The 57,671-nt window shown below is 72.8% G+C and carries 43 protein-coding genes, 2 pseudogenes and 4 CRISPR repeat arrays; of the genes and pseudogenes, 26 read left to right on the top strand and 19 right to left on the bottom strand.

Annotation, left to right across the window (positions count from 1 at the left end):
* Positions 1-54 precede the first annotated feature (54 nt).
* Positions 55-741, top strand: coding sequence for a DUF4232 domain-containing protein (locus tag ACZ6Z8_RS04460; RefSeq protein WP_465606207.1), 687 nt, complete (start codon positions 55-57; stop codon positions 739-741).
* 51 nt (positions 742-792) lie between these two features.
* Here ACZ6Z8_RS04460 and ACZ6Z8_RS04455 read toward each other — a convergent pair whose 3' ends face one another.
* The 3 genes and pseudogenes from ACZ6Z8_RS04455 to ACZ6Z8_RS04445 all read right to left on the bottom strand — a co-directional run.
* On the bottom strand, positions 793-2,958 hold the full coding sequence (locus ACZ6Z8_RS04455) for a restriction endonuclease (protein ID WP_465606205.1): 2,166 nt from the start codon (positions 2,956-2,958) through the stop codon (positions 793-795).
* A gap of 180 nt (positions 2,959-3,138) precedes the next feature.
* Entirely contained in the window at positions 3,139-3,771 is a 633-nt protein-coding gene (locus tag ACZ6Z8_RS04450; protein WP_465606203.1) for a maleylpyruvate isomerase N-terminal domain-containing protein, read from the bottom strand.
* A pseudogene (locus tag ACZ6Z8_RS04445) lies at positions 3,768-3,968 on the bottom strand (hypothetical protein); the annotation flags it as partial. The gene ACZ6Z8_RS04450 and the pseudogene ACZ6Z8_RS04445, both read right to left, overlap by 4 nt.
* A gap of 95 nt (positions 3,969-4,063) precedes the next feature.
* Here ACZ6Z8_RS04445 and ACZ6Z8_RS04440 point away from each other — a divergent pair.
* Positions 4,064-5,002, top strand: a complete 939-nt coding sequence (locus ACZ6Z8_RS04440) for a DUF2797 domain-containing protein (RefSeq protein ID WP_465606201.1) — start codon at positions 4,064-4,066, stop codon at positions 5,000-5,002.
* A gap of 18 nt (positions 5,003-5,020) precedes the next feature.
* Here ACZ6Z8_RS04440 and ACZ6Z8_RS04435 read toward each other — a convergent pair whose 3' ends face one another.
* The 6 genes from ACZ6Z8_RS04435 to ACZ6Z8_RS04410 all read right to left on the bottom strand — a co-directional run bounded on the left by ACZ6Z8_RS04435 (position 5,021) and on the right by ACZ6Z8_RS04410 (position 10,185).
* Entirely contained in the window at positions 5,021-5,386 is a 366-nt protein-coding gene (locus ACZ6Z8_RS04435; protein WP_465606200.1) for a hypothetical protein, read from the bottom strand.
* Positions 5,383-6,036: a DUF6232 family protein gene (locus ACZ6Z8_RS04430; protein ID WP_465606198.1), complete on the bottom strand. Its 654-nt coding sequence runs from the start codon at positions 6,034-6,036 to the stop codon at positions 5,383-5,385. Before ACZ6Z8_RS04430 ends, ACZ6Z8_RS04435 begins: the two co-directional genes overlap by 4 nt.
* A gap of 123 nt (positions 6,037-6,159) precedes the next feature.
* Positions 6,160-6,471 carry a hypothetical protein gene (locus tag ACZ6Z8_RS04425; protein ID WP_402817977.1) on the bottom strand — a complete coding sequence of 104 codons (312 nt, stop codon included), beginning with the start codon at positions 6,469-6,471 and terminating at the stop codon, positions 6,160-6,162.
* 335 nt (positions 6,472-6,806) lie between these two features.
* A complete protein-coding gene (locus ACZ6Z8_RS04420; protein WP_030285070.1) occupies positions 6,807-7,544 on the bottom strand; it encodes a succinate dehydrogenase/fumarate reductase iron-sulfur subunit in 738 nt (245 codons plus the stop codon).
* Positions 7,541-9,484 carry a fumarate reductase/succinate dehydrogenase flavoprotein subunit gene (locus ACZ6Z8_RS04415; RefSeq protein WP_465606196.1) on the bottom strand — a complete coding sequence of 648 codons (1,944 nt, stop codon included), beginning with the start codon at positions 9,482-9,484 and terminating at the stop codon, positions 7,541-7,543. The genes ACZ6Z8_RS04420 and ACZ6Z8_RS04415 overlap by 4 nt, the downstream gene beginning before the upstream one ends.
* The gene (locus tag ACZ6Z8_RS04410; protein ID WP_465606194.1) at positions 9,481-10,185 is read right to left on the bottom strand and encodes a succinate dehydrogenase cytochrome b subunit; all 705 of its coding nucleotides are present in this window, start codon (positions 10,183-10,185) and stop codon (positions 9,481-9,483) included. Before ACZ6Z8_RS04410 ends, ACZ6Z8_RS04415 begins: the two co-directional genes overlap by 4 nt.
* 96 nt (positions 10,186-10,281) lie before the next feature.
* Between ACZ6Z8_RS04410 and ACZ6Z8_RS04405 the strand changes: the two genes are divergently transcribed.
* Positions 10,282-11,202: a LysR family transcriptional regulator gene (locus ACZ6Z8_RS04405; protein WP_465606192.1), complete on the top strand. Its 921-nt coding sequence runs from the start codon at positions 10,282-10,284 to the stop codon at positions 11,200-11,202.
* Between the two features lie 44 nt (positions 11,203-11,246).
* Here ACZ6Z8_RS04405 and ACZ6Z8_RS04400 read toward each other — a convergent pair whose 3' ends face one another.
* Both ACZ6Z8_RS04400 and gcl read right to left on the bottom strand, forming a co-directional pair.
* Positions 11,247-11,735, bottom strand: a complete 489-nt coding sequence (locus tag ACZ6Z8_RS04400) for a glutathione peroxidase (RefSeq protein ID WP_465606191.1) — start codon at positions 11,733-11,735, stop codon at positions 11,247-11,249.
* A 168-nt stretch (positions 11,736-11,903) separates the two neighbouring features.
* Positions 11,904-13,685: a glyoxylate carboligase gene (gcl, locus tag ACZ6Z8_RS04395; RefSeq protein WP_465606189.1), complete on the bottom strand. Its 1,782-nt coding sequence runs from the start codon at positions 13,683-13,685 to the stop codon at positions 11,904-11,906.
* Between the two features lie 636 nt (positions 13,686-14,321).
* On the opposite strand from gcl, the gene ACZ6Z8_RS04390 reads away from it, so the two are divergent.
* Positions 14,322-15,839 carry a SulP family inorganic anion transporter gene (locus ACZ6Z8_RS04390; RefSeq protein WP_465606187.1) on the top strand — a complete coding sequence of 506 codons (1,518 nt, stop codon included), beginning with the start codon at positions 14,322-14,324 and terminating at the stop codon, positions 15,837-15,839.
* A 166-nt stretch (positions 15,840-16,005) separates the two neighbouring features.
* Complete coding sequence (locus ACZ6Z8_RS04385) at positions 16,006-16,302, top strand: MTH1187 family thiamine-binding protein (protein WP_465393876.1); 297 nt, start codon at positions 16,006-16,008, stop codon at positions 16,300-16,302.
* Between the two features lie 5 nt (positions 16,303-16,307).
* On the opposite strand, the gene ACZ6Z8_RS04380 is transcribed toward ACZ6Z8_RS04385, so the two are convergent.
* Positions 16,308-16,790: a DoxX family protein gene (locus ACZ6Z8_RS04380; protein ID WP_465606185.1), complete on the bottom strand. Its 483-nt coding sequence runs from the start codon at positions 16,788-16,790 to the stop codon at positions 16,308-16,310.
* Between the two features lie 148 nt (positions 16,791-16,938).
* Here ACZ6Z8_RS04380 and ACZ6Z8_RS04375 point away from each other — a divergent pair, with 148 nt between their 5' ends.
* Complete coding sequence (locus ACZ6Z8_RS04375) at positions 16,939-17,517, top strand: TetR/AcrR family transcriptional regulator (RefSeq protein WP_465606184.1); 579 nt, start codon at positions 16,939-16,941, stop codon at positions 17,515-17,517.
* A 127-nt stretch (positions 17,518-17,644) separates the two neighbouring features.
* Complete coding sequence (locus tag ACZ6Z8_RS04370; protein ID WP_465606182.1) at positions 17,645-18,406, top strand: SDR family NAD(P)-dependent oxidoreductase; 762 nt, start codon at positions 17,645-17,647, stop codon at positions 18,404-18,406.
* A 10-nt stretch (positions 18,407-18,416) separates the two neighbouring features.
* Here ACZ6Z8_RS04370 and ACZ6Z8_RS04365 read toward each other — a convergent pair whose 3' ends face one another.
* Entirely contained in the window at positions 18,417-19,106 is a 690-nt protein-coding gene (locus ACZ6Z8_RS04365; protein ID WP_465606180.1) for an SMI1/KNR4 family protein, read from the bottom strand.
* 188 nt (positions 19,107-19,294) lie between these two features.
* Between ACZ6Z8_RS04365 and ACZ6Z8_RS04360 the strand changes: the two genes are divergently transcribed.
* The 3 genes from ACZ6Z8_RS04360 (at position 19,295) to ACZ6Z8_RS04350 (ending at position 22,579) form a co-directional block, all read left to right on the top strand.
* Positions 19,295-20,203: a carbohydrate ABC transporter permease gene (locus ACZ6Z8_RS04360; protein WP_465606178.1), complete on the top strand. Its 909-nt coding sequence runs from the start codon at positions 19,295-19,297 to the stop codon at positions 20,201-20,203.
* On the top strand, positions 20,200-21,102 hold the full coding sequence (locus ACZ6Z8_RS04355; protein WP_465606176.1) for a carbohydrate ABC transporter permease: 903 nt from the start codon (positions 20,200-20,202) through the stop codon (positions 21,100-21,102). The genes ACZ6Z8_RS04360 and ACZ6Z8_RS04355 overlap by 4 nt, the downstream gene beginning before the upstream one ends.
* 88 nt (positions 21,103-21,190) lie before the next feature.
* Positions 21,191-22,579 (top strand): ABC transporter substrate-binding protein, encoded by a 1,389-nt coding sequence (locus tag ACZ6Z8_RS04350; RefSeq protein ID WP_465606174.1) that lies wholly within the window; start codon positions 21,191-21,193, stop codon positions 22,577-22,579.
* Positions 22,580-22,747: 168 nt separating this feature from the next.
* On the opposite strand, the gene ACZ6Z8_RS04345 is transcribed toward ACZ6Z8_RS04350, so the two are convergent.
* Positions 22,748-23,017, bottom strand: a complete 270-nt coding sequence (locus tag ACZ6Z8_RS04345) for a helix-turn-helix domain-containing protein (RefSeq protein ID WP_030285102.1) — start codon at positions 23,015-23,017, stop codon at positions 22,748-22,750.
* A 364-nt stretch (positions 23,018-23,381) separates the two neighbouring features.
* Here ACZ6Z8_RS04345 and map point away from each other — a divergent pair, with 364 nt between their 5' ends.
* Positions 23,382-24,149: a type I methionyl aminopeptidase gene (gene map / locus ACZ6Z8_RS04340; protein ID WP_465606172.1), complete on the top strand. Its 768-nt coding sequence runs from the start codon at positions 23,382-23,384 to the stop codon at positions 24,147-24,149.
* A 54-nt stretch (positions 24,150-24,203) separates the two neighbouring features.
* Entirely contained in the window at positions 24,204-24,629 is a 426-nt protein-coding gene (locus ACZ6Z8_RS04335; RefSeq protein WP_402818028.1) for an acyl-CoA thioesterase, read from the top strand.
* 134 nt (positions 24,630-24,763) lie between these two features.
* On the opposite strand, the gene ACZ6Z8_RS04330 is transcribed toward ACZ6Z8_RS04335, so the two are convergent.
* The gene (locus tag ACZ6Z8_RS04330) at positions 24,764-26,239 is read right to left on the bottom strand and encodes a YibE/F family protein (protein WP_465606170.1); all 1,476 of its coding nucleotides are present in this window, start codon (positions 26,237-26,239) and stop codon (positions 24,764-24,766) included.
* A gap of 35 nt (positions 26,240-26,274) precedes the next feature.
* Between ACZ6Z8_RS04330 and ACZ6Z8_RS04325 the strand changes: the two genes are divergently transcribed.
* The 11 genes and pseudogenes from ACZ6Z8_RS04325 to cas2e all read left to right on the top strand — a co-directional run bounded on the left by ACZ6Z8_RS04325 (position 26,275) and on the right by cas2e (position 45,879).
* Positions 26,275-27,780: an alpha/beta hydrolase gene (locus ACZ6Z8_RS04325; RefSeq protein WP_465606168.1), complete on the top strand. Its 1,506-nt coding sequence runs from the start codon at positions 26,275-26,277 to the stop codon at positions 27,778-27,780.
* Between the two features lie 221 nt (positions 27,781-28,001).
* Positions 28,002-30,302, top strand: a complete 2,301-nt coding sequence (locus tag ACZ6Z8_RS04320; RefSeq protein WP_465606166.1) for a transglycosylase domain-containing protein — start codon at positions 28,002-28,004, stop codon at positions 30,300-30,302.
* Between the two features lie 248 nt (positions 30,303-30,550).
* Positions 30,551-31,515, top strand: a pseudogene (locus tag ACZ6Z8_RS04315) (IS110 family RNA-guided transposase); the annotation flags it as partial.
* A gap of 242 nt (positions 31,516-31,757) precedes the next feature.
* A CRISPR array of direct repeats spans positions 31,758-34,338; the repeat unit is 29 nt; unit sequence CGGCTGACCCCCGCGAGTGCGGGGAGGAG.
* Positions 34,339-34,429: 91 nt separating this feature from the next.
* Positions 34,430-35,435: direct repeats of the CRISPR family, unit length 29 nt; unit sequence CGGCTGACCCCCGCGAGTGCGGGGAGGAG.
* Between the two features lie 93 nt (positions 35,436-35,528).
* Positions 35,529-35,802: a CRISPR direct-repeat array (repeat unit 29 nt; unit sequence CGGCTGACCCCCGCGAGTGCGGGGAGGAG).
* A 315-nt stretch (positions 35,803-36,117) separates the two neighbouring features.
* Positions 36,118-39,051, top strand: coding sequence for a CRISPR-associated helicase Cas3' (cas3, locus tag ACZ6Z8_RS04310; protein ID WP_465606165.1), 2,934 nt, complete (start codon positions 36,118-36,120; stop codon positions 39,049-39,051).
* Between the two features lie 213 nt (positions 39,052-39,264).
* On the top strand, positions 39,265-40,875 hold the full coding sequence (casA, locus tag ACZ6Z8_RS04305; RefSeq protein WP_465606163.1) for a type I-E CRISPR-associated protein Cse1/CasA: 1,611 nt from the start codon (positions 39,265-39,267) through the stop codon (positions 40,873-40,875).
* Positions 40,872-41,807, top strand: a complete 936-nt coding sequence (gene casB, locus ACZ6Z8_RS04300) for a type I-E CRISPR-associated protein Cse2/CasB (protein WP_465606161.1) — start codon at positions 40,872-40,874, stop codon at positions 41,805-41,807. Before casA ends, casB begins: the two co-directional genes overlap by 4 nt.
* 60 nt (positions 41,808-41,867) lie before the next feature.
* Positions 41,868-43,049 carry a type I-E CRISPR-associated protein Cas7/Cse4/CasC gene (gene cas7e / locus ACZ6Z8_RS04295; protein ID WP_465606159.1) on the top strand — a complete coding sequence of 394 codons (1,182 nt, stop codon included), beginning with the start codon at positions 41,868-41,870 and terminating at the stop codon, positions 43,047-43,049.
* Positions 43,046-43,876, top strand: a complete 831-nt coding sequence (cas5e, locus tag ACZ6Z8_RS04290; RefSeq protein WP_465606157.1) for a type I-E CRISPR-associated protein Cas5/CasD — start codon at positions 43,046-43,048, stop codon at positions 43,874-43,876. The genes cas7e and cas5e overlap by 4 nt, the downstream gene beginning before the upstream one ends.
* The gene (cas6e, locus tag ACZ6Z8_RS04285; RefSeq protein ID WP_465606155.1) at positions 43,873-44,529 is read left to right on the top strand and encodes a type I-E CRISPR-associated protein Cas6/Cse3/CasE; all 657 of its coding nucleotides are present in this window, start codon (positions 43,873-43,875) and stop codon (positions 44,527-44,529) included. Before cas5e ends, cas6e begins: the two co-directional genes overlap by 4 nt.
* 62 nt (positions 44,530-44,591) lie before the next feature.
* Complete coding sequence (gene cas1e, locus ACZ6Z8_RS04280; protein WP_465606341.1) at positions 44,592-45,515, top strand: type I-E CRISPR-associated endonuclease Cas1e; 924 nt, start codon at positions 44,592-44,594, stop codon at positions 45,513-45,515.
* A gap of 43 nt (positions 45,516-45,558) precedes the next feature.
* Positions 45,559-45,879: a type I-E CRISPR-associated endoribonuclease Cas2e gene (gene cas2e, locus ACZ6Z8_RS04275; protein WP_465606154.1), complete on the top strand. Its 321-nt coding sequence runs from the start codon at positions 45,559-45,561 to the stop codon at positions 45,877-45,879.
* Between the two features lie 21 nt (positions 45,880-45,900).
* A CRISPR array of direct repeats spans positions 45,901-49,639; the repeat unit is 29 nt; unit sequence CTCCTCCCCGCGCCAGCGGGGGTCAGCCG.
* Between the two features lie 1,518 nt (positions 49,640-51,157).
* Here cas2e and ACZ6Z8_RS04270 read toward each other — a convergent pair.
* From ACZ6Z8_RS04270 to ACZ6Z8_RS04260, 3 genes are all read right to left on the bottom strand, one after another.
* Positions 51,158-51,523 (bottom strand): hypothetical protein, encoded by a 366-nt coding sequence (locus tag ACZ6Z8_RS04270; RefSeq protein WP_465606152.1) that lies wholly within the window; start codon positions 51,521-51,523, stop codon positions 51,158-51,160.
* A gap of 219 nt (positions 51,524-51,742) precedes the next feature.
* Complete coding sequence (locus tag ACZ6Z8_RS04265) at positions 51,743-52,351, bottom strand: hypothetical protein (RefSeq protein WP_465606150.1); 609 nt, start codon at positions 52,349-52,351, stop codon at positions 51,743-51,745.
* A 19-nt stretch (positions 52,352-52,370) separates the two neighbouring features.
* On the bottom strand, positions 52,371-52,919 hold the full coding sequence (locus tag ACZ6Z8_RS04260; RefSeq protein ID WP_465606148.1) for an RBBP9/YdeN family alpha/beta hydrolase: 549 nt from the start codon (positions 52,917-52,919) through the stop codon (positions 52,371-52,373).
* A gap of 417 nt (positions 52,920-53,336) precedes the next feature.
* On the opposite strand from ACZ6Z8_RS04260, the gene ACZ6Z8_RS04255 reads away from it, so the two are divergent.
* From ACZ6Z8_RS04255 to ACZ6Z8_RS04245, 3 genes are all read left to right on the top strand, one after another.
* Complete coding sequence (locus ACZ6Z8_RS04255; protein ID WP_465606146.1) at positions 53,337-53,903, top strand: DJ-1/PfpI family protein; 567 nt, start codon at positions 53,337-53,339, stop codon at positions 53,901-53,903.
* Positions 53,904-54,077: 174 nt separating this feature from the next.
* A complete protein-coding gene (locus ACZ6Z8_RS04250) occupies positions 54,078-55,433 on the top strand; it encodes a serine hydrolase domain-containing protein (RefSeq protein WP_465606144.1) in 1,356 nt (451 codons plus the stop codon).
* 58 nt (positions 55,434-55,491) lie between these two features.
* The gene (locus tag ACZ6Z8_RS04245; protein ID WP_465606142.1) at positions 55,492-56,010 is read left to right on the top strand and encodes a gamma carbonic anhydrase family protein; all 519 of its coding nucleotides are present in this window, start codon (positions 55,492-55,494) and stop codon (positions 56,008-56,010) included.
* A gap of 252 nt (positions 56,011-56,262) precedes the next feature.
* Here ACZ6Z8_RS04245 and ACZ6Z8_RS04240 read toward each other — a convergent pair whose 3' ends face one another.
* Positions 56,263-57,483 (bottom strand): MFS transporter, encoded by a 1,221-nt coding sequence (locus ACZ6Z8_RS04240; RefSeq protein WP_465606140.1) that lies wholly within the window; start codon positions 57,481-57,483, stop codon positions 56,263-56,265.
* Between the last annotated feature and the right edge of the window lie 188 nt (positions 57,484-57,671).

The following is a 57,671-nucleotide window of genomic DNA, read 5'->3' as shown; positions in this document are numbered from 1 at the left end:
CCACGTACCTCCCGGTGGAAGTTCCGCACCGATCACTCACCCATGGGGGGGACCATGACCGTCCGCAGGCCAGCCAGGCTCGTCGCCACCGGTGTGACCGCGCTCGCCGCCGCGCTGCTGCTGACCGCGTGCAACGACGACGCCGGGGCCGGGGCCCAGGCGGCACCGACGGTGACCGTCACCGGGGCTGCGCCCGCCCAGTCGGCCGGAGCGGGTACCACGGCCCCGGGCAAGGCGACCGGCAAGGCGGTCGTCCCGGGGACCGCGGCCACCGGTGCCACGGGCACCCCGGCGGCCGACACCCGGTGCAAGGCCGACGAACTCGCCGTCACCGTCCAGCTCCAGGACGTCGGTTCGGCCATGGTGATGATCACCGCGAAGGGCGGCCGCACCTGCACGTTGTTCGGTTACCCGGGGTACGGCGGACTGCGCGCCGACAACGGCGCGGACCCGCTGCCGGTCAAGCGGGCGGCATGGCCCGGCGCACCCACGGCGACCACCCTCAAGCCGCACACCACCGCCTTCGCCGGCCTGCAGTGGAACTCCTGCGACAAGGCCGACGCGAGCTGCCACGTGCTCACCGGTCTGCAGCTCACCCCGCCGGACGACACCAAGCAGGTGACCACCGAGGTGATCGGCCTCGACGGCAAGCCCGTCACCCAACTCCCGGTCTCGGCCCAGGGGTTGACGACCGGCAGCATCCAGCCCTCCAACCAGGGCGTGGTCTTCCCCCGGTCGTGAGGCGCGGAAGCCCCCCGGGGCGGTTCGACCGGAACCGCCCCCCGCCGCCGGTCACTCCACCGCGACGCCGAAGGCCGTCGCCAGCCCGGCCAGACCGTTCGTCACCGCCCGTGCGGAGGGCGCCAACTGCCAGCCGCCGTCCGCCCGCCGGAAGCTCCCGAGCAGCATCGCGGAGTCCGGGATGCCGCCGTTGGCGCCCGGCCACTTGGCCGGCCCGTCCGCGCCAGGACCGAACTCGGCGGCGACGGCCAGCCCGTACACGTGGCCGAGCGGCAGCGCGGGGGGCTCCTCCTCCTCGGTGGAGACCGCGAGCACCACCTCGTCGACCGCGGCCGGCAGCCGGTGCAGGTCCAGGCTCAGCCGGGCCGCCCGGACCGGCTCGCCCGGCACCGAGCGGGTGGGGTGCAGGCGCACGGCGCCGTCCGGGTCCTGCGGGTTGTTGAAGAACACGAAGTGCTCGTCGCTGAGCACCCGGCCGCCGGCGCACAGGAACGCGGTGACGTCCAGCTCCACCGGGTCCCCGCCGGCCGTACGGCTCTGCCAGCTGACCGTGACGCTGCTCTGCGGGGCGGCCGGCTCGGCCTCATCGGGCTTCGGCGCGGGCTCGGCGCCGCCCGGTCCGCCGCCGCCCGGTCCGCCGCCGAGCCGGCCGCGCAGGCCCTGCTCCGCCAGCAGCTCGACCAGCTCCGGCCCGCTCACCAGGGTCAGCGGCTTGCCCTCGATGTAGCTGTACGAGCCGCGGCCGAAGCCCGCCGTGGTGACCAGGATGCCCTTGATCGCGCCGTGGTGGCGGACGGTGGACTCCAGGTCCCGCACGGCCGTCGGCGGCACGGTCTTCTTGTAGCGCTTGGCCTGGATCACGATCTTGCCACCGGTCACCGGGTCCAGGTCCTCGGCCACCACGTCCACCCCGACGTCGCCGCTGCGGGCCGTGGTCATGACGCGGAAACCGCGCAGCCGGAACAACTCGGCGATCAGGTCCTCGAACTCCAGCGGATCCATCTCGAAGAGGTCCGGCTCGTCCTCGCCGAAATGCCCGGCCAGGTTCCCGCCCACCGACTCCGGCAGCCGGTCCGGCTTCACCTCGTCCAGCCGCTCGGGCCGCGCCGACAACCTGCCGCCCAGACCCTGGAAGCACTCCACCGGCGCCACCCGGTCCAGCGCCAGCCCGGAGAACTCGGCCCGGGTCGCGGTCAGCGTGGACAGGAAGCGCTCCGCCTCCCGGCCGGTCGCCGGGTCGATGCCCAGCACGAAGCCGTTCAGCACCACCGAGTCCAGCATCCCGTCCCGGTCCGCCCGGAACAGCTCCGCCGCCACCCGCAGCGCCGACTGGGCCAGCACCTCCCGGTACAGCGCCTTGCGCTCGGTCGCCGGACGGGCCACCTCGGCCTCGCGGTCGTCCGACTTCACGTACCGCACCCGGGTGGCCGCCGGCACCACGTCCGGACCGGGCAGCTCCCAGTTCACCACCAGCTGACGGCTCGACGCCTCCCAGGCCGCCACCAGCCGGTGCGGGAAGCCCTCCGGCCACGCCGCCGAGGCGTACAGACCGGCCGTGAAGTACTCCTGCACCGCCTCCGGGTCACCCGCCCGCAGCCGCCGCAGCAGCTCCTCGGTACCCGCCCCGCGCTGTTCCTCCTGGCGGCGGAAGCCCTCCACCCAGGCCAGGTACTCCTGGTGGTACGCGGCCAACCGGCGCTGCCGGTCCGCCTCCTGCGCCTGCGCGGCGTACCAGTCCTGCTCGAACCGGGCCCGGGCCTGGGCCACGTACTGCTCGTACTGCCGGCGCACCCCGGCGTTGCGGGCCTGCGCGGCGTCCGGCGGCGGCACGTGGTACGCGGCGGAGGTCTGGTCCGGCATCGGCACCGGCACACCCAGCGGCCCCGGATCGAACGGCGGCACCGGACGCGGCGCCAGCAGCGCCTGCGGCCCGAACGCCGGAGCGGCCAGCCCGGCCGCCAGCAGCCCGCGCAACTCCGCGACCCGGGCGTCCAGTTCGGCCGTCCGCCGGGCCGCCTCCGCCTCCCGCGACTGCTGGTACGCGCGCTGCGCCTCCCGCTCGTCGCGGGCGGCCGCCCGCTGCGCCTCGCGCTGTGCGCGCTCGTGCCGGCGCAGCTCCGCCGCCTCGGCACGCCACCGGGCCTCCTCCCGACGCTGCTGCTGCCGCTGCGCCTCCGCCCAGACCGTCAGCACCCCGCTGTTCCGCCGCCCCGCCACCAGCCACCCCTTCGCCCTCGCACCGACCAGGCCGGCCGCCGCCACCTCCCGGCGACAACCGCGCCCGCCACAATAGAACGTGGACGGCCCGCCGGGCCAAGCGCCCGCGACCTGCGGAAGCGGACGGACCCCGGGGCCCCTCCGGCACCTGGCGACCGGTCAGCGGATCACGCGCCGGGCTCAGTCCGGTACTTCGGCGTACCACCGCCAGTCGGTGCGCGCCGGACGGCCTGGGAGGGCGGTGCGACCGGTCGCCCAGAGCAGGGTGGGCCAGGGCGCGGCGTCGAGCGGGACATCGGGGAACAACCGGGCCAGGGTCCGGGCGCAGACCTCGGCGGGCGGCTCCCAGGACAGGCCGAGGCCCTGGGCGACGTCGTGGAGATGGACCAGGGTCTCGACCAGGCTCATGGCCACGAAACCGGTCGCATCGGCCAGACCCCACGGATGGTGGGCACGCACCTCCGGCGGCGACACCCGGGCCACGGCGACCATCAACCCGCCGCTCGCGTCCAGCACTTCGAGCAGCCCCGGCACCCCGCCGGCCGGGTCGGCGCGGACGAAGTTGTTCGGGGCGCCGAGGGAGCGGCGGGTCGCCAGGAAGGGCACGTACCGCTCGCGCGGCGGCCGCGCCGGGCCGAGCTGGGCGGCGTAGGCGAGGAGGTCGTCGGCGAGGTGCTCGACGGTCTCCCAGCAGCTCCAGCCGAGCGTGCCGGCGGGCCGCGACCAGTCCGCGTCCGCCGGAGCGGCGGCCAGGGCGTCGACGGCGAGGCGCAGGGTGCGGGCGAGGTCGTCCGGGGTCGGTGAGTCGATCATGGCCGGACGCTAGCAAGCGCCCGGGGCCGAGGGCCACGGCGCGTGCGGCGCAGGTCGTCGATCCAGGCCCCGGGGTTCTCCCACCGAACGAAGTGCCCGCCCCGCTCGTGGACGGTGACGTCGACGCGGCGGAACCAGGCGCCCTGCGGGCCGGACCTGAACGCCCGGACGCGCTCGTCGGCGGTGCGGACGCCGGGCGCGGTCCCGGGCCCTCGCACCCTCCGGGATGCGGGCGTTGTCGGTGGCAGCGGGTAGCCTCACCAGGGTCGTCGACCCACAGGGAGGGCTGCCCGTGACGATCCCCGCGCCCCAGCACCCGGAACGGCCGGCCGGCTGGATCTCCACCGGCCTGAGCTGGCACGACGGCCGGGCCCTGCTCGGCGCCGTGCGCGGCGACCGGGTGCACGAGCGCGCCGTCGCGCCGGGTACGGAGGTCGGCTGGCTGCTCGGCGGCCCACGCCGCTGCACCGGGGCCTGGCTGGCCGGGGCGACGGAGCGCACGCCCTGCCCGCACCACGCGGAGATCGCCCCGGGCGGCAGCGCCACCCAGTGCCCGGCCTGCCAGAGCGTGGACCGCGGCCTGGCCCTCGCCCGGGACCAGATCCTCGACGACGGGCGCACCTACCTGCTCTACCTCGCCTGGTTCGGCGAGGGCCTGCTGAAGGTCGGCCTGACCGCCGAGCAGCGCGGCGACAGCCGGCTGCTCGAACAGGGCGCACTGGCCTACGCGTTCACCGCGCGCGGCAGCCTGCCCGCGGTGCGCCGCGCCGAACTGACCGTCGCCGCCTCGGGGATGGCCCGCGAGCGCTACAAGTCCCGCCTGAAGACGGACCACTGGTGGTCCCACGGCGACGCCCGCCACCGCCGCACGCTGCTCACCGAGGCCCGCGCCCGGGCGCACCGGCTGCTCGACGGCCACGCCGTGGAACCGCTCGCCGACCGCCCGGTGGTGGACCACGTGGAGCGCTTCGGCCTGGCCCACGGCGCCCCCGAGACCTACCGGGAGATCGCCGGCCTGGCCCCCGGCGCGGTGATCGCCGGCACACTGCGCCCGCCGGTGGGCCGGCACCTCTTCCTCGACCAGCCGGACGGCTCCGGCCCGCTGCTGCTGGACACCCGGCGGCTCACCGGCTGGACGCTCACGCCCGTCACCGGCCGGCCCTCCGAGGGCCTGGTACTGGAGGAACGGGTCCGCCCGCCGGAGCCGGACACCCAGGAGGCGCTGTTCTGAGGCCCGGGCCGGCGCCCGTCAGCCGCTGATCAGGGCGAGCAGCTGGGTCACCAGGCCCAGTACGGGCGCGGCCGCCTCGCCGAGCTCCCGGGTCAGGCCGGCCAGCAGGTGGAGGGTGTTGCGCCGGCTGCGCCGCTCCTGGCCGGCCGGCTCCCGCAGCACCGGGAGGGTCTCCTCCAGGCTCTGCCGGTCCTCCGCGGGCACCCGCGCGTCCCGGGCCAGGTCGGCCACCGCGGCGGCCAGCTGGGCGAACAGCGCGGCGGCCTCGGGCGGCAGCGTCTGGTCGGCGACCGGCCCGTTGTTGTGCTGGACACCGACGTTGTGGTGGCCGCCGTGGATGGTGACGTTGTCGCCGAACTGGAACTGGGCTCCGTTGCCGCTCATTTGATGACTCCCGTGTTGCCCTGGCCGCCGTAGATGTTGACGTTGTCGCCGAACTGGTAGTGCCGCAGGTCCACCAGAACGTTGCTGACGAACTGCTGGAACTCGGTCTGCGGATTCTCGATCGCGTGGGTGATCCTGGCCTGGAGCTCGTACGCGTACTTCGGGTCCTTCCAGGCCAGCAGCGCGGTCGGCGGACCGGCCGTGTCGACGGTCAGCGCGTGCAGCCGGCGCTGGAGCAGCACGGGCAGGGTGGCGACCAGGAAGTAGGACACCACGAGGACGAGGGACACCGCCACGATCCAGCCCGTGCCGGAGCCGCTGCTCTCGCCGCGGCTCCCGAAGGCCGAGTGGGAGGAGTCGGCGAGGGCGGTGATCGCGGCCAGGACGAGCGCGATCCCCAGGACGGCCCCGGCGAACTTCAGGAGCCGTTTGATCGCGCCGAGCACATCCGGCACGATCACCGTGATGCTGACCCGCGCGACGGTCGCCAGCGGGTAGGCCGCCGGCCCGATCCAGAGGATGCGCCTGGTCACGGCCACCCGGGTGGCGGACGGGTCGTACGCGGGTCTCGGCGGCGGGACGGACGGAGCGGAGCCGGTCTGTCCCGCCTCCGGCGGCTCGGCCGGTCCGGCGGGTTCGGTCGGTTGCACGGGCGTTCCCCCAAGGCTGTCGAGCGAGCGACGACAATTAACCAGCACGCCCGTCCATGCGCACAAGCGATTTGTCGAAAGCCGCCTTTGACGGCCCGTCGGGTCGTCGGCCCGCCCCGGGGCTCAGCCCAGCCTGCCGCGCACCCCGCCCGGACCGGAGCGCGCCCGGCGGGACAGCGGGGGCCGGGACGGCCGGACGTCACCGCGCCCGACGGCGGCCGGTTCGGCCGCCTCGGCGGCGCGCCGGGCCAGGGCGGCGCGGGCGGCGGCCAGGGCGAGGCGGGCGAGCAGCGGGTCCTCCCGGAGGCCGGCCGTGCGCTTGGACGTCTGGCAGGGGGAGCACCAGACCGGCGAGGCCGGCCCGTCCGGGTACACCATGCCCTCCGGCGGGAGGTAGTGCCCGCCGCACTCGACGCATTCGAAGACCAGTCTCATCCGACGATCACCGTCCCGGATCCGTGGCACCGACCGCAGGGCGACCAGTAGTCGTGAACCCTGGGCACCATGCTCCCTTCCTCGTCCAGTTCGACCGTTGCCTCGGTCTTCTGGGTCCCCCCGGACCCGCCGCAACCGGAGCAGGACTGAACCTCGGGCATATGCCGTCCTTCCGTAGCGGAGCACCACCGTAGCGCGATTCTCCGTCGGGAAGCACCGCCGACGGCCATCCACCACCCGTTCGGGGCGCGCGAACTGCCTTCGCGCGCCCCGTACATCGGTGTCGGCCCTTCGCCTGAGCACCAGAGCGAGGGGCCGACCGATCAGGGGAAGTCTCAGCCGCGGGCGGCCCGCAGGAACTCCCGGTTCATCGCCGCGATGCTGGGCAGCGGGATGCCCTTGGGGCAGGCGGTGGCGCACTCGCCGGTGTTGGTGCAGCCGCCGAAGCCCTCGGCGTCCATCGCCGAGACCATGTTCCGCACCCGGGCGGCCCGTTCGGGCGCACCCTGGGGCAGCACGTTGAGGTGCACCACCTTGGCGGAGGTGAACAGCATCGCCGAGCCGTTCGGGCAGGCGGCTACGCAGGCGCCGCAGCCGATGCACTCGGCGTGCTCGAAGGCGGTGTCCGCGGCCTCCTTGGGGACGGGCGTGGCGTGCGCCTCGGGGGCGCTGCCGGTGGGTGCGGTGATGTAGCCGCCGGAGCCGATGATCCGGTCGAAGGCCGAGCGGTCCACCACCAGGTCCTTCACCACCGGGAAGGCCGCCGCCCGCCACGGTTCGACGTCGATGGTGTCGCCGTCCCGGAAGTGCCGCATGTGCAGCTGGCAGGTGGTGGTGCGTTCCGGGCCGTGCGCCTGGCCGTTGATGACCATGCCGCAGGCGCCGCAGATGCCCTCGCGGCAGTCGTGGTCGAAGGCGACCGGCTGGTCACCGCGGGTGATCAGCTCCTCGTTGAGGGTGTCCAGCATCTCCAGGAAGGACATGTCCGGACTGATGCCGCTGACCTGGTAGGTGGTCATCGAGCCGGGCGCGTCCGGGCCCGCCTGGCGCCAGATGCGCAGGGTGAGGTTCATGCGTAGCTCCGCTGGGTGGGGTGGACGTGCTCGAAGTCGAGGTGCTCGCGGTGGAGGACGGGGGCCTCGCCGGTGGCGGTGAACTCCCAGGCGGCGGCGTAGCTGAACTCCTCGTCGCGCCGGGCGGCCTCGCCGTCGGGGGTCTGGCTCTCGGTGCGGAAGTGGCCGCCGCAGGACTCGGCGCGGTGCAGCGCGTCCAGGCACATCAGCTCGGCCAGTTCGAAGTAGTCGACCAGCCGGTTGGCCTTCTCCAGCGACTGGTTGAGCTCCTGCCCGGTGCCGGGCACCTTGATCCGGCGCCAGAACTCCTCGCGCAGCTGCGGGATCCGCTCCAGCGCGCGCCTGAGCCCGGCCTCGTCGCGGGCCATCCCGCACTCGTCCCACAGCAGTTCGCCGAGTTCGCGGTGGAAGGAGTCCGGGGTGCGGTCGCCGTCCACGGAGAGGATCAGGTTGAGCCGGTCCTCGACCTCGGCCTCGACCTCGGTGAGCACCGGGTGGTCGGCGGGCACCGCGGCGACCGGGTTGCGGGCCAGGTAGTCGTTGAGGGTGGGCGGCAGCACGAAGTAGCCGTCGGCGAGGCCCTGCATCAGGGCGCTGGCACCGAGCCGGTTGGCGCCGTGGTCGGAGAAGTTGGCCTCGCCGATCGCGAACAGGCCGGGGACGCTGGTCTGCAGGTCGTAGTCGACCCAGAGCCCGCCCATCGTGTAGTGGATCGCCGGGTAGATCCGCATCGGCACCTGGTACGGGTCCTCGGCGGTGATCCGCTCGTACATCTCGAAGAGGTTGCCGTACTTGGCCTCGACGGCGTCCCGGCCCATCCGGCGGATCGCGTCGGCGAAGTCCAGGTACACGCCCTGACCGCCGGGGCCGACGCCGCGGCCCTCGTCGCAGACGTTCTTGGCGGCCCGGGAGGCGATGTCGCGGGGCACCAGGTTGCCGAAGGAGGGGTAGATCCGCTCCAGGTAGTAGTCCCGCTCCTCCTCCGGGATCCGCGCGGGCGGGCGGGTGTCGCCCTGGGCCTTGGGCACCCAGATCCGGCCGTCGTTGCGCAGCGACTCGCTCATCAGGGTGAGCTTGGACTGGTGGTCGCCGGAGCGCGGGATGCAGGTGGGGTGGATCTGGGTGAAGCAGGGGTTGGCGAAGTAGGCGCCGCGCCGGTGGGCCCGCCAGATCGCGGTGGCGTTGGAGTTCTTGGCGTTGGTGGAGAGGTAGAAGACGTTGCCGTAGCCGCCGGTGGCGAGGACGACGGCGTCCGCCGTGTAGCTGGTGATCTTCCCGGTGACCAGGTCGCGGGCGACGATGCCGCGGGCCCGGCCGTCGACCACCAGCAGGTCGAGCATCTCGGTGCGCGGGTGCATCTCCACGTTCCCGGCGGCGATCTGCCGGGAGAGCGCCTGGTAGGCGCCGAGCAGCAGCTGCTGGCCGGTCTGGCCGCGGGCGTAGAAGGTGCGGGAGACCTGGACGCCGCCGAAGGAGCGGGTGTCCAGCAGGCCGCCGTACTCGCGGGCGAAGGGCACGCCCTGGGCCACGCACTGGTCGATGATCTCCACCGAGACCTGGGCGAGCCGGTGCACGTTGGACTCGCGGGCGCGGAAGTCGCCGCCCTTGACGGTGTCGTAGAACAGCCGGCGGATCGAGTCGCCGTCGTTGCGGTAGTTCTTGGCCGCGTTGATGCCGCCCTGGGCCGCGATCGAGTGGGCGCGCCGCGGGGAGTCCTGGAAGCAGAACTGGACGACGTGGTAGCCCTGTTCGGCGAGGGTGGCGCCGGCCGCGCCGCCGGCCAGGCCGGTGCCGACCACGATCACGGTGTGCTTGCGCCGGTTCGCGGGGTTGACCAGCTTGGCGTCGAACCGCCGCTGGTCCCAGCGCTGTTCGATCGGCCCGGCGGGGGCCTTGGTGTCGGCGATCGGCTCGCCGAGGGTGTAGTCCAGGTAGCTCACTTCACGACTCCGGTCATCACGGCGACGGGGACGGACAGGAAGCCGGCTGTCAGCAGCAGCGCCACCCCGTTGGCGGTCAGCTTCAGCGCCCGGTCGCGGCGGGCGTTGTTGGCGCCGAGGGTCTGGGCGGCGCTCCAGAAGCCGTGCCGGATGTGGAGGCCGAGGGCCAGCATCGCGACGATGTAGATCACGTCGCTGTACCAGCGGCCGAAGGTGCCCACGACGTTCTGGTAGACGTGGCCGTGCTCGGCGACCGGGTTCACGGTGAGCGTGGTGAGGTCCAGGATGTGCCACACGACGAACAGGCCCAGGATCACCCCGCCCCAGCGCATGGTCCGGGTGGCGTAGCTGGCGCGGCGGCGCTGGTGCACGTACTTGCTCGGGCGGGCGGCGAGGTCCCGGCGGCTGAGCTGGTACGCGGACACCCCGTGCAGGACGACGGAGGCCAGCAGGACCAGGCGGGCGATCCACAGGAACCACTCGTGGCCCAGGAACGGCTGGCCGATGGTGCGCAGCCAGGCCGCGTAGCCGTTGATGTCGTCGGGGCCGAAGAACACCTTGAGGTTCCCCAGCATGTGCGCGACCAGGTACAGCAGCATGACCAGTCCGGTGACGGCCATGACCGCCTTCTTGCCGACGGTCGACCGCCACAGGGTCGCCAGGGTGGACGGATGCCGGCCCGTCCGAGTCGCGGTTGTCATGGCAGCAACGGTAGGGAAGCCCGCAAGGGTGCGTCCAAGACATGCTGCGGCTGGTGACGATAGGCGGAGCCTATCGAGGCGGCGTAGCCTGGCCGTGTGCAGCTCCAACAACTCCGCTACTTCCTGGCCGTCGCCGAGACCCGGCACTTCACCCGGGCCGCCGAGGCCGAGCACGTCGCCCAGCCCTCGCTCTCCCAGCAGATCCGGGCGCTGGAAAGGGAGTTGGGCGCCGAACTGTTCCACCGCACCCGGGGCAACATCGCCCTCACCGACGCCGGGGACGCCCTGCTGCCGCTGGCCCGGCGCATCCTCGCGGACACCGAGAGCGCCCGGCTGGCCGTCCAGGAGACGGTGCAGCTGCGCCGCGGCCGGGTGCGGCTCGGCGCGCCGCCGAGCCTGTGCACCAGCCTGGTGCCGGACGTGCTGAGGGTGTTCCGGGACCGCTACCCGGGCGTCGCACTGGCGGTGCGCGAGGGCGGCTCGCGGGACCTGGTGCGCTGGCTGGCGGCGGGCGAGCTGGACCTCGCGCTGGTCATCACGCCGCCCAGCGGGGAGGCCGCGCCCGCCCTCGCCGTCACCGAGCTGCTGCACGAGGAGCTGGTGCTGGTCTCGGCCGCCGGGCCCGCCCGGCGCCCGGTGCGGGTGGCGGAGCTGCGGGGGCGGCCGCTGGTGATGTTCCGGGAGGGCTACGACGTGCGCGAGGCCGCGCTGGCGGCCTGCCGGGCGGCCGGGTTCGAGCCGGAGTTCGCCGTCGAGGGCGGGGAGATGGACGCGGTGCTGGGCTTCGTCCGGGCCGGGCTCGGACCGGCGGTGGTGCCCGGCATGGTGGCGGCGCGCTCGGGCCTGTCCGTCACCCCGTTCGCCGGGCCGGGCCTGGGCCGCACCATCGCGGTCGCGCACGGCCACGAGGTGCCGCTCACCCGCGCCGCCGAGGCGCTGCACGACACTCTGCTGGCGCACCTTCGGGACGCCGCCGGGGAGGGCGAACTCCCGCCCGGCACACGGCTGTTGCTGTGAAAGGGCCGCCTCTCGGGGCGGCCCTTCCGGCAGCGGCGCGGGCGTCAGGCCGGCAGTACGGCCTCGATCGCGGCGATCAGCTCCGCCGACTCCGGCTCGACGCGCGGACGCAGGCGCGCGGCGACGGTGCCGTCCGGGGAGACCAGGAACTTCTCGAAGTTCCAGCTGACGTCCCCGGCCTGGCCCTCGGCGTCGGCGACCTCGGTCAGCTGCCGGTACAGCGGGTGCCGGTCGTCACCGTTGACGTCGATCTTCTCGAACAGCGGGAAGGTCACCCCGTAGGTGGTCGAGCAGAAGCTCTGGATCTCCTCGGCGCTGCCCGGCTCCTGCCCGGCGAACTGGTTGCACGGGAAGCCCAGCACGGTGAACCCGCGCCCGGCGTACCGCTTCTGGAGGTTCTCCAGGCCGGTGTACTGGGGGGTCAGGCCGCACTTGGAGGCGACGTTGACGATCAGCAGCGCCTTGCCCTTGTGGTCGGCCAGCGAGGTGGCCTCGCCGTCGAGGGTGCGCAGCGGAATGTCGTACAGGCTCACGGTGGTGGGTCCTTTCGGCAGGTTGGCGGCGGGTCGCGCCCGGGCACACGGTAGCGGCCCCGGACGGGTCAACCGTGCCGGCCCCGCCGGTGTTCCGGCGGGGCCGGCGGTGCCCCGCGGGCGCGGGGGCGTACGGAGCGGCTCGTACGCCCCCACTCCTTCACCGGCTCACAGGGCCAGCGGCTTGATGGCGGTCGGCGCGTGCTCGGGGAGGGTGGCCAGCTCCTCCCACTCGTTGACCTTGTCGATGTCGGCGGCGGCCATCGAGATGTTGGTGACCCGCTCCAGGATCGCCTCGACCACGACCGGGACGCGGAACTCGGCGGCCAGCTTCTTGGCCTCCTCGAAGGCCGGCAGCAGGCCCTCCGGCTCGGTGACCCGGATCGCCTTGCAGCCCAGGCCCTCGGCGACCTTGACGTGGTCCACGCCGTAGACGCCCAGCTCCGGCGCGTTGATGTTCTCGAACTCCAGCTTGACCTGGAAGTCGATGTCGAAGGTGCGCTGCGCCTGGCGGATCAGGCCCAGGTAGGAGTTGTTGACCAGCACGTGGACGTACGGGATCCGGTGCTGGGCGCCGACCGCCAGCTCCTCGATCATGAACTGGAAGTCGTAGTCGCCGGAGAGGGCGACGATCTGGCCCTCCGGGTCGGCGGTGGCGACGCCCAGTGCGGCCGGGATGGTCCAGCCCAGCGGGCCGGCCTGGCCGCAGTTGATCCAGTGCCGCGGCTTGTAGACGTGCAGCATCTGCGCGCCCGCGATCTGGGACAGGCCGATGGTGGTGACGTACCGGGTCTCCGGGCCGAAGGCCTTGTTCATCTCCTCGTACACGCGCTGCGGCTTGAGCGGCACGTTGTCGAAGTGGGTGCGGCGCTGGAGCTGGGCCTTGCGCTCCTGGGTGGAGGCGGCCCACTCGCTGCGGTCCTTGAGGGTGCCGGCGGCCCTGAGCTCCTTGGCGACCTGGACGAACAGCTCCAGGGCGGCCTTGGCGTCGGAGGCGATGCCGAGGTCGGGGGCGAAGATCTTGCCGATCTGGGTGGGCTCGACGTCCACGTGGACGAACTTGCGGCCCGCGGTGTAGACGTCCAGGCCGCCGGTGTGGCGGTTGGCCCAGCGGTTGCCGATGCCGAGGACGAAGTCGGAGGCGAGGAAGTTCTCGTTGCCGTAGCGGTGCGAGGTCTGCAGGCCGACCATGCCGGCGTTCAGCTGGTGGTCGTCCGGGACGATGCCCCAGCCCATCAGGGTCGGGATCACCGGGACGCCGGTCAGCTCGGCGAACTCCAGCAGCAGGTCGGAGGCGTCGGCGTTGATGACGCCGCCGCCGGCCACGATCAGCGGGCGCTCGGACTCCTGGAGCAGCGCGACGGCCTTCTCGATCTGGATCCGGTTGGCGGCCGGCTTGTAGACCGGCAGCGGCTGGTAGGCCTCCGGGTCGAAGTCGATCTCGGTCAGCTGGACGTCGATCGGCAGGTCGATCAGGACCGGGCCGGGGCGGCCGGAGCGCATCAGGTGGAAGGCCTGCTGGAACACGCCGGGGACCTGTGCGGCCTCCAGGACGGTGGTGGCGGCCTTGGTGACCGGCTTGGCGATCGAGGCGATGTCGACGGCCTGGAAGTCCTCCTTGTGGAGGCGGGCGACCGGGGCCTGGCCGGTGATGCACAGGATCGGGATGGAGTCGGCGATCGCCGAGTACAGGCCGGTGATCATGTCGGTGCCGGCCGGTCCCGAGGTGCCGATGCACACGCCGATGTTGCCGGCCTTGGCGCGGGTGTAGCCCTCGGCCATGTGGGAGGCGCCCTCGACGTGCCGGGCCAGGGTGTGCCGGATCCCGCCGGAGGCCTTGAGGGCGGCGTAGAAGGGGTTGATCGCGGCGCCCGGCACACCGAAGGCGACGTCGACGCCTTCCAGCTTGAGGATCTCCACGGCCGCGCGGGCGGCTGTCATACGGGGCATCGGTTCTCTCCTGCGTCGGCCCGCAGTGGGTCGGAGGGCTCATCTCCTGAATTCCACCATACGGAAGAAGGGTTTCTGTATGTGGAAACACGGTAGGGTCGGGTCCGGCGGGGAGTCAAGGGGCACTTCAACAGAATGTGGAAGGCCCGACGATGCGCTGCCGCGTGGCCGGACTCGCACACCAGAACCGCGTTCGCGCTGGTGTGCCAGGGGAAGCGGAGCCTCCGGGCCGGAAAGCGCAGCCACCGTGCAGTGCCCGTGAAGGGACGGTGCCTGAGGTCGGCCCGGCTCGCCGGGCTGGGTACCGTCGGTGCCACGCCGGGCCCATGGCGTCCGACGGGGGCCGCGGCGGGGGACGCGGGAGCGCCGGAACGGGGGACACCGTCGGCGGGCCCGCCCAGGAGAGCCCGACCGCAGCGCACCCGGATCGCACTGCGCACCTGGATCGCGCCGAACCGCACCGCACCGCACCGACCCGACACCCGCCGACCGCCCGGACCCGCGGCCGTACCGCTGTCGCCCGTCCGGCGCCCGCCGCGGTCCTCCCCCTCGGCCCCACCTCCCCCCTCGGCCCCACCTCGTGCCCGTCCCGCAACGGCGCGCCCGCAGCGGCGGGCGCACGGAAGGAACGCCGCCATGCGCCGCACCCCTGCCCGATCCCCGCTCGCCGTGCTGCGCGCCGTCCCCTGGCGGCACGACCTGCCCGCCTCGCTGGTGGTGTTCCTGGTCGCTCTCCCGCTCTGCGTGGGAGTGGCCGTCGCCTCCGGCGTCCCGGCCGAACTGGGGCTGGTCACCGGCATCGTCGGCGGCCTGGTCGTCGGTCTGCTGCCCGGCAGCAGCCTCCAGGTCAGCGGGCCCGCCGCCGGACTGACCGTGCTGGTCGCCGACGCCGTCCAGCAGTTCGGCGTCGCCGCGCTCGGCCCGCTGGTGCTCGCCAGCGGCCTGCTCCAGCTCGCGATGGGCGCGCTGCGGCTCGGCCGCTGGTTCCGCGCGATGTCCGCCTCGGTGGTGCACGGCATGCTGGCCGGCATCGGGCTGACCCTGGTGTCCGGCCAGCTGTACGCGCTCGCCGACCGCCGCGCCCCCGGCACCGGCCCGCAGAAGCTCGCCGGACTGCCCGCCCTGCTGACCGACGTGGCCACCGCCGCCGCCAACCCCGGCGCGGTCGCCCTCGGCCTGGGCACCCTGCTGCTGCTCGTCGCCTGGAAGCACCTGCCCGGCCGCGCGGCCCGGGCCGTCCCCGCTCCGCTGGCCGCCGTCGGCCTGGCCGCCGCCGTCACCGCCGCGGCCGACCTGCCGGTGGCCCGGGTCCGGGTCTCCGACCTGCTCGACGTCGTCCACCTGCCCGGGCCCGCCGCGCTCGGCGACCTGGCCGGAGCGGCCGGATTCGGGACGGTCGTCGCCTTCACCCTGATCGCCTCCGCCGAGACGCTGTTCAGTGCCGCCGCCGTCGACCGGATGCACCACGGACCGCGCACCGACTACGACCGCGAACTCACCGCCCAGGGCCTCGGCAACACCGTCTGCGGACTGCTCGGCGCCCTGCCGATGACCGCCGTGATCGTGCGCAGCGCCGCCAACGTCCAGGCCGGTGCCCGCACCAGGGCCTCGCGCTTCCTGCACGGGCTGTGGCTGTTGCTGTTCACCGCCCTGCTGCCCGGCGTGCTCGGGCTGGTCCCGCTCACCGCGCTGGCCGCCGTCCTGGTGCACGCCGGGGCCAAGCTGGTGCCGCTGCGCCGGATCGTCGCGCTGTGCCGGGGGCACCGGGGCGAGGCGCTGGTGCTCGGGGTGACGGCGGTTGCGATCGTCGCCACCGACCTGTTCGAGGGGGTGCTGATCGGCGTCGGCCTGGCGGTGGCCAAGTCCGCCTGGCAGACCTCCCACCTGCAGAGCTCCGTCGAGGAGGTGGTGCTGACGGACGGACGGCCGCTGCACCGGGTGCGGCTGAGCGGCAATGCCACCTTCCTGCGGTTGCCCCGGCTGCTGGACACCCTGGAGCGGCTGCCCGGCGACCGGCCGGTGGAACTGGACTGGTCCGGGCTGCGCCACCTGGACCACGCCTGCACCCTGGCCCTCACCTCCTGGGCCGACCAGCACCGGGCCCGCGCCAGCGCCCCGCTGGCCGTCGACCCGCCGCTGCCGACGGTCGTCTGACGGCGGGTCGGGGAGCCGGCGGGGCGCTCAGGACCGGCGGACCTGTGCCGGCGCGGCGTGCCGGGCTCGAACGGAGGGCTGTCCGGCTGGGGGACCCTAACCTGGTCGCGGTCCGGAGTGGTCCGGGCCGCGACCAGTGCCGTCGGGCGACAAGGAGCGCAGAACCGTGATCGCAGCTTTTTCGGTGACCCCGCTGGGGATCGGCGAGGACGTGGGGGAGGCGGTGGCAGCGGCCGTCCGGGTGGTCCGGGCCAGCGGGCTGCCGAACCGCACGGACGCGATGTTCACCAGCGTCGAGGGGGAGTGGGACGAGGTGATGCCGGTGATCAGGGCGGCGATCGAGGCGGTGAAGGCGCACAGCAACCGGGTGAGCACGGTCATCAAGATCGACGACCGGGCCGGGGTCACCGACGGCCTCACCGCCAAGGTCGCCTCGGTCGAGCGGCACCTCGCGAACGGCTGAGCGCCTCAGCCGGCGGTGGGCCGTGCGGTGGTCGCCTCGACCGGGTCGGGCACCGCCTGCGGCTGACGGGTGCTCAGCAGCCGGTCCAGCGAGTAGGGGCCGGAGCCGAGGACCGCGATGGCCAGGAAGGCCCAGCAGAACATCACCGAGGGCTCGCCCCCGTTCTGCAGCGGCAGCAGCGCGTGCTCCTGGTGGACGGTGAAGTAGGCGTACGCCATCGAGCCGGAGCACAGCAGGGCGGCGTACCTGGTGCCGACTCCGAGGAGCACCAGGGCGCCGCCGACCAGTTGGATCAGTGCGGCCCACCAGCCCGGCCACTGGCCGAGCGGGAGGCTGCCGCCGCCCTTGGCGCCGCCGAGGACGCCGAAGACCGAGGCGGCGCCGTGGCAGGCGAAGAGCAGGCCGACGACGACCCGAAAGGCCGTCAGCACGAGGGGACGGGCGGCCTCGACAGCCTGTCCGGGGGTTGCGTGGACGCGTGCGGGCATACCGGGGAACCTCCTGTGGGGGAGGAGGGACGGGGCGGTAAGGGTAGCCTTGGTCTAGTCCACTTGGCAATGCCCCGTCAGATAACGGTCAGGACCGGTCCCCACTCTTTCTTGACCGATCGATCTCGAAAGAGCTAGCGTTCGCATTATGGCGCGAACGAAGGAATTCGATCCCGACGCGGCGCTCCAGGCAGCCCTCGAATTGTTCTGGCGCCGCGGCTACGAGGCCACCTCGATGGCCGACCTGGTCGAGGGCCTCGGCATCGCGCGGGCCAGCATCTACGCCACCTTCGGCAGCAAGCACGAGCTCTACCTGCGTGCGCTGGAGCGCTACAACGAGCAGCACGACCCGGGCCTGCTGGCCGAGCTGTCCCAGCCCGGGCCGGTGCTGCCGGCCGTCCGCGCCCTGGTGCGCCGGTACGCGGGCGCGGGGGGCGAGGACCGCAAGCGCGGCTGCTTCATCACCAACACGGCCGTCGAACTCGCCCCGCACGACGAGGCGGCGGCCCGCCGGGTGGAGGTCAGCTACGACCACCTGGAGACGGCGCTGACCGCCGCCCTGCTGCGCGCCGAGGCCCAGGGCGAACTGCCCGCCGGGCGGGAGCCGCGGGCACTGGCCCGGATGCTGGTGGTGCTGCTGCAGGGGATCCGGGTGGTGGGCAAGACCGCCGAGGGCGAGGCCCGGGTGCGGGACGCCGCCGAGCAGGCGCTGACACTGCTGGACTGAGCTCCGGCCGGCCCGGCCGGAGCCGTCTGCCGTCCTTATTCTGGACCGAACGGTCTTGAAAGTTTGACAGGGGGGAATTCCCTGATCCACCCCTGGACACACCACTCGAATCAAAGGAGTTCAGCTCATGAGCACGCGTTTCGCCGACAGGTCCGTCCTGGTCACCGGCGGCGGCAGCGGCATCGGGCGGGGCATCGCGCTCGCCTTCGCCCGGGAGGGCGCCCGGGTCGCGGTCGCCGGGCGCGGCGCCGGCCCGCTGGCCGAGACCGTCGCGCTGATCGAGCAGGCCGGCGGCGAGGCGGTCGCACTGACCGGCGACGTGACCAACGGTGCGGACGCCGCCCGGCTGGTCCGGGAGACCGTCGAGCGGCTCGGCGGTCTGGACGTCGCCGTCAACAACGCAGGGGTGTTCGGCGCGGCCGGCCCGGTCGCCGAGATCGACGAGGACGAGTTCCGGCGGGTCGTCGAGATCAACGTGACCGGCACCCTGCTGGCGATGAAGCACCAGATCGGCCACATGCGGGCGCACGGCGGCGGCGCGATCGTCAACGTCTCGTCCAACCTGGGCGTCCACCGGCGGCTGGAGGGCGTCGGCGCCTACGCCGTCAGCAAGGCCGCGGTCACCGCGCTCACCCGCGCCGCCGCCCGCGACCACATCGGTGAGGGTGTGCGGATCAACACCGTCAGCCCGGGACCGGTGGACACCCCGATGTCGTCCCGGCCCGGCGAGAGCGACGCGGACAAGAGCGACCGGATGAAGTCCGAGGTGCCGGTCGGCCGTCCCGGCGCGGTCGCGGAGATCGCCGCCGCCGTGCTGTATCTGGCCTCGCCGGAGGCGGGCTACACCGTCGGCGCGGACCTGGTGCTGGACGGCGGCGTCACCGCCTGACCGGCCCGGCTCAGCCGTTCAACCAGTCACCGGGCACGGCCTCGTGGAGCGCGTCGAGCGCCTCAGGGGTCCGTGCCCGGACCGAGAACCAGGCGTCCCCGACCGCCACGACCAGGACGTCCGGACCCCCGTACCAGCGCAACTCCCGACCCAGCGCGGGCAACTCCACGAAGTCGTCGGGGAGTTCACCCTCCGATTCGAGGAAGTCGGACAACTCGTCGTCCTCCAGCAGCTTCTCGCTCATCGCCATCACCGCCGCCGCCGTCGAGAAGCGCTCCTCCCAGGGCTCCCAGCGCTCCTGCGACTTGTCCGCGAGATCCGGCCGGGCCACCGTCGGCGGGTCCTCCTGCGCCAGGTCGTCCAGCAGCACGCCCCAGTGGGCGCAGCCCTGGTTCTCCGCGCGGTACACCAGCGCGCCGTCGAGCACATGGAGCTCGTCCGGCGTCAGCAACACGTCCTGGGAGCTGGTGAGATCGGCCCGGCGCCCGAACAGCCGGTACGCCTCCCGCAGCGCCACCGGCAGCCGCAGCCCGAGCCGCTGCTCGGCCGCGTCCAGTTCGGCGTCGGTGAAGCCGTCCTGAGGGGTCAGCGGCGCGCCCCAGTACGCGGCGAAGCCCCGGACGAGGGCCCAGGCGGCTTCACGGCCGCCGCGCAGGGTCTCGGCCATCGCGGCCGGCATGTCGAAATCCGTGTCGTTCACCCGCGCACCGTACGACACCGCGCTGACAGGGCCCCCGGGCCCGAACCCTCGTCAGCGCACGACCGGCCGAATCTGACGCGAACGCGTAATCCCGAGGACACCGGTTGATCACTGCGGGGTTCCCGCGCCGTCGTTCGGGCAGGACACGGTTTCGGCCGGAACCGACACGAAAGGCGGACGCGCGACAGATGCCGACCGCACCGCACACCGCACGCAGGAGCCGCTGGGGCGAGCACGGGCTCGCCTGGGCCTTCCTGCTGCCCTCCCTGGTGGTCTTCGCCCTGTTCATCGGCTATCCGCTGGGGCGAACGATCTACCTGAGCGGACACGCCAACGACCTCTTCGGCGCGCCCTCCCGCTACGTCGGGGCGAAGCACTACAGCGACCTGCTGGCCTCCGCCGACTTCGGCCGGACGCTGGTCACCACGGGGCTGTTCACCCTGCTCACGGTGGTGCCCGGGGTGCTCGGCGCGCTGGTGCTGGTGCTGCTGCTGGAGAACCGGATCCGGGGCGTACGGCTGCTGCGCTCCGCCTTCGCGCTGCCCTTCGCCTTCTCGGTGGCCAGCGCCTCGGTGGTGTTCGCGGTGTTCTTCAACCCCGCCAGCGGGGTGCTCAACGGCCTGCTGTCGCAGGTCGGCCTCGGTCCGGTCGGCTGGCTCACCGACTCCCGGTACGCGCTGGTCTCGGTGGCCCTGACCACGGTGTGGATGAACCTCGGCTACAACGTGCTGGTGCTCTCGGCGGGCATCGGGTCGATCCCCGGCGAGATCGCCGAGGCGGCCCGCATCGACGGCGCCTCCGGGCTGCGGCTGGCCCGCTCGATCACCGTCCCGATGCTCGGCCCGAACCTGTTCTTCCTGACGGTGGTCTCCACCGTCCACGCGCTGCAGAGTTTCGGCCAGATCCACATCCTCACCAAGGGCGGCCCGGACGGTTCCACCCGGACCCTCGTCTACTCGGTCTACGAGAAGGCCTTCGCCTACAACTCCAGCGACTTCGGCACGGCGAGCGCCCAGGCCGTGGTGCTGCTGGTGGTCGTCCTCGCCTGCACGGCCGTCCAGTTCGGCGTCCTGGAGCGGAAGGTGCACTACGCATGACCACGATCGTCAGTGAGAGCGGGACCGGGACCGACGCGGCCCGCCCGCGCCCCCGCCCCCGGCTGCTCGCCGGGCGCTCCCCGCGCGACCTGCTGGGCCGCGCCGCCGTGTACCTGCTGCTGGCCGCCGCCCTGGTCACCGTGGCCTTCCCGGTGTACTACGCGATCGCCGGCGCCTTCATGGGCCCGTCCGAACTCTCCTCCAACCCACCGGCGTTGGTGCCGCACTCGGTCACCGGACGGAACTTCTCCGGCGCCGTGGACACCATCCCGCTGTTCCGGCAGTACGCCAACTCGGCGATCACGGCCACCGCGATCACCCTCGCCCAGCTGTTCACCTCGATCCTGGCCGCGTACGCCTTCGTCTTCCTGCCGCTGAAGGCCAGGGCCGCGGTGTTCGGGGTGTTCCTGGCCACCCTGATGGTCCCGTGGGAGGCCATCATCATCCCCAACTACCTGACCCTGTCGGACTGGGGCTTCGGCAACACCTACTTCGGCCTGGTCCTGCCGTTCCTGGCCTCCGGCTTCGGCACCTTCATGCTGCGCCAGGCCTTCCGGCAGCTGCCCGGCGAACTGCGGGACGCGGCGCGGATCGACGGGGCCGGCCACTGGCGCTTCCTGTGGCGGATCGTCGTCCCGCTGAACAAGCCGGCCCTGGCCGCGCTGTCGATCTACGTCTTCCTGTCGGCCTGGAACCAGTACTTCTGGCCGCTGATCATCACGCGCACGGCCGACATGCAGACCCTGCAGATCGGCCTCACCTCGCTGCGCGACTCCGAGATGGCCGACCCCGGGCTGATCCTGGCCGGCGTCGTGCTGTCGCTGCTGCCCACCCTGGCCCTGGTGGTCTTCGGCCAGCGCTTCATCGTGCGCGGCCTCACCGCGGGCGCCGTCCGCTGACCCGCTCCGACCGCCCGGTCCGCCGACCCGTCGGCACCCCGCCCGTTCGCACCCGCCCGTCCCCCTTCCGGAAAGAGAGTGACCCCTCGTGAAGAAGAGTGCACGCGCGCTCGCGGCCCTGCTGGTGGCCGGCCTGTCCCTGACCGCCTGCAGCTCCAGCGGCACCGACCCGGGCGGCTCCGCCGACGCCGGTGCCCCCGGGGCCCAGGCGCTGGACCAGGCCTCCGGCGTGACCACCGTCGAGTTCTGGCACTCGATGACCGGGAAGAACGCCGACGTGCTGAACGGGCTGGTCAGCCGGTTCAACGCCGCCCACCAGGGCAGGATCGAGGTCAAGGCGCAGTTCCAGGGCAAGTACGACGAGCTGGTCACCAAGTACAAGGCCGCGGTGCAGCAGAAGGGCACCCCCGCCCTGGTGCAGGTCTACGACATCGGCACCCGGTTCATGATCGACTCCAGGCAGACCGTCCCCGCCCAGGCCTTCGCCGACAAGGACGGCTACTCGCTGGACGACCTCGACCCCAACATCCGCAACTACTACTCGACGGGCGGCAAGCTGGTCTCGATGCCGTTCAACTCCTCGATGCCGCTGCTCTACCTGAACACCGACGCCTTCAAGGAGGCCGGCCTCGACCCGGCCCAGCCGCCCAAGGACCTCAACGAGCTGGCGGACCTGGCCAAGAAGCTCACCAAGAAGGACGCCGACGGCAAGACCGTGCGCTACGGCTTCGGCGCCGCCGTCTACGGCTGGTTCGTCGAGGAGCTGATCGCCGAGTCCGGCACCATGTACTGCGACAAGGACAACGGGCGCAGCGACAAGGCGGGCAAGGTCGTGTTCGACTCCGCCCAGGGTGCGCAGATCGTCCAGTGGTGGGCCGACCTGGTCAAGGGCGGCTACGCGGCCAACACCGGCCGGGTCACCGACGACGCCCAGGCCGCCTTCAAGTCCGGCACGGTCGCGATGCACCTGGAGTCCACCGGCGTGCTGCGCGGCTACACCGAGGCCGCCAAGTTCGGCGTCGGCACCGCCCCGTTCCCCAAGGTCACCGCCGCCGACCAGGGCGGCCCGGCGATCGGCGGCGCCTCGCTGTGGATCAGCGGCCCGGGGCACTCGGACGCGGAGAAGCGGGCCGCCTGGGAGTTCGAGAAGTTCCTCACCGGCCCCGAGCAGCAGGCCGCCTGGCACACCGGCACCGGATACTTCCCGGTCAACAGGAAGGCCCTGGACGACCCCAAGGACAAGGAGTGGGTGGCCAAGTACCCCCAGTTCCAGACGGCCATCGACCAGCTGAAGGCCACCAAGCCCACCCCGGCCACCGCCGGCTGCCTGCTCGGCGTGATGCCGCAGGCCCGCAAGGGCGTGGAGACCGCCATCGAGCAGACCATCGCGGGCAGCAAGACCGCCCAGCAGGCCCTCTCCGACGCGGCCAAGGAGCTCCAGCCCGCGATCGAGAGCTACAACAGCTCGGTCGGCTGACCCGGCCCGCCCCCCCGCAGGACGGCCCGCCCGGCGCACCACGCGCCCGGCGGGCCGTCGCCGTCACGCCCGTAGCGGCGTCACGGCGCAGCGGCGTCATACCGTCGCCGCTCACGCCGTCGGGGCTCACGCCGTCGGGGCTCACGCCCTTGCGGACGTAGCGCCGGATCAGGCCGAGAGCGCCTCGCCGTCCTCGGGCAGTACGCACGCGCCCGCCAGCTCGTCCAGCGACAGGTCCAGCGCGAAGGCCAGCGCCGCGATGGTGAAGAACGACGGCGTCGGCGCCCGACCCGTCTCGATCTTCCGCAGCGTCTCCGCCGAGACACCGGCCACCGCCGCCACCTCGACCATGCTGCGCTCACCACGCGCCTCACGCAGCAGCGCCCCGAAGCGCTCCCCACGCTCGCGCTCCCACGGGGTCAGCGGAGTCCTCACCATGGCGTCGAGTCTACGGCGTGCCTGACATGCTCGGGGCGTGTCCTTCGGATCACGCCGTGCGGTCGCCGCCGGTGTGCGCACCCGAACGACGCCCGCTGGGCCGGCGCGACCCGAAAGACGCCCTTGGCGCGACCACGGCACCTCGTAGTCCGCGGGCCAGTGGGGGAGCGGGGCCGGGCCGCCCGGCCGGTCGGTGTGGAGGGCCGGGCAGAGCACGACGCTGGTCGACCCCCGCGTCCGGGTGCAGGAGCCGAAGACCTCGGGCCCTGTGCCGGGGCGCGAGCGGTACTCGCTGCCGTTCCGGACGATCCTGGACCGTGATACAAATACCGGTATAAGAATTGGATCCCAGGGGAGGTTCACCATGGTCGAACTCAAGTCGGACACCGCCCTCGCCGCGATGCGCGAGGCCGGGAGGGTCGTCGCCAACGCGCTGGCGGCGGTGCAGCAGGAGGCGGCGGTGGGCGTCAGCCTGCTGGAGCTGGACGAGGTGGCGCGCGGCGTCCTCACCGCCGCCGGGGCCGGCTCGCCGTTCCTCGGCTACCGGCCCTCCTTCGCCTCCGTGCCCTTTCCGGCCGTGATCTGCGCCTCGGTCAACGACGCGGTGGTGCACGGCATCCCGGACGGCTACCGGCTGCGCGACGGCGACCTGGTGAGCATCGACTGCGGCGCCGTGCTGGACGGCTGGTGCGGCGACTCCGCCGTCAGCTTCACCGTCGGCGCCGCCCGCCCCGAGGACGACGAGCTGATCGCCGCCGCCCGGCGTTCGCTGGAGGCCGGGATCGCCGCCGCCGTGGTCGGCAACCGGATCGGCGACATCGCCCACGCCATCGGCCGGTCCGCCCGCGCCGGGCGCTACGGACTGCTCGACGGCTACGGCGGCCACGGCATCGGCCGCCGGATGCACGAGGACCCGCACGTCCCCAACGAGGGCCGCCCGGGCCGGGGTTACCCGCTGCGCCCGGGCCTGGTGCTGGCCATCGAACCGATGCTGACGGCCGGCGGCCGCGACGACTACGCCACCGACCCCGACGGCTGGACCCTGCGCACCACCGACGGCTCCCGGGCCGCCCACGTCGAGCACACCGTCGCCATCACCGAGGAAGGCCCGCAGATCCTGACAATTCCCTGACAAGTGACGGATGCCACGCGTTCCCGCCCCTCCCGCCGGAGTACCGTGCGGGGCATGAACGATCAGGACTTCACCACCCGGGTCACCGTGCGCGGCTACGAGACCGACACCCAGGGCCACCTCAACCAGGCCGTCTATCTGCAGTACGCCGAGCACGCCCGCTGGGAGTACCTCCAGGCCGCCGGGATCCGCCAGGCCGACCTCGTCGCCAAGGGCGTGGGCCCGGTGGTGCTGGAGACCACGGTCAAGTACCTGCGGGAACTGTGCGCCGGGGACACGGTGGAGATCAGCTGCGCGTTCAGCTGGCGGGAGGGCAAGACCTTCCAGGTGGTGCAGCGGCTGACCCGCGAGGACGGGGTGCTGGCCGCGGAGATCACCGGAGTGGGCGGCATCCTCGACCTGGCGGAGCGCCGGCTGGTCGGCGACCCGCGCGAGCCGCTGCGCGCCCTCGCCTCGGACCCGGGGCTACTCGGCCTCTGACCGCCCCGAGAGGAATCCCGCCCCTGCGAGGAATCCCGGGCCGGGGGGAGTCCCGAGCCCGAGAGGAATCCCGGGCCGGGGGGAGTCCCGAGCCGGGGGAGTCCCGAGCCCGAGAGGAATCCCGGACCCCCGGGCTACGCGGGCCGGTGCCGCCCGGCGGGGGCCGTCACCGTCCGGGGATGGTCGGCGGCGGCGATCAGGGCGGCCAGCCCGGTGGTCACCGGCACCGCGGCGACCAGCCCGATGCTGCCGACCAGGGTGCGGGCGATCTCCTCCGCGACCAGTTCGCTGGTGGCCACCGACACCACCGTCCGGTGGGCGATGGAGAACAGCAGCAGCAGCGGCAGCGCCGCGCCCGCGTACGCGAGGACCAGGGTGTTGACGGTCGAGGCGATGTGGTCGCGGCCGATCCGCATGCCCGTCCGGTACAGCCGGCCCGCGCCCATCGACGGGTCGGCCTCGTGCAGTTCCCAGATCGCCGAGGTCTGGGTGACCGTCACGTCGAACAGCACCCCGAGCGAGCCGATCACGAACCCGGCCAGGAGGAGGCCGCGGATCTCGATGCCGGGGTAGAGGTCGTGGATGAGCCCGGTCTCCTCCGAGGTGTTCCCGGTCAGGTGCGCCCAGGCGGCGAAGACCAGGCTCAGCACCCCGATCAGCACCATGGACACCAGTGTTCCCAGCACCGCCACCGAGGTGCGGGCGGACAGCCCGTGGCACAGGTAGAGGGCGATCAGCATGATCGCGCTGGCGCCGACGATCGCCACCAGCAGCGGGTCCGAGCCGCGCAGGATGGCGGGCAGGATGAACAGCGAGAGCACGGCGAAACTGATCGCCAGCGCGATCAGCGCGGCCACCCCGCGCCAGCGTCCGACCACCACCACGACGACGGCGAAGATCCCGGCCAGCACGCCCATCGGCAGGTTCCGGTCCACGTCCACCACGCTGTACTGGAGGTCGGCCGGGGCGTCCGGCGCGTACGTCAGGACGACCCGTTCGCCGAGCTCGTACTGCCGGGGCTCGGCCGGGTGGACGACCACGGTGAAGGTGCGGCCCCGGTCCGGGCCGTCGGTGACCTCCACGGTGTCCTGCCGGCAGGTGCCCTGGTCGGCGGGGTTGAGGTCGCTGCAGGGCAGTTCCCGGACGGCGGTGACCCTGCCGTGCCGGACCTGCTGGTCGAAGCCGACCCCGCTGTGCTGGTGGGCGGGGACGCCGTCCGGCCAGAGCACCACCATGCCGACCACCACGGCCACCGCGAACGGGATCAGCACGGCCGCGATCACCCTGCGCAGGTGCGCGGAGACCGGCGCGGCCGGCCCGTGGGCGTGCGAGTGCCCCACGGGTACGGGGTGTCCTTCGTGCCCACCGCCGTCGGGCTCGTGCTGGTGCCCGCGCCTGTGCCCGTGCCCGTGCCTGTGCCCGTGCCCGTCGTCCGGATTCCCTGCCGCCACCTCACGCCTCCTCAGATCCGCTCCACAGCACCCGAAATCATCGGCGCCTGACCGCCTGCCGTCCCGGAGGCCGCGAACCCTGGGCGCGCCGCCCGGTGGTGCACGGCACACCCCGGCGCCGGGGGAATACCCCACCCGCCACCGGCCAGCTTCCCGCATGGGCCCAAGTCCACCGCCACAGCAGACTCTTGGACATGCCGAACACCAGCCGTCGAACCGTCACCGCGACCGCCGCCGCCACCGTGGCCGCCGCCCTCGCCGTCTCCGCGCTCACCGCCCTGCCGGCCGCGGCCGACCAGGGGCACCCCCGCCGCGACCACCTCGACTGGACCGCCTGTCAGGGCCAGGCCGACCCCCGCCAGCAGTGCGCCACCGTCACCGTCCCCCTGGACTACAACGACCCGGACGGCCAACAGATCACGCTCGCGATCTCCCGCATCCCCAGCGCCAAGCCCGGCCTGCGCCACGGCGTCCTGCTGACCGTTCCCGGTGGGCCGGGCGGCTCCGGGATCGACCTCCCCGGCAGCGCGGCCAAGCGCCTCCCGCCGTCCGTCCAGGACCGGTTCGACCTGATCGGCTTCGACCCGCGCGGCGTCGGCCGTTCCGCCCCGGTCAGTTGCGGTCTGGACCACGCCGACCTGGCGATGGTCAACCTGCGCCCCTGGCCCGCCGCCGACGGCTCGATCGACGGGAACCTCGCCACCGAACGCCGGATCGCCGAGACCTGCGCCCGCAACGGCGGCCCGGTGCTGCGCAGCATCTCCACCGCCAACGAGGCCCGCGACATCGACCGGATCCGCCAGGCCCTCGGCGAGCGCAAGCTCTCCGCCTGGGGCACCTCCTACGGCACCTACGCCGGAGCCGTCTACGCCACCGAGTTCCCCCAGCACACCGACCGGATCGTGCTGGACAGCAACGACGACCCGGACCCGTCACGGGTCGGCCGGGGCTGGCTGGCCGCCTTCGGCCAGGGCGCGGAGGACCGCTTCCCCGACTTCGCCAAGTGGGCCTCGGCGCCGGACAATCCGGACCGGGTCGCGGACACCCCCGAGCAGGTGCGCCCGCTCTTCCTCGACCTCGCCGCCCGCCTGGACCACTCGCCGCTGCCCCGGCCGGGCGCCAACCCGGCCGAGCTGAACGGCAACGTACTGCGCGAGACCATGCTGGAGAGCCTGTACGCGGACGCGAAGTTCCCCGGGCTGGCCCGGCTGATGCTGGCCGGCCTCGGCCGCCGCCCGTTGCCCACCCCGGTCCTGCCTCCCGACCAGGCGGTGCAGAACACCATCGCCGTCTCCGTCGGCACCCTCTGCAACGACGTCAGTTGGCCCGCCGACCCGGCGGCCTACGCCAAGGACGTCGCCGCCGACCGCGCCGCCCGTCCGCTCACCGCGGGCATGCCGGTGAACGTGATGCCCTGCGCCTTCTGGCCGTTCGAGCCCGCCGAGCCGCCGGTGCGGGTGACCGGCCGCGGCCCGGCGAACGTCCTGCTGGCGCAGAACCTGCGCGACCCGGCCACGCCCTACGGGGGCGCGCTCAAGCTCCGCGCCGCCCTCGGTGACCGCGCCCGGATGGTCACCGTGGACTCCGGCGGCCACGACGTCTACCTGGCGAACGGGAACGCCTGCGGCGACGCGGCGGTGACGGACTTCCTGGTGACGGGCCGCCGCCCGGGCGAGGACGTGTTCTGCCCGGCGGGCTGACGCGCAGGTTTTGCCAGGGCCGGCCGACTCCACGCAGGGGCTGACGCCAGGACGGGAAGCGGCTGACACGGGGGAGACAACGGGCCGTGGGCGAACGGTCCTTGTCCCTTCGTGGACCTCCATTCGACCCCCGTACATGAGTCGAACCTGTCGCGATTTTGTGACAATAGTTCGCCAACACGCCGCCCACCGTGGGGATTCGCGGCCTTAATGTTCGAACTATGTCACCGACGAGCCGCATACCTGCCCCGGACCCGGGCGACACCTGGGTACCGCGCCCCCGGCGCCGACAGACCCCACTCGGAATCCTGCGCCATGCGGCCACCTTCCTCGGCTCCAGCGTGCTGGGCGGCGTCCTGCTGGCGGGCCTGATCCTCCCGGGGGCGGGCGCGGTCGGACTCGGGGCCAAGAACGGCGCCGAAGGCTTCGAGAGCATCCCCGACGACTTCAAGACCCCGCCGCTCACCCAGGCCACCCAGATCTACGACGCCAAGGGCGGCCTGATCGCCAAGGTCTACGAGCGCGACCGCACCGTGCTGACCGCCGAGCAGATGTCGCCGCTGATCCGCAAGGCCCAGGTGGACATCGAGGACGCGCGCTTCTACGAACACGGCGCGGTGGACCTCAAGGGCGTCCTGCGGGCGATCACCAAGAACGCCGAGAGCGGCGCCGCCGTGCAGGGCGCCTCCACCCTCACCCAGCAGTACGTGAAGAACGTCAACGTCGAGATGGCCGGGGACGATCCGGTGGCGGTGCGCGAGGCCCAGCGCAAGACCCTGGGCCGCAAGATCCAGGAACTCCGGTACGCCATCAAGCTGGAGGAGGACCTCTCCAAGGAGCAGATCCTCACCAACTACCTGAACATCACCTTCTACGGCCACCAGGCGTACGGCATCCAGGCCGCCTCCCAGCGCTACTTCAGCAAGGACGCCAAGGACCTCACCCTCCCCGAGGCGGCGATGCTTGCCGGGCTGGTGCAGAACCCGTCCCAGTACGACCCCAAGCTGCACCCGGTGGCCGCCCAGAAGCGCCGGGACACCGTGCTCGACAAGATGGTCGAGAACAAGCACATCACCGCCGAGCAGGCCAAGGAGGCCAAGGCCACCCCGCTCGGCCTCAACTACCGCGACCCGCAGAACGGTTGCATCACCGCCCAGGCCGGCATGGGCTTCTTCTGCGACTACGTCCGGCACGTCGTCAAGCAGGACCCGGCCTTCGGCAAGAGCGCCGCCGAGCGCAAGAAGCTCTGGGACACCGGCGGCCTGAACATCTACACCACCCTCGACCCGGACAAGCAGGCCGCCGCCCAGAACGCCGTCTCCACCAAGGTGTACGTCACCGACCCGGTCTCGGCGGCGATGACGATGGTCGAGCCCGGCACCGGCAAGATCCTGGCGATGGCCCAGACCCGCCCCTACGGCCTGGCGAAGGAGAAGAACCAGACCGTCGTCAACCTCAACGTGGACGCGGCGATGGGCGGCGGCATCGGCTTCCAGCCCGGCTCCAACTTCAAGCCCATCGTGGCCGCCGCCGCCCTGGAGGCCGGACTGCCGCCCACCCAGCAGTACGACTCGCCGAACCGGATGGACTGGCCGACGATGAAGACCTGCGACGGCACCTGGAAGAACCTCAGCAAGGGCAAGAAGGACGGGGTCATCCCCAACGAGAGCCCGAGCGAGAAGGGCCCGTACGCCCTCAAGCAGGCGATGGCGCTCTCCGTGAACACCTACTTCGTGCAGATGGAGCAGGAGATCGGGCTCTGCGCCGTCAAGCAGATGGCCAGCAAACTGGGCGTGACGGCCAAGGCGAGCGGCGACCCGCTCCAGGAGGTGCCGGCCCTCGGCCTCGGCACCCAGGAGGTGAGCCCGCTGACCATGGCGAACGTCTACGCGACCTTCGCCGCCCGGGGCGACTACTGCGCGCCGCTGTCGATCAACCGGATCACCACGGTGGACGGCAAGGACGTCCCGGTGCCGCCGGCCCGCTGCGACCAGGTGATGTCCACCGACACCGCCGACGTGATCAACAGCGTGCTGCTCGGCGTGACCGAGAAGGGCGGCACCGCGCGCGACCTCCGGCTGGACGACGACCGCCAGATCGCCGGCAAGACCGGCACCACGGACGAGAAGAAGTCCGCCTGGTTCACCGGCTACACCGGCAACCTGTCCGGCTCGGTCTGGCTGGGCAGCCCGGGCACCAAGGTGCCCATGCGCAACATCCGGATCGGCGGCCAGTACCAGGCCGAGGTGTTCGGGGCGACCGGCCCGGGCCCGATCTGGCAGAAGGCGATGAGCGACGCCGTCCGCACCGTGCCGGACAAGGAGTTCACCACCGTCTACATCCCGGACCCGCTCAGGCACGACCCCGGCTGCGCCACCCCCGGCACCCCGCCCGGCTCGGCCACCTGCACCGGCACGCCCAACCCGGGCCCCACCGGCAGGCCGCGCGGCACCAACCCCACCACCGCCGGCCCGACCACCCGCTACACCCCGACCACCCCACCGGACCCCGAGGACCAGTGACCCCCGGTCACCTTCCTCGTGGCCCCGCAACGGGGCTCCCGGCCTCCGGCTCGGCATGACTGTTCCCCCTGTAGTTCGAATGATCTGGGCGGGGTGATGTCACCGGGTCGGAGGCCTCGGTAGACCTCTGACAAGGGCAGCCTCTGACAGGGGCAGGACCACCGGTTCGCTGGAAGGCTCTTCGTCACATGGATGCCGACTGACTGATGCCACACCAACGGGGCCGGGACAGCACGAGCTCGTGAGGGATCAGCGTGATCGACACCGGCGAGGTGGAACACCACGGAACCGCCGTGACCCGGGCCGGCAAGCGGGTCTTCGACAAGCGGCTGCCGAACAGCGAGCCCCAAATGCGGGCCAGGCTGGGCAAGCTCACCGCCAAGCACGGCACCGTCCTGATCGTCGTCAACCAGCCCGCCTCCATCGGCGCCCTGCCCTGGCAGTCCCCTGGGACGCCGGCTGCCTCGCCGCCCACCTGCCCGGCCTGACGATGCGCCGAACCGCCGACCTCTACCCCGGCGGGGCCAAAACCGACGCCCCGCGACGCGGCCATCATCGCGGAGGCCCTCCCACACCCCGCGCGGCATCGAACTCACCGACGAGACCATCGCCGAGCTGGAGATGATCGTCGGCTTCGACGACGACCTCGCAGGGAAGGCGATCCGCATCGCCAGCCGCCTGCGCGGATTGCTCACCCAGGGCCACCCGCACCTGGAGCGAGCGCCCGGCCGCAGAACCACCGGGCGATCCTGGCAATGCTGGAGCGGTTCGGCTCGCCGGTCGCCCTGCGCACGGCCGGACGCCGCCGCCCGCTCAACGTCGCCCGGCCCCTGGCCCCGCGCATGTCCGAGCGCCTCGTCGAGGACATCCTCACAGCCCTCGACGAGCAGACCGTGATCGTCCCGGGCACCGAGGCGGCCGGGCTGATCGTGCCGAGCCTGGCCGGCTCCCTGCGGGCCCTCCTCGCCCAGCTCAGGCTCCTGGAGAAGCGGATCCAGGAACTACTGGACGAGCACCCGCTCTCGAAAGTCCTCACCTCTATGCCCGGCATCGGGACCAGAACAGGCGCCCGCGTCCTCATCGACGTCGGCGACGCGAGCATGTTCCCAACCGCCGCCCACCTCGCCTCCTACATCGGCCTCGCTATCCCGCGACCCGCAGCTCCGGATCCTCCATATGCGGCAAGCAACCCTCCCGCCGCGGCAACAAGCAGTGCGTCACCGCCGGCTCCTGATTCTCGATCGGCTACCTGGTCGTCTGCCTGATGCCCGGCCCCGGCGTCGACGCCGCCCAGACACGCAGGACTACTCGCGCCAGAGCCCCTGCATGCCCGCCAGGTGGCCCACTGCGGTGCGGGGACGACAGGTCCATCACAGCCATCTCCAGCTTCCGGCCCGGTTGGCCCCGGCGAGTGCGAAGAGCACGGCTCGCGCCCAGTGAACAGGCGGCGCAGAAGCGCTGACCCCCGCGAGTGCGGGGAGGAGTTCACCGGCCTCGCCCCCGGCACCACGTACACCGGCTGACCCCCGCGAGTGCGGGGAGGAGTGGGTGAGCACCGAGAGCGGCGCTTTCATCTGCGGCTGACCCCCGCGAGTGCGGGAAGGAGGGGGTCGTGTCGTAGGCCATCCCGAACTCGGTCGGCTGACCCCCGCGAGTGCGGGGAAGAGCGGGTTCCACAACAGGCGGGCGATGATGTCGCCGGCTTACCCCCGCGAGCGCGGGGAGGAGAACCACGTCATGGTCGCCGGATCCGTCCAGCGGGCTGACCCCCGCGAGTGCGGGGAGGAGCACCATCGCAACACCGTGAGGGCCCGGTTGGCCGGCTGACCCCCGCGAGTGCGGGGAGGAGGCGTACTCAACGAGCGCGGGGATTCCGGACTTCGGCTGACCCCCGCGAGTGCGAGGAGGAGGCGCTGGACTCCGCGCTCGCCGGTGACGGCTGACCCCCGCGAGTGCGGGGAGGAGGACCGACGTCTACCGAATGCGCATGCGGTCTACGGCTGACCCCCGCGAGTGCGGGGAGGAGGCTTCGCCCAGCTGAATACGAGGGTTGACCCCCGGCTGACCCCCGCAAGTGTGGGGAGGACGGCCTGATCGTGAGCGAGCGCCCGCGCGGGTACGGCTGACCCCCGCGAGTGCGGGGAGGAGCCGCCCACCGGCCTCGCGCCCCCCTCGGCACGGCTGACCCCCGCGAGTGCGGGGAGGAGCCGCCCACCGGCCTCGCGCCCCCCTCGGCACGGCTGACCCCCGCGAGTGCGGGGAAGAGAGTATCCCTATGACCACTGACCCCTCCACCGACGGCTGACCCCCGCGAGTGCGGGGAGGAGATCGGGCCAGGACGAACCGGTCTGGTCACGGCACGGCTGACCCCCGCGAGTGCGGGGAGGAGCTACGAGGAAGGCCTGCACGAGGTCTCCGCGATGGCTGACCCCCGCGAGTGCGGGGAGGAGTGGACGGCGTAGTCCCAGTACAGGCGGTAGTCCGGCTGACCCCCGCGAGTGCGGGGAGGAGCAGGTCTGCGCGTAGCAGGCCGCGGCCCGGGCCGGCTGACCCCCGCGAGTGCGGGGAGGAGCTGGGAGGCGCAGCGAAATGGCCTCGGTGTCTCGGCTGACCCCCGCGAGTGCGGGGAGGAGAGGAGTCTGACGGGCCGTCAGGCCGGATGGGCCGGCTGACCCCCGCGAGTGCAGGGAGGAGGACACCGCCGCCGGACATCCGGCGACGGCTGTTGGCTGACCCCCGCGAGTGCGGGGAGGAGCGCGACGCACGCTTCTTCACCAGCCCCGAAGACGGCTGACCCCCGCGAGTGCGGGGAGGAGTGGCCCCCGACGCTGCAACCGCGCTGCGCCGGCGGCTGACCCCCGCGAGTGCGGGGAGGAGGGCGAGGTGGAGTGGGGCGACGGCTGCTACTCCGGCTGACCCCCGCGAGTGCGGGGAGGAGCCGACGAGGCCGAGCTCCGCGTCGGTCTTGACCGGCTGACCCCCGCGAATGCGGGGAGGAGCCCAGGGCGACGGTGGTGCGCCCGGCTGCCAGCGGCTGACCCCCGCGAGTGCGGGGAGGAGATGGACAGCACCACCCGCGCGGCCGTCGAGGCCGGCTGACCCCCGCGAGTGCGGGGAGGAGGAGGGCGCCGGCGGGGCCGCCGCCTTCGCGGCCGGCTGACCCCCGCGAGTGCGGGGAGGAGCGCCGCCCGCAGGTCGGGGACCAGCGCCTCGGCGGCTGACCCCCGCGAGTGCGGGGAGGAGCGCCCCCGGCTCGGTAACCACGAGCGCGACGGCGGCTGACCCCCGCGAGTGCGGGGAGGAGTGCATCGAGCCCCCCGCCCTGATCGGCCGCACCGGCTGACCCCCGCGAGTGCGGGGAGGAGATGGTCTGCCAGTGCGGAGTCGTGACTGGTCCCGGCTGACCCCCGCGAGTGCGGGGAGGAGGAGTCGAAGGGGGAGCGGCGCCTGCCGGAGGTCGGCTGACCCCCGCGAGTGCGGGGAGGAGGGGCGACCATTCGCCCCGCCCGTATCGCTGACCGGCTGACCCCCGCGAGTGCGGGGAGGAGCATGCCAGCCTGTGGATAACTCCGGCATTCGGCGGCTGACCCCCGCGAGTGCGGGGAGGAGGTCAACATCGCTGCCAGCACGGCCGGCAAGGGCGGCTGACCCCCGCGAGTGCGGGGAGGAGGCCCGTACGCGCCATCAGGTGTTCCCGCTGATCGGCTGACCCCCGCGAGTGCGGGAAGGAGATGGGCAAGCCCCAGAGACCAGCCCTCTGGCGCGGCTGACCCCCGCGAGTGCGGGGAGGAGGCCTTGTACGGCTATCGCGAGCTGCTGTGGGACGGCTGACCCCCGCGAGTGCGGGGAGGAGTCACGTTCAGCCGGTGGGTTGGCATCGGGCTCCGGCTGACCCCCGCGAGTGCGGGGAGGAGCAGTATCTCGACCTCCCGATGGAGATCGAGGGCGGCTGACCCCCGCGAGTGCGGGGAGGAGATCAGGACGCCGACGACCGCGCCACCGAGGTCCGGCTGACCCCCGCGAGTGCGGGGAGGAGTCCCGGTCCCGCCCCCGGCCGAGGACTGGATCCGGCTGACCCCGCGAGTGCGGGGAGGAGATGTATCCGGGCCACCCGTAGCCCGCGCACTCCGGCTGACCCCCGCGAGTGCGGGGAGGAGCGCTGGAAGGCGGCCCACGCGGCGGCGGCGTCCGGCTGACCCCCGCGAGTGCGGGGAGGAGGTGACCCCGCGGTCGCCGCAGGCGTTTTTGAACGGCTGACCCCCGCGAGTGCGGGGAGGAGGTCGTGTCGATCTCCCCGTTCGGGTCGGTGTACGGCTGACCCCCGCGAGTGCGGGGAGGAGAGGTGCTCGGGAGAGAGGTCGCCTCGCACGCGCGGCTGACCCCCGCGAGTGCGGGGAAGAGGAGAATCCGGCCTCTTCGATTTCGGACTTGAGCGGCTGACCCTCGCGAGTGCGGGGAGGAGGGGCACGCGGTCGGGCCCGTGGCGACGCACAACGGCTGACCCCCGCGAGTGCGGGGAGGAGCTGTTCGTTGTCGTCTTCCCCGATGCTGATGCCGGCTGACCCCCGCGAGTGCGGGGAGGAGACTCCGCAGGTCGGGCACAAGATCACGTCGAGCGGCTGACCCCCGCGAGTGCGGGGAGGAGCCACAACGTCATGACGCCATCGGAATTGCGAACGGCTGACCCCCGCGAGTGCGGGGAGGAGCTCTACCTGACGTGCGCGCAGAGCCGGTCCTGCGGCTGACCCCCGCGAGTGCGGGGAGGAGTCCTCGTCCCGCTCCAGTCGGCTCCACCTCAGCGGCTGACCCCCGCGAGTGCGGGGAGGAGTGGACAGTCTCGCAATCCGGCCGGAAACGGATCGGCTGACCCCCGCGAGTGCGGGGAGGAGCGCCTGCCCAAGGGCGCCGACGTCGACCTGGACGGCTGACCCCCGCGAGTGCGGGGAGGAGCGGCCGTAGCTGCCCATGTCGTCGCCGGGCCTCGGCTGACCCCCGCGAGTGCGGGGAGGAGTCCTCGCGCGGCAGGCCCAGCCCCGGCATCTCCGGCTGACCCCCGCGAGTGCGGGGAGGAGGCGCCCGAGCCGCTGGAGGCCTGGGTGCTGGGCGGCTGACCCCCGCGAGTGCGGGGAGGAGCAAGCTACCCATCAGGCAAGACCGCTCCAAGGCGGCTGACCCCCCGCGAGTGCGGGGAGGAGCGCACCGTCACGAAGCGGGCGCGCTCCGGCGACGGCTGACCCCCGCGAGTGCGGGGAGGAGGACCCGCCGCCGTGTCCACGGGGCGGCTCACGCGGCTGACCCCCGCGAGTGCGGGGAGGAGGTTCGGGATGATCACCGACTGACCTCCGGCCACGGCTGACCCCCGCGAGTGCGGGGAGGAGTCGCAGTGCAAGATGCGCATTCTTCTCCCCGGCGGCTGACCCCCGCGAGTGCGGGGAGGAGCCGGCGAAGACGACGACATGCGGCCGGTGAGCCGGCTGACCCCCGCGAGTGCGGGGAGGAGGCTTTCTGACCTGCAGCGAAGCAGGGGCTTTGCGACTTCTTGGTGCTTGCTGCCTCTTGGGCCGTCGCAATGGCTGTGAAGGTGTCAAGGAGCGTCTACATGCTGTCATGAACCCAAGGCGCGCTCGCCGAAGGTTGGGGCAAGCGCTGGTGCTTCTGCCACGGCCCGGGTCGATTGGCTGGCTGGTTCTCGGAGGTCGGGCCGGGGAAGCCTCGGCGAGGCCAAAAGCTCCACCCTACTGGGCATTTCACCTGGCTCGCAGCTCCTGAGTGAGCTGGTGAAAGCGGTCTTCCCTGCCCCGAATGGCTGCTGACCTTGAAGAACTCGTGGGGTGGCGCTCCCCTGGGAGATGGTGCGCCGACTGTCCGGAGGCTCTCGACGGGTCGACTGTCAGCGGTAGCTGATAGATGTTCAAACATGCGTAACGACAAGCCCGTTGGAGGAGCGCATCCGCTCGTTCCGGATGCCCGCCTGTGGGGCAAGAGGGCAGGGCTGCCCGGCCCGTACCCCGTGATCTGTCACTTGCTGGACACCGCCGCCGTGGCGGGTGCTTTGTGGGATGCCGTGGTGAGTGAGCGGGTGAGAGGGCGGATCGCAGGGGCGACTGGGCGCACGGAGGTCGAGGCCCGGGAGTTGGTGATGCTGTGGGCTGGGCTGCACGACGTCGGCAAGATCTCGCTGCACTTTCAGCAGCAGGTAGCCGAGGAGTTTGCGAAGCTGGTGAGTGATCCGGCGTACGGGGAGGAGAATCCGGCCGCGAAGCGCAGTGGTTACCTGCGGCACGAGACGGCGACTCACTGGGGCCTGGTCGAGTTCTTCGAGCAGTGCGGCTATCCGCTCGGCAGGCGGGTGAAGGAGTCGCCGGCTCACCAGATCGCCCAGCTGCTCGGTGGCCACCACGGCTGTTTCGCGGAGGCGTTGCTGGCCAAGGAGATTGCCCAGCCGTCCGGCTATCAGCCTGCTCTCGGTACCGCTGAAGGCTGGCGGGAACAGCGGCTCGCCCATGCGCACGCGGTCCGCCGGACGGTCGGAGCCGACAAGGCTCTGGAGTCCGTGCTCCCCGGGGAGCTGGCGGTGGTGGTCGCGGGGCTGGTCGTGCTCGCCGACTGGCTGGTCAGCCAGGTCGACGTCATCGAACCGCGGATGCCCGGCCGCGTGTGGAAGGCCGACGACGCAGCGCTCGACGAGCACTTCCGGGCTGCCGTCAAGGCGGCGCCGGAGTGGGTCCGCGCGGCTGGGCTCGGACGCGCGGTGTTCCCGGACAGGCCGTTCGCCCAGCAGTTCCCGTTCCCTCCGAACGCGTTGCAGGCCGATGTCGCCGAACGTCTGCCCGGTGAGGTGAAGGGGCCGGGGCTGCTGCTGGTCACCGCTCCGACCGGGGACGGCAAGACCGAGACGGCCCTGCACGCGGCGTCGGTGATGGCGCGTGCCTCCTGCGCGTCCGGGGTCTACTTCGCGCTGCCGACGATGGCGACGGCGGACGCCATGTTCACCCGGGTCCGCAGGTTCGCGGGGGAGAACGTCGAGGGTGACCGCGCGCTCACCCTGCTGCACAGCATGGCCTGGCTCAGCCCGGACTACATCGCCGGTCAGGGGGCAGCGGACGGGACGGCCGTGCTCGCGGACACCGAGGCCGGTGAGTGGCTTCGCACCGGGCGGCGTGGCCTGCTCGCGCCGCTCGCGAACGGCACGATCGACCAGGCCCTCACCGGGGTGCTCCCGGTCCGCTACGGCTTCCTGAGGCTGTTCGGCCTCTCGGACAAGGTGCTGGTGGTGGACGAGGCGCACGCGTACGGCCCGTGGATGCACAGCCTGCTGGTGCGTCTGCTGGAATGGCTCGGAGCGTTCGGTGCTCCGGTCGTGCTCTTGTCGGCGACCCTGACCGGCAAGGCGGCGTCGTCGCTGGTCGACGCCTACCGGCGCGGCGCCGGGTTCCACGAGCCCACGGCCGTGGAACCCCGCTACCCGGGTTGGCTCTTCGTGGACGCCGACAGCGGAACGGTGTCCGAGCCGCGAAGGGTCGGCAGCAGCCGAGCCCGCACCCTGCGGCTGGAGACCCGCCGGGTGCACTGGGACGTCCGGGACGCCGAGGTCGTTGCCGAGAAGCATGAACGGCAGGGACGCCGTGCGGTCCTTCGGGAGATTCTGGCCCCGGTCACCACCGAGGGCGGCTGCGTCCTCGTCTGCTGCACGACCGTGGACGAGGCCCAGCGCACCTACCGCTACCTGCGATCCGTCCTGCCCGAACTCGCCGCCCGCGACGGCGGACTGCGGCTGCTCCACTCCCGCTTCCCCGCCCACGAACGGCAGCGCATCACCGCCGAATGCGAAGTCGCCTACGGGAAGCCGGCGAACGAGGCGGCAGCGGCCGTACCGCGCGCAGGCTCGGTCCTGGTGGCCACCCAGATCGTCGAACAGTCCCTCGACCTGGACTTCGACCTGATCGTCTCGGACCTCGCCCCGCTCGCACAGCTCCTGCAGCGCGCGGGCCGTGGCAAGCGCCACGAGCGCCCCAACCGTCCCACCTGGACCGGCAGGCCCGACGAGCCGCGCATGATCGTGCTGGAACCGCTCGACGACAAGGGCCGCGTGGCAGCGCCCGGTACCTGGGGCACCGTCTACGACGCTTCCTTGCTGCGCCGCACCAGCCTGCTGCTCGAAAAGCAGTCGGGGGGCGCGGTCCGGATCCCCGAGGACGTCCAGCGGTTGGTGGACGAGGTCTACGCGGACGATTTCGGGGCCGGTCTGGACAAGGCCGTCGCGCAGGAGATCGAGCGGCTGGATGCCGAACGCATCGCCTCGGCCGCCGCCGAGGAGCAGCTCGCGGACCTGACCGGTATCAGGCCGCCGTACGACCTGGCCGGCGATCTGCGCCCGCTGAGCAACCGCGGCTTCGGCATCAGCGAGGAACTGCTGACCACCCGCCTCGGGGCGGACAGCGGCAGGGCCGTGTGCGTCTTCGAACGCGAGCCCGGGGTATGGAGCTTCACGCCCGACCATGACCTGCCGCTGCCCAGGGCCGCGCTGAACCGGGACGACATCGCCCTGGTCATGCGGCACACCGTGCCGCTTCCCGGCCGCTGGCTCGCCGGGCGCACCGATGACAACGCCGTACCCGCGTCATGGCACGGCCGGCCCCTACTGGCCGACCTGGCGCTGCTCCGCATGCGTCCTGAGGGAGAGCACTGGACGGGTCGCCTTGGAGAGCGGCGGGTCGAGTACTCGAACGTGGGAATTTCCGAGAACTGACGTCATAGGCGCCGCACTTGACGATAGGTTGGCAGTGCTGCTCTCGGGCATGCTGCAGCATGCCCGAGAGCAGTTGGACCCCCGCTTGCGCGGGGACGGAACTGCCGATGCAGCCGCTTTCCTAGGCGCCGCACGGCTCACCCCCGCTCGCTGCGGGGACACGCAGAGCCTACCCACCCTGTGATCACCCGTACCCGTCTCGCAGGAGGCCGCATGCGATCCGCACCACCACCCGCCTACAACCTCTTCGACGAAGCGTGGATCCCCGTCCGCTGGACCCGACCCAACGAGGAGGACGAGTTCGCGGACGCCGGCACCGCCCACCCGGAGGCGGTCGGCCTGCGCGAACTCCTCCTCCGCGCACACGAGATCGAACAGATCGCGATCGCGCCCCCGCCGGGCCTCTCCGCGCTGTACCGCGTCCTGTACGCGATGACCGCCCGCATGACCGAGCTCGACCAGGTCTTCGTCGACAAGCCCGGTCCCGACACCTGGTGGGAGCGCCGCGACGACCTGGTGTCGGAGGGCCGGTTCGACCCGGACCAGGTCGCGGCGTACGTCGAGCTGAACCACGGCCGCTTCGATCTGTTCGACCCCGTACGCCCCTTCCTCCAGGACCCGCGGCTGGCCGAGCAGTGCGACCCCGCGAACCCCGCCGGCGTCGACAAGCTCATCACCACCCGCCCCTCGGGCAACAACCACTCCTGGTTCAAGCACGTCAACAGTGCTGCCCCCGACCTGCCGACTCCGGACCAGGCCGCTCTCCACCTGCTCATCTGGCACTACTACGGCCCCTCCGGGCGCTGTTCCAGCCGCACCGTCGGCGACGTCAAGGAGGCCGGCAGCAAAGCCGGCCCGCTGCGCAGCGCGCTCTCCTACCATCCGGAGGGCCGAACGCTCTTCGAAACGCTCCTGGCCGGGCTGCCGAAGCCCAGCCGCGAGGTCAGCCGGGACAGCGACCTCTGCCCGTGGGAACGCCAGGAACTGCCGGATCCGGTCGCCGCCCCACCGCAGCTGAAGGGTCCGTGCTCCGAGCTCACGGCGCGCTCCCAGCACGCGCTGCTGCTCGTACCCGACACCACCGGCGCGTTCGTCAAGGACGCGTTCATCACCTGGGCCTACCTCCACAAGATCCCCCGCGGAGGCGACCCGTACCTGATCTGGCAGACCAGCAAGGAAGGCAACATCTACGCCCGCCCCGCCGATTCCCACCGCGCCCTGTGGCGGGACCTGGACGCCCTACTGCTCAAGGACCCCGCCGGAAGCGCGAAACCCCAGCGTCCCACCATCTTCGACTTCGCTCCGGATGTCTCGGAGGAGCTGAGGGTGCACGCGCTCGGATTCGAGCAGGACGGACAGGCCAAGGACGTCCAGTTCGTCGACGCCCTAACACCGCCCGTGCTCGACCTCGTCGAACGGAAGGACGGCGCACCGATCGCCGTCGAGATCGGCCGTCTCCGCACGCTGGGGGAGCGGTACGGCAACCGCCTCGACCGGGCTGTCAAGAAGGCCTGGGCCGGCTTCACCGCGGCCTCCAAAATCCGTGACTGCACCTGGGCCGTCGACGCCGCAGCCCGCTACTGGCCCGCCGCCGAGGCCGAGTTCTGGAAGCGCCTCAGGGAACGGGACTTCGACGGTGCCACCGCGGCCTTCCGAACCCTCGCCGAACAGGCCTACGACACGGTCACCTACGGCGCGCTGGGAACCATGCGCGGGGCCAAGGCCTGCGCCGCCGCGCGCATCGAGCTCTACGGCGGACCGCCGAAAGCCCCTGCCAGGGCAACCCGCACCACAGGCCGCAGCACCAGCACGGAGGACTCGTGAGCAACACCGCCGCCATCCCGGGCCCCGCGAAACCCGCGGACGACGAGGCCCGACCCGCAGAAGAGCGCTCCCTGACCCCCTCGATGGGACGCGCCCGTGCCTTCACCAGCAAGATCGACCAGCGCAGCTACGACGACCCCGGGGTACGCGCGGCTCTGCGTCGCGGGGTGGGCAAGGGCCTGGACGCGGTGCCCTTCATGCACCGCTACGTGGCCTCCTGGCTCACCGACGACCAGGCCCGCGACCATGACGTCCAACGTGCTTTCTACACCGTCGCCTCATTGATCGCGGCGCAGCGCCGCGACCAGTACGCCGCGGCGAAGAACGAGGAATCGACGAACGAGGACACGAACGAGGACTCGACGAAGGAAGCCGCGAAGACCGAGGCCTTGACGAACAAGGCCCTGACGAACGAGGCCTCGACGAAGAGCGACCAGCACAACGAAGCAGCGAGCACTGACGACGCGATGTCGGACGCACCTGGCGCCCTGGCCGACGGCGCGCAGCCCGTCAGAGCCAAGCGACTGGCCCCACGTAGCCTCGGCCGCGCGTTCGCCGACGGCGTCCTGGGCGGAAGCCAAGGAGCCGGACTGCGGGAGTCCTCCGCCGAGACCCGCCTCAACCTGCTGACCCGCCAGAGCGTCGACGGCCTGCACCGCCACCTGCCCGGCGTCACCCGTCAACTGCGCGACCGCGACGTGGAGATCGACTGGGCGCAGCTCCTCGTCGACCTCTGCCAGTGGCGACGCCGCTCCGGCACCATCAAGAGGATCTGGCTCCAGGACTACCACCGCACCCTGCGCAAGGACGGGGAACGCAGGGCCCGCGAACAGGACGATCGCAAGACCGAGACCGAGACCGAGACCGAGACCACGGGCACCGACACCAACACCGACGCCGGCGGCGCGGCAGACACCGAGCCCGAGGCCTGACCGGCGAAACCCCGAACCCGAACCGCCACCACCCGCACATCCGCGTCCAAGGAGCAGAGCATGCCCGCACCCGACCGCACCACCCCCCGCTTCCTCGACCTCCACGTCGTCCAGAGCGTCCCGTTCGCCAACCTGAATCGCGACGACAACAACTCGGTCAAGACCGTCCGCTACGGCAACACCGAACGCACCCGCGTCAGCAGCCAGTCCTGGAAGCGCGCCGTCCGCGAGTACTTCCAGGACAGCCTCGGCGAGCAGGCCCTGCGCACCCGCCGCATCGGCGCACGTGTCACCCGCCTCCTCCAGGAGGAGCGGGGCTGGCCCGCCCAGCTCGCCCAGCGAGCCGGCCAGCACGTCGCCGCCGGCAGCAGCATCAAGTTCGAGACCGCCAAGGACTCGCCCGTCATCACCACCAACGCCATGGTGTACGTGCCCGAGACCGCAGTCGCCGAACTCGCCGCCCTCGCCGAAGAGCACCGCGACGCCATCGAGAGCGCCAAGGACATCAAGAAGGCCGGCGACAAGAGCGTCCTGCCCAAGGACCGGATCGACGCCGTCCTGCGCAGCCGCAACGGTGTCATCAACCTCTTCGGCCGGATGCTCGCCGAGGTCGACGACGCCGGTGTCGACGGCGCGGTGCAGGTCGCCCACGCCCTCACCACCCATGGCACCGACGTCGAACTGGACTACTTCTCCGCGGTCGATGACGTCACTTCCGCCTGGGGCGACACCACCGGCAGCGCCCACATGGGCCACGCCGAGTTCAGCGCCGGCGTCTTCTACCGCTACGCCACCGTCGACCTCGCCGACCTCGAACGCAACCTCGGCGGCGACCGCGACGCGGCCCGCGAACTCGCCACCGGATTCGCCGAGGCCTTCATCCTCTCCCTGCCGCGCGCCAAGAAGACCGCCACTGCCCCCCACACCATCCCCGACCTGGTGCACGTCGCCGTCCGCAGCGACCGCCCCCTCTCGTACGCGGCCGCCTTCGAACAGCCCGTCCCCTCCCACGACAACGGCGGTTACGGCCCCGCCTCCCGCGCCGCCCTCGCCCGCTACGCCACCGCGGCCAACAAGCTCCTCGGCGGCCGCGGCATCATCACCGCCGCCTGGGCCGGCCTTGAGGACAAGGACCTCGACGGCCTGGGCACCCGCGTCGACTCCTTCCCCCAGCTCATCGACACCGCCGTCGACGCCGTCTTCGGCTCCGACTCCGGCGTCCTCGCCAAGGCCGGCGTATGACCCCCGCCGTCTCCTCCAGCACCCCGGGACTGCTGCTGCGCTTCGCCGCTCCGCTGCAGTCCTGGGGCGAGCGCAGCCAGTTCAACGAGCGCGACACCGCTCCCTTCCCCACCCGCTCCGGCGTCATCGGCCTGCTTGCCGCGGCTCTCGGCAGGAAGCGCGGCGAGGACATCGGAGACCTCGCCGCCCTCTCGCTGACCGTCCGGGCCGACCGCCCGGGCACCGTCGTGCGCGACCTCCACACCGTCGGCGGCGGGCTGCCCGCGGCGCGGACCGTCACCACGGCGGAGGGGAAGAAGCGCTCCGGCGCCACCGCGACACTGCTGTCCCACCGCTACTATCTCGCCGACGCCGTCTTCACCGCCGCCGTCACCGCGGATCCCGGTCGCCTTGAGATCTGGGAGAACGCCCTGCGGAACCCGCACTGGCCGCCCTACCTCGGCCGACGCTCCTGCCCACCCGAAGGCCCGTTGTTGCTCGGCCTGGTCGACGACCCCCTGCACCACCTCGTCCACCTGCCGATCGCCCGACGCGCCCCCCAGCGGAGTACGGCCGTCGACATCGACTTCCACGGCGACCGGCCGCTCGACCGCCTCGGCGACCACCCCCAGCCGGGCGACGACGAAGGCAGCACAGCCGCCGGAGAGGTCACCGACGACCCCCTGACCTTCCACTCCCGTGAGCGCTCCTACCGGGCCCGCCCCCGCTACCAGCGCACCCTCACCCTGCCCGCCGACCGCTGCCGGGGCCTCGGCACCGTGTACCTCACCGCCCTCGGCAGCTACCTCGACCAGCACGCCACCCGCCCCGAAAGCGTCCTCGCATGACCCTGTGGCTGACCCGCATCATCCCTGACCAGCGAAGCCGGGAGGCCCGCCGCGACAGCGACGGCGCCATCGACCTGCACCACCGCGTGATGTCCCTCTTCCCGGACGGCATCGCCGACAGCGACGCCCGGCGTCGACTCGGCATCCTCTTCCGCGCCGAGACCACCGCAGCGGGACAGCAGATCCTGCTCCAGAGCGCCCAACCGCCCGACCTCGATCGCCTGCCCGCCGGCTACGGACAAGCCATGACCAAACCGCTCACCCCGCTCCTCGAAGCCCTCCGGCCTGGCCTGCACATCCGCTACCGCATCGCCGCCAACCCCATCCGCCGCCCCAGCCGGGCCACCCGCGAGCTCTACCGGCTCAAGACCGTTGTCTCCCTCCAAGGAGCAGCGGCCGACGAGTGGTGGACCCGCCAGTCCGAAGCCACCGGGCTGCACCTCGGTACCCTGCGATCGACGCCCCTCGACGCCGTCCGGGGACACCGGCGCAGCGACCAACGGCTCATCAAGCACGACCGCGTCCTCTTCGAGGGCGCCGCCGTCATCGCCGACGCCGACCGCCTGCGCACCCGCCTGATCGACGGCATCGGCAAGGGCAAGGCCTACGGCTGCGGCCTCCTCAGCATCGCCCCCCACCGGGAGACCCGGTGACCTCCCGGCGCCGCCCCGACGACGGCAGCGCCCGCCGCAAACTGGCCGCCCCCACCGTCGCCATGCTGCCGAGGGTCGCCGACTCCCTCTCCTTCCTCTACCTCGACATCGTCCGCATCGTCCAGGACGACACCGGAGTCTGCGCCGAGGTCACCAGCCCCCACCGCGGCACCGAAGCCGTCTACCTTCCTACGGCTGCCCTCAGTTGCGTCCTCCTCGGCCCCGGCACCTCCATCACCGCCCGCGCCCTCGCCACCTTCGCGCGCCACGGCACCACCGTCGTCATCGCCGGATCCGGCGGCGTCCGCTGCTACGCCGCCACCTTGCCCGAATCCCTCAGCACCACCTGGCTCGAACGCCAAGCTCGCGCCTGGGCCGACGACACCACCTGCCTCGCCGTCGCCACCGCCATGTACGAGCAGCGCTTCGGCCGCGGCACGGTCCCCGCCGGGAGCAATCTCGCCAAACTCCGCGGCCTCGAAGGCCAACGGGTCAAGGCCCATTACCGCCTCCTCGCCCAGCAGCACCGCATCGGCCGCTTCCGCCGAAGCTACGATCCGGACTCCTGGGAGAGCCAGGACCCGGTCAATCTCGCTCTCTCATCCGCCAACACGTGCCTCTACGGCATCGTCCACGCGGCCGTCCTCGCCCTCGGCTGCTCGCCCGCCCTCGGTTTCGTCCACAACGGCAACCAGCAGGCGTTCGTCTACGACGTCGCCGACCTCTACAAGGCCGAACTCACCATCCCGCTGGCCTTCTCCCTCCACGCCTCCCCACAGCCGGAAGCCGACGCCCGCCGAGGCTTCCGCGACGGCCTTCGCCTGTTCCGCCTGTTGCCCCGCATCGTCACCGACATCCAGCGCCTGCTCGCGCCGGACCAGGACATCGTCCTCCCGGACCCGGAGGAACAACTCGTCGACCTGTGGGACCCGGTCTCCGGCCCCATCCCGGGCGGCGTCAACTACGCGGAGGAGCAGCGGCCGTGAGAGTTCAAGGGCTCATGCCTGCCCGCCCCGCGGGGGAGCAACCATGGCAACCATGACCGTCCTGTCCGCCACCGCTGTCCCCGACCACGTACGGGGCGCCCTCACCCGCTGGCTCATCGAGGTCACGCCTCAGCTGTACGTCGGCACCATCTCCGCGAAGGTGCGGGAGGAACTCTGGCAGGCCGTCAGCGGATGCGTTGGGGCAGGAGTGGCTGTCCTGGTGCATACGGCGGCCAACGAACAGGGATTCGAGCTTCGGACGGCAGGTGAGCAGAGGCGGAAGCCTGTCGACTTCGACGGGCTGACGTTGGTGGCGATGGCGGCTGTGCAGCCCGTCGATGGCCAAGAAACGGCAAAGCCGTAGGAACGCCGCAGGTCGGAAAGCCTCCTCCCCGCGCCAGCGGGGGTCAGCCGGGGCGCCCGACGCTCATCGTGCCCTTCACCAGCTCCTCCCCGCGCCAGCGGGGGTCAGCCGACGGACGACCCGCAGCGGCAACTCCTTGACCGCTCCTCCCCGCGCCAGCGGGGGTCAGCCGAAATGGCGAGGATTTCTGCCGGCCGGGGGCCGCTCCTCCCCGCGCCAGCGGGGGTCAGCCGGCCACCGAGGACGAGCAGCTGCCGATGACGATCTCCTCCCCGCGCCAGCGGGGGTCAGCCGCTCCGAGTCCGCGCAGAAAACGCGCGGCGGGACTCCTCCCCGCGCCAGCGGGGGTCAGCCGTCGTTCAGTGTCTCGATCTGCCGCCCCCGAAGCTCCTCCCCGCGCCAGCGGGGGTCAGCCGGCCTGCGCGGCCACGGGCGACGACGTCCGCCACTCCTCCCCGCGCCAGCGGGGGTCAGCCAGTGGTCAGATCACTGCAGGTCACGCCCAGTGGCTCCTCCCCGCGCCAGCGGGGGTCAGCCGGCGGCGGCGCTCGCGCTCGCCCAGGCGGTCCACTCCTCCCCGCGCCAGCGGGGGTCAGCCGTTGGAGTGGCGGGAGAACCACGCGGCCCCGATCTCCTCCCCGCGCCAGCGGGGGGCAGCCGTCCGCCAAGCAGAGGGAACGGCACCCGAGGCCCTCCTCCCCGCGCCAGCGGGGGTCAGCCGAACGCCTGGCTGGCGGCGGTCAAGCAGCGCTACTCCTCCCCGCGCCAGCGGGGGTCAGCCGCAGCGCTACCCGAGCCACAGAGTGGGGTTGTACTCCTCCCCGCGCCAGCGGGGGTCAGCCGCTTCCGCGTTCCAGTGCGCGAGCCGGTCCTTGCTCCTCCCCGCGCCAGCGGGGGTCAGCCGGCCCAGACCGTGTGGGCGCGCGAGCAGGCGGACTCCTCCCCGCGCCAGCGGGGGTCAGCCGCGCGGCCCTGATCGGTGCGCTCGTCCGGCAGGCTCCTCCCCGCGCCAGCGGGGGTCAGCCAGGTGACGTCGTCGATGTACGGGCGGTGCGGGTCTCCTCCCCGCGCCAGCGGGGGTCAGCCGTTGGTCCGCCCGGTCCCGAGTGTTCCGCGGGGCTCCTCCCCGCGCCAGCGGGGGTCAGCCGCCCTGGAATAGCGTGGTGCGGCTGGCCCGCACCTCCTCCCCGCGCCAGCGGGGGTCAGCCGGGCGCTGGCGCCACCTCCGCACCGGCGAGCTGCTCCTCCCCGCGCCAGCGGAGGTCAGCCGGCCTTGCCCGCCGTCGATGCCGCGATGTTGACCTCCTCCCCGCGCCAGCGGGGGTCAGCCGGGGTGGTGACGATGACGGACGCCGACGTGCTGCTCCTCCCCGCGCCAGCGGGGGTCAGCCGGTCGAGGATCTGGGGGCGTCGAACGGCACGCCCTCCTCCCCGCGCCAGCGGGGGTCAGCCGTGCGGCAGCCTCATACGCAAGCAGACCGCGCACTCCTCCCCGCGCCAGCGCGGGTCAGCCGCCGGCGGTGGAAATGGCGGTGCTGGCTGAGGACTCCTCCCCGCGCCAGCGGGGGTCAGCCGGAGACGGGTGAGGTGCACACCGTGCCGGGCGTCTCCTCCCCGCGCCAGCGGGGGTCAGCCGTGTTTGTCGGGTCCAGCGCCCCGTCTGTGTTGCTCCTCCCCGCGCCAGCGGGGGTCAGCCCTGCCCTCGGAGCTCGAAGCGGCCCGCGAGGCCCTCCTCCCCGCGCCAGCGGGGGTCAGCCGCCCTGGCGCGACGCGGTCACCTGGCAGGCCCGTTCCTCCCCGCGCCAGCGGGGGGCAGCCGACGAGGTTGAGCAGGATGAACGGGTACTCGTCCTCCTCCCCGCGCCAGCGGGGGTCAGCCGTCCGGCGCGGACGTCGAGGGGCGGCCGGACGCCTCCTCCCCGCGCCAGCGGGGGTCAGCCGGCCGAGGGGGGCGGCGTCGAGGAGCACGGACACTCCTCCCCGCGCCAGCGGGGGTCAGCCGAACCCCGTGGCGGACGACACGGGCCGCAACTGCTCCTCCCCGCGCCAGCGGGGGTCAGCCAGAGGCGATCGCCCTGTGGTCGCGCGGGGGCGCCTCCTCCCCGCGCCAGCGGGGGTCAGCCGAAGTGGCCGATGTGGTTGGCGAGGTGGTAGTCCTCCTCCCCGCGCCAGCGGGGGTCAACCGCCCGGCGACCGCCTCCCCACCCAGCGGGAGGTCTCCTCCCCGCGCCAGCGGGGGTCAGCCGCACGATCACGGTGCACCACGGCGGGGGAGTGACTCCTCCCCACGTCAGCGGGGGTCAGCCGCCGGAACCTGGACCGTCGGCTTCTGGGACTTCCTCCTCCCCGCGCCAGCGGGGGTCAGCCGATCAACGATGCTCTCCAAGAGATCATGGAACACTCCTCCCCGCGCCAGCGGGGGTCAGCCGCCGGCGACCACCCACCGGCCCGGCCCGCCAACCTCCTCCCCGCGCCAGCGGGGGTCAGCCGCCGGCTCGGGACCCGACCAGACGGTCGGGTCCTCCTCCCCGCGCCAGCGGGGGTCAGCCGCATCTTGGCCTGCTGCTGGCCGGCGGCACGATCTCCTCCCCCGCGCCAGCGGGGGTCAGCCGCCCGGTTTCAGCGACGAGACGAAGAAGGCGATCTCCTCCCCGCGCCAGCGGGGGTCAGCCGAAGAAGCCGCAGCCCAAGGGCAGCATCGACTACTCCTCCCCGCGCCAGCGGGGGTCAGCCGGCCAGCGACCGCCCGGGCCAGGCGCGGCTCGACTCCTCCCCGCGCCAGCGGGGGTCAGCCGGAAACGAGTTTCCGGAAACACCCGTGGGTCACCTCCTCCCCGTGCCAGCGGGGGTCAGCCGTTGACCATGCCGCCGATCCTGCCCCACCGGCCCTCCTCCCCGCGCCAGCGGGGGTCAGCCCGTCCCCGGTGGCCGTGCGGCGCTCCTCCCCGCGCCAGCGGGGGTCAGTCGGCGAACGGGTCGGTGTGCGCGACCTTGAGATCCTCCTCCCCGCGCCAGCGGGGGTCAGCCGGCCTTGCTCAGCCCATGCGGCCCCGCCACAGGCTCCTCCCCGCGCCAGCGGGGGTCAGCCGGGCGACATCACGTACGAGTTCGACGGCTACGACTCCTCCCCGCGCCAGCGGGGGTCAGCCGGTGCCGTGCGCGGGGTGCCCGCCCTCGGCGGGCTCCTCCCCGCGCCAGCGGGGGTCAGCCGACCGTCCGCTGAGGAGCCCACTGTCATGACCCCTCCTCCCCGCGCCAGCGGGGGTCAGCCGCCAGGTCGCTACCCCATCAAGGTCACGCCAGTCTCCTCCCCGCGCCAGCGGGGGTCAGCCGGTCGCTGCGTCTTCCATTCCGCCACTCGCCCCCTCCTCCCCGCGCCAGCGGGGGTCAGTCGTTGATCAGGTACTGCGCCTCCGGCAGGTCCAGCTCCTCCCCGCGCCAGCGGGGGTCAGCCGCCTCACCGGGGTCTCAGCCCACCTGGTTCCCACTCCTCCCCGCGCCAGCGGGGGTCAGCCGTCGACCGGTGACCACCGCTGTCCCCGGGTTTCCTCCTCCCCGCGCCAGCGGGGGTCAGCCGGTCTCGCTACAGGCGATCTGCGTCGGCGTGGGCTCCTCCCCGCGCCAGCGGGGGTCAGCCGTCGCTGTCGGAGAACAGCTCGGCCTCGGTGTCCTCCTCCCCGCGCCAGCGGGGGTCAGCCGAAGCGCGGCCGGAGCCGACTTGTCTACGATCACTCCTCCCCGCGCCAGCGGGGGTCAGCCTGTCAGCGACGGGTGAAAACTGACCGCTGATCGGCGCATGAAACGGGACCCACTTCGCGATCTTCTGTTCATCCTGATCTTCATCGAGGGTCAGGAGGAGAGGGTGATTCGCGTGGAGGACTGGGCTGAGATCCGTCGACTGCACCGGGCCGAGCAGATGCCGATCCGGGCGATCGCCCGGCAGCGGACCGGCCAGCGGACCGGCGTCCTCCCCGCGCCAGTGGGGCTCAGCCGGGGGTCCTGGACGCCTTATCCCGGCCGACGATGTCCTCCCCGCGCCAGCGGGGGGCAGCCTGGGGTCATCCTTCGTGCGTAGGCGGAAAGGTGTCCGCCCTGCGCCAGCGGGGGTCAGCAGTCTTGTAGGTGAGCTGCGCCGGACCTCGGCGGCCCTCCCCGCGCCAGCGGGGGTCAGCCGGAAGACATGGCGAATCAGCACATGGCGAAGCAGCAGCACCAGATAGACGTCATCCCGGCGCCAGCGGGGGTCAGCCGGACTTCACGCCGAAGGTGCCGACCGGGGAAGTCTCCTCCCCGCGCCAGCGGGGGTCAGCCAGCTTTTGACTGTGCCAGGCTGAGGCATGAGCTCTCCTCCCCGCGCCAGCGGGGGTCAGCCGCTCGCCGCACGGCCGCTAGTCGAGGTGATCCGCTCCTCCCCGCGCCAGCGGGGGTCAGCCCCGGCCGCTCCGGAATTGACGCCCTGCTGGATTTCCTCCCCGCGCCAGCGGGGGGCAGCCGCCGCCAACCGACATGTAGCCGTCCGTGACCTCGTCCCCGCGCCAGCGGGGGTTAGCTGCCTCGGAACCGGGGTGCTACCGCTCCCGGCCGCGGGGTCAGCCGGACGCGGGATGGCGTAGGCGGGACGGTCGGTCTTCTCCCTGCGCCAGCGGGGGTCGGCCGCTCTGGGAGAACGCGACCGGGTTGCGGTGCCCCTTCTCCCCGCGCCAGCGGGGGTCAGCCAGGGGTGGTCGGATACATCCGTTCTCGTTACGCCAAGGTGCGGTTCGCCGCCCGGTTCAGTCCATTGAGGCTGACCGCGTCGGAAGGACGGTGTGCGTACCGGCATCGGGTGCGCCCGCTCCTGCAACGCGGGCCTGCTCCTCGTTCGACCAGCTGCGGGCTGGGTTCGCGGCAGTGGCACCGCACTGCACTGTCCGGGTCCGCAGCGCAGGTACGCGTACGCGCCGCGGACCCGTATTGCTGGTCATTGATCAGGCGGTGTCGGGGGAGCGGGGCCAGAGTTCGTTGCGATTGCTGGCGCAGCCCCAGATGTCGTGCCTGGCCTTGATCACCTCCCAGCCGTGGATGTCCATGCCGGAGGCGCCGACCAATGGGCCGCAGTGCGGACCTCCTGGGCCGGCTGGACGCCATCCGCGCTGCCACGGACACACCACATTGTCCGACTCTGACGCGGGTCCACGACCGGCTGAACACGCTCCTGGGGGCGGCCGGTTGCGGTACGTTGTGGGCGGCTCCCGGCACTTCCATTGCCGGGAGCCGCCCAGGAGTTGAGCAGCCCTGCCTACTGCTGTTCGAGCCCGGCGATGGCCACGATGTCGACGGAGCCGGAGAAGCGGTAGCTGTCGCCGGGGTTGAGCGGGGTCAGCTGGGCGGTGACCCGCACCGTGACGGTCCGGCCGTGGACGCTGACGACGTCGGCATGGACCTGGGCGGCGCTGAAGGGCATCTCGATCCTGGTGCCGGCCTGGTTCTCGGCCTGGAGGTTCCAGCACTTCAGGGCGACGTCGACCATGAAGTCTCCCGCGCTGTACTGGAGGATGGGCCGGTCGAAGTTCAGGCTCTGCTCCACCGTGGCGGGGTTGCCGCCGTTGTGGTTGCCGAACGCGAGGGTGGCCGACTTGAAGCCGGTGTCGTAGCTGTCACTCATGGGGGTGTCCTTCCCGATGGGGTGTGGACGATCTCGACGGTCGTCCTGGGCGGACGGGATGTGCCGCCCGCACCCCGGTTAGCTACCCTCTGCATGCAAACAAACGCTCGTGGTGACGGTCGCATATGAGTGTCGGCCGAGCATTGGTGCCTGCCCGCACTCCGGGCGCATCCAGGGCGTCCCGCGTCCGGGACGGCGCCACCGCCCGGAACCGGCGTCCTACCGGGCCTCGACCGGCTCGCCGCTGTCCTGGTCGAGGTTGAACACCCGCCGGTAGGAGTCGGTGACCACGGTGATCTGCGTGCGCCCGGTCCAACTCGCCCCCACCAGCCGGGCGTCGCCCGGTACGCCGCCGACGTCCGCCAGCAGCCAGCGCCGGGCCGACCAGCCCTCGCCGCTCTCCAGCAGCACCTGCCAGTGCTCGCCGGCCTGCGGTCCGGAGCCGTACGAGCGGTGCACCACCACCAGGGTCTGCTCGGCGCCGGCCGGGGCGACCTCCCGGCTGCGGGTCTCGGCCGCCGACACCTTGTGCGCGGCCAGCACGCCGAGCAGGAACACCACCCCGGCGGTGACCGTGACCGCCCGGGTGGCGGCCCGTACGGCGGTGCGGCGGTCGCTCAGCCAGGCGGCGGCGATCAGCGCGGCCAGTGCGCCGCCGAGCAGCAGCTCCGGCCGGTTCAGCAGGTCGGCGACCAGCATCAGACCGCCCGAGCGGCTCTCCCACTGCCCCTCGGTGTACAGCAGTACGGCCACCGCCCCGCAGGCCAGCAGTACCCGGATGAGGGCGCGCCTGGCTCGCGGTGTCCGGCTGGTCCGGCGTTCGTTCATCGTCCCCCCGGTCATGTGGTCACAGCTCCGCGAGAAGCTTCCGGCCCTCCGGCCAGTCGCCCAGCCCCGATTCCGAGTTGAGGTGCCCGTACGCGCCCCGCTCGACGTGGCGGGCGCCCCAGGCCGCCGCGAACTGCCGGGCCCGTGCCGGAGTCACCCACGGGTCGTCGGTGGAGGAGACCACCACCGACGGGAACGGGAACCGCTCCAGCGCCACCGGCCGGAAGCCCAGCAGCTCCGGCACCTCGGCGGTGTCGATGTCCGCCGGGGCGACCAGCAGCGCGCCCCGCACGGCGGCGGTCCGCCCGGCCGGCGCCCCCGCCACCCAGCGGGCCACGGTGACGCAGCCCAGACTGTGCGCGACCAGCACCACCGGTCCCTCGGCGGCGGCCGCCGCCACCGCCGCGTCCACCCGGGCCACCCAGTCGTCCTGGTCCGGGTGGTCCCAGTCCGCCTGCTCGACCCGGCGGAAGGCCTCCGGCTCGGCGGTCTGCCAGAGGGTCTGCCAGTGCGTGGGGCCGGAGTTCTGGTAGCCGGGGAGGATGAGGTAGGTGGTGCGGTCGGGCATGGCTCCTCCGGGAGTCGGTCGGGCGGGCTGCGGGCGATGGACGTCCGGTGAGCGGACGGGGGGCGGTCGGTGGGTGGTCGGTGAACGGGCAGCACGAGAGTCTAGGCCGCGCCCGCCGAGGCGCCGCAGCCGGGCGCCGGCCCGTCGCAAGAGCCGGGCGCCGCACCCGCTCGGCAGGCCCGTCGCAAGAGCCGGGCGCCGCACCCGTGACCGCAGCCCCTCCCGCACCCGCCACCGCCCCGGCGCGCAAGGCTCGCAAGCGGCGCACGAGCCGGGTGATGCGCCGCCGTGCACCCGGTGCGCCTGGTTGCCAACGGCGCGGCCGGTACGGGAGGTTGGACCGGGCCCGAGCGGCGGCGACCACCGCCCAGGGCTCGCACCAGGCCTGACGCTCGATCATGTGGAGGGATGTCGGCGATGACATCGAAGATCCTGCTCGTCACCGGGGACGCCGCCGAGTCGCTGGAGGTGTTCTACCCGTACCAGCGGCTGCGCGAGGAGGGCTACCAGGTCGACATCGCGGCCCCGACCAAGAAGCGCCTGCAGTTCGTGGTGCACGACTTCGTGGACGGCTACGACACGTACACGGAGAAGCCCGGCTACACCTGGCCCGCCGACCTCGCCCTGGCCGACGTCGATCCGGCCGACTACGTCGCCCTGGTCATCCCCGGCGGTCGCGCCCCCGAGTACCTGCGCAACGACCCGGAGGTCCAGCGGATCGCCCGGCACTTCTTCGACGGGGACAAGCCGGTCGCCCAGATCTGCCACGGCCCGCTGATCACCGCCGCCGCCGGGCTGCTCGACGGCCGCCGCACCTCCGCCTACCCGGCGCTCGCCCCGGACATCAAGGCGGCGGGCGCCGAGTTCGTGGACGGCGAGGCAGTGGTGGACGGCGTGGTCGTCTCGGCCCGGGCCTGGCCCGACCACCCGGGGTGGCTGCGGGCCTTCATCGAGGTCCTGCGCACCAAGGCCCCGCTGAGCTGACCCCGCTCCGGCCGTACCCCGAGAGAACTCGGGGTACGGCTCCGGGTCGCGGTCAGGGTCGCGGGCCCTCCTCCAGGCCGATGACCGCCGCCGTACGCCCTGCCATGGTGTCAACCGTCATGGAAACACCCGGGGTTGCCGGAACCCCGGTGGCCTCGAAGCAGGGAGAACGGCATGACCGCCGATCCGACCGCCCTTCGCCGCAGGCTCCGTCGGCCGGTGCTGCGTGCCGCCGTCACGGTGGTCGCGGGCGCCGCGCTGCTCGCCACCCTCGCCCCCGCGGCGATCGCCCAACCCGCCGACCGGTCCCTGGCCTCCGGCTGCCACGGTGCCCTCCATCTCACCGCCGCCGACCGCGCGGACCGGACGGACTCCGCCGAGGGCCGCGCCGACTGGGCCGCCGCGGACGCCTCCCTGGCCGGCCTCACCGATCCCGGCTACGCGACCTCGGCCCTCGGCGCCGTCCGCGAGAACGGCCGGCTGGTCTGGCGCAACGCCACCGGCGTCGCCGCCCTCGGCGGCCGGCCCGCCGACCCCGACGGCCGCTTCCGGATCGGCAGCGTCACCAAGACCTTCGTCGCCACCACTCTGCTCCAACTCGTCGGCGAGCGGCGGCTGGACCTCGACGACCGGCTGGAGTGCCTGCTGCCCGGCGTCGTCCCCAACAGCACCGCGATCACCGTCCGGCAACTGCTCGACCACACCAGCGGCGTCGCCAACTACACCCAGGACCCGGCCTTCGATCCCTACGACCAGGACTGGCTGACCGACCGCCGCTTCCGGCCGTACTCCCTCCAGGACCTGGTCGACATCGCGAACAGGTACCCGCCGGCCTTCCCTCCGGGCCAGGACTGGGCCTACTCCAACACCAACTTCGTGCTGATCGGGATGATCATCGAGAAGCTCACCGGCCACAGCTGGCAGGAGGAGGTCACCCGCCGGATCATCCGCCCGCTCCGTCTCACCGGCACCTCGATGCCCGGCGACTCGCCGTTCGTCCCGGGCCCGCACGCCCACGGCTACCTCAAGACGGCCGACGGCCCGGTGGACGTCACCCTGCTCGACCCCTCGATGGCCGGCTCGGCCGGTGCCGGCATCTCCACCACCGCCGATCTCACCACCTTCATCGGCGCCCTGCTCGGCGGCCATCTGCTGCCCCCGGCCGAACTCGCCGAGATGGAGCGGACCAGCGCGACCGGGGGCGGCCGGAACTACGGCCTCGGCCTCCAGCGCGTGGACACCCCGTGCGGCACCTTCTGGGGCCACGCCGGCGGCATTCCCGGCTACAGCACCCAGGTGCTCGGCTCGGCGGACGGCAAACGCCAGTTCGCCGCCTCCGTCACCGTCTACGACGTCGGGGACGGCACGGCCGCCGACGCCGCCTGGAACAGGCTGGCCGTCACGGCCCTGTGCGGTCCCCAGGCCCCCGCGCCCGCCCCCTCCACCGTTCCCGGGCCCGCACCCGACCCCGCCCGCACCGCGCCCGACCTCGCCCGCACCGCGCCCGACCTCGCCCGCACCGCGCCCTGACCGGCCCCCTACGCTGACCGGCGACAGACCGTCGACCGTCACACCAGGAGGACGAGCCATGGCAGAACCGCTGATCGCCGCCGTCGGGGGCAAGGTGCCCGCCGTCGACCCGGGCGCCTTCCTCGCGCCCAACGCCGTGGTCGTGGGGGACGTCACCGTCGCCGCCGGCGCGAGCATCTGGTACGGCGCGGTGCTGCGCGGCGACGCCGAGTCGATCACCGTCGGCGCGGGCAGCAACATCCAGGACAACTGCACCCTGCACGCCGACCCCGGCTTTCCGCTGGTGGTCGGAGCGCGCGTCTCGGTCGGCCACAACGCGGTGCTGCACGGCTGCACCGTCGAGGACGACGTCCTGGTGGGGATGAGCGCCACCGTTCTCAACGGCGCCCGGATCGGCACCGGCTCCCTGGTGGCCGCCGGGGCCGTGGTCACCCAGGGCATGGACGTCCCGCCCGGCTCCCTGGTCGCGGGCGTCCCGGCGAAGGTCCGCCGCCCGCTGACCGAGGAGGAGAGGACCGGCATCAAGGCCAACGGCGAGGGCTACCTCCTGCTCGCCGAGGCCCACCGGCAGATCTGAGGCGTTTCCCCGCGGCCGCAGCCGGTCGTAGACGGCGGACAGCCGGTGCAGCACCTCGGCGGCCCGGTTGAGGGCCTCCCATGACCGTCCGTTCCACCGGCCAGAGCTGAGCCCTGGACACCGGCCCCGGCCGCGACGTGCGCCACCACGTCCACGGCGGACCCGGCCTGGTGGCTCGGCGCCGCCCCGGCGGCGCTCATCGACCTCTGCAGGGGGTAGTGCTCACCGACCTCCGCCGGGGCCGGCAGGGCCTCACGGCGCCGGGACCAGGGCAGCGTCCGCCGGTTCACCCGCCGGTTCGACCGCCGGTTCGACCGGTGCGGGGGCCGGCGGGCGCCGGTCGGCGGTCCAGGCCAGCACCGCGACGGCGGCGCCGGAGGCGGCCAGGCCCGAGCCCACCAGGGTGGGCGAAGTCCAGCCGAACCCGGCGTCCAGCGCCAGCCCCCCGAAGTACGCCCCCTGGGCGTTGGCCAGGTTGAAGGCGCCCTGCACCGTGGCCGAGGCCAGGGTCGGCGCGCTGCGCGCCTTCTGCATGACCAGGGTCTGCACCGCCGGGACGATCGCGAAGCCGAACAGTCCGATCAGCACCACCGTGACGGCCGCCGACCAGCGGGCGTGCGCGGTCACCGCGAGCAGCGCCAGGGCGGCCGAGAGCATGACGAAGGCCGCGCAGACGGTCGGGCGCAGCGCCCGGTCGGCGGCGAACCCGCCGAGTACGTTGCCGATCGTCATCCCCACCCCGAACAGCGCCAGCACCAGGGTCACCGAGCCGGTCGCGTACCCGGAGACCTCGGTGAGCAGCGGCGCGATGTAGCTGTAGCAGGCGAACAGTCCGCCGCAGCCGAGCACCACCGTGGCCAGCGCCAGCCAGAGCTGCCCGCTGCGGAAGGCCCGCAGCTCGTGCCGCAGTCCGGACTGGGCGGGGGAGGGAAGGGCGGGCACCAGCCGGGCGATGGCGAGCGTTCCGGCGGCGGCGATCAGCACCACCACCAGCATGGTCGTCCGCCAGCCCAGGTGCTGGCCGAGCAGGGTGGCGGCCGGGACGCCGACGATGTTGGCGACGGTCAGTCCGGAGAACATCACCGCGACCGCCCGGGCCCGCCGGTCCCGCGCCACCAGCTCGGCGGCGGCCACCGCCCCGGCCCCGAAGAAGGCGCCGTGCGGCAGCCCGGTGATCAGCCGGGCGGCGGCCAGGGTCCAGAAGTCGGGCGCCAGCGCGCACAGCAGGTTGCCGGTCGCGAACAGCCCGGCGAGCGCCACGAGCACCGCCTTGCGGGGCTTGCCCGCGGCCAGCGCGGTGAGCAGCGGCGCGCCGACCACCACCCCGAGCGCGTAGGCGGAGATCAGCCAGCCCGCCTGCGGGATGGCGACATGCAGACTGTCGGCGACCTGGGGGAGCAGCCCCATGGCGGCGAATTCGGTGGTGCCGATGGCGAAAGCGGTGACGGCCAGCGCGAACAGCGCGAGAGGCAAGGGGTGGCTCCGGGGTGATGCCCGCGCCAGGGACGGCACGCGGCGGGTGGTTCGTTCACCGGGCATCCTAATCCGGCCGGATGACACCCCCGTGAGCCCCGTGTGACGAACGGGGATCGGGCGACCGAAGGGGGCGCGGGGGACCGTAGAGGGTCGCCGATGCGGCCGTGGCGCGGGAGACTGGGGTC

The organism is Kitasatospora sp. NPDC101108, assembly GCF_055584725.1.
Note: the sequence above shows the minus strand (reverse complement) of the source record. Positions and strands in the feature narration are given on the sequence as shown.

Bases quoted from the DNA above. Each gene is read 5' to 3' on its own strand.
- ACZ6Z8_RS04460 (WP_465606207.1), top strand. From the start codon at position 55: ATGACCGTCCGCAGGCCAGCCAGGCTCGTCGCCACCGGTGTGACCGCG.
- ACZ6Z8_RS04450 (WP_465606203.1), bottom strand. From the start codon at position 3,771: ATGATCGACTCACCGACCCCGGACGACCTCGCCCGCACCCTGCGCCTC.
- ACZ6Z8_RS04435 (WP_465606200.1), bottom strand. From the start codon at position 5,386: ATGAGCGGCAACGGAGCCCAGTTCCAGTTCGGCGACAACGTCACCATC.
- ACZ6Z8_RS04425 (WP_402817977.1), bottom strand. From the start codon at position 6,471: ATGAGACTGGTCTTCGAATGCGTCGAGTGCGGCGGGCACTACCTCCCG.
- ACZ6Z8_RS04420 (WP_030285070.1), bottom strand. From the start codon at position 7,544: ATGAACCTCACCCTGCGCATCTGGCGCCAGGCGGGCCCGGACGCGCCC.
- ACZ6Z8_RS04410 (WP_465606194.1), bottom strand. From the start codon at position 10,185: ATGACAACCGCGACTCGGACGGGCCGGCATCCGTCCACCCTGGCGACC.
- gcl (WP_465606189.1), bottom strand. From the start codon at position 13,685: ATGCCCCGTATGACAGCCGCCCGCGCGGCCGTGGAGATCCTCAAGCTG.
- ACZ6Z8_RS04390 (WP_465606187.1), top strand. From the start codon at position 14,322: ATGCGCCGCACCCCTGCCCGATCCCCGCTCGCCGTGCTGCGCGCCGTC.
- ACZ6Z8_RS04380 (WP_465606185.1), bottom strand. From the start codon at position 16,790: ATGCCCGCACGCGTCCACGCAACCCCCGGACAGGCTGTCGAGGCCGCC.
- ACZ6Z8_RS04375 (WP_465606184.1), top strand. From the start codon at position 16,939: ATGGCGCGAACGAAGGAATTCGATCCCGACGCGGCGCTCCAGGCAGCC.
- ACZ6Z8_RS04370 (WP_465606182.1), top strand. From the start codon at position 17,645: ATGAGCACGCGTTTCGCCGACAGGTCCGTCCTGGTCACCGGCGGCGGC.
- ACZ6Z8_RS04360 (WP_465606178.1), top strand. From the start codon at position 19,295: ATGCCGACCGCACCGCACACCGCACGCAGGAGCCGCTGGGGCGAGCAC.
- ACZ6Z8_RS04355 (WP_465606176.1), top strand. From the start codon at position 20,200: ATGACCACGATCGTCAGTGAGAGCGGGACCGGGACCGACGCGGCCCGC.
- ACZ6Z8_RS04345 (WP_030285102.1), bottom strand. From the start codon at position 23,017: ATGGTGAGGACTCCGCTGACCCCGTGGGAGCGCGAGCGTGGGGAGCGC.
- map (WP_465606172.1), top strand. From the start codon at position 23,382: ATGGTCGAACTCAAGTCGGACACCGCCCTCGCCGCGATGCGCGAGGCC.
- ACZ6Z8_RS04335 (WP_402818028.1), top strand. From the start codon at position 24,204: ATGAACGATCAGGACTTCACCACCCGGGTCACCGTGCGCGGCTACGAG.
- ACZ6Z8_RS04330 (WP_465606170.1), bottom strand. From the start codon at position 26,239: ATGCGGGAAGCTGGCCGGTGGCGGGTGGGGTATTCCCCCGGCGCCGGG.
- ACZ6Z8_RS04325 (WP_465606168.1), top strand. From the start codon at position 26,275: ATGCCGAACACCAGCCGTCGAACCGTCACCGCGACCGCCGCCGCCACC.
- ACZ6Z8_RS04320 (WP_465606166.1), top strand. From the start codon at position 28,002: ATGTCACCGACGAGCCGCATACCTGCCCCGGACCCGGGCGACACCTGG.
- casA (WP_465606163.1), top strand. From the start codon at position 39,265: ATGCGATCCGCACCACCACCCGCCTACAACCTCTTCGACGAAGCGTGG.
- cas7e (WP_465606159.1), top strand. From the start codon at position 41,868: ATGCCCGCACCCGACCGCACCACCCCCCGCTTCCTCGACCTCCACGTC.
- cas5e (WP_465606157.1), top strand. From the start codon at position 43,046: ATGACCCCCGCCGTCTCCTCCAGCACCCCGGGACTGCTGCTGCGCTTC.
- cas6e (WP_465606155.1), top strand. From the start codon at position 43,873: ATGACCCTGTGGCTGACCCGCATCATCCCTGACCAGCGAAGCCGGGAG.
- cas1e (WP_465606341.1), top strand. From the start codon at position 44,592: ATGCTGCCGAGGGTCGCCGACTCCCTCTCCTTCCTCTACCTCGACATC.
- cas2e (WP_465606154.1), top strand. From the start codon at position 45,559: ATGGCAACCATGACCGTCCTGTCCGCCACCGCTGTCCCCGACCACGTA.
- ACZ6Z8_RS04270 (WP_465606152.1), bottom strand. From the start codon at position 51,523: ATGAGTGACAGCTACGACACCGGCTTCAAGTCGGCCACCCTCGCGTTC.
- ACZ6Z8_RS04265 (WP_465606150.1), bottom strand. From the start codon at position 52,351: ATGAACGAACGCCGGACCAGCCGGACACCGCGAGCCAGGCGCGCCCTC.
- ACZ6Z8_RS04260 (WP_465606148.1), bottom strand. From the start codon at position 52,919: ATGCCCGACCGCACCACCTACCTCATCCTCCCCGGCTACCAGAACTCC.
- ACZ6Z8_RS04255 (WP_465606146.1), top strand. From the start codon at position 53,337: ATGACATCGAAGATCCTGCTCGTCACCGGGGACGCCGCCGAGTCGCTG.
- ACZ6Z8_RS04250 (WP_465606144.1), top strand. From the start codon at position 54,078: ATGACCGCCGATCCGACCGCCCTTCGCCGCAGGCTCCGTCGGCCGGTG.
- ACZ6Z8_RS04245 (WP_465606142.1), top strand. From the start codon at position 55,492: ATGGCAGAACCGCTGATCGCCGCCGTCGGGGGCAAGGTGCCCGCCGTC.